The following is a 55527-nucleotide window of genomic DNA, read 5'->3' as shown; positions in this document are numbered from 1 at the left end:
GGCCAGATGTGCAGATCGTGCACCTGCGTGACGCCTGGCAGGCCCGCCAGAAACGCCCGCACGGCGACCGGATCGATGCCGCGCGGCACCGCGCCCAGCGACATCGCGGTGGAATCCCGCAGCAGCCCCCAGGTGCCCCAGACGATGACGCCGGCGACCAGCAGGCTGACGGCCGGGTCGGTCCAGGTCCAGCCGGTGAACAGGATGACGATGCCGGCGACCACCACGGCGGCCGACACGGCGGCGTCGGCCACCATGTGCAGATAGGCGCCGCGGATGTTGAGGTCGCTGTGGCGGCCGGCGAAGAACAGCCAGGCCGTGACCGCATTGATGACGATGCCGATGCCTGCCACGACGATCATCGTGCCGCTGGCGACCGGCTCCGGATTGAACAGCCGGACCACGGCTTCCCAGCCGATCGCGCCGACGGCGAGCAGCAGAAACACCGCGTTGAACAGCGCCGCCAGGATCGACGAGCCCCGCAGGCCGTAGGTATAGCGCGCCGACGGCGGCCGCTTCGACAGCTCGGCGGCGATCCAGGCGACCGCGAGACCGAGCACATCCGACAGATTGTGCCCGGCATCGGCGATCAGCGCCATCGAGTTGCCGAGCCAGCCGAACACCGCCTCGGCGATCACGAAGGCGATGTTGAGCGCGATGCCGATCGCGAAGGCACGGCCGAAATCCGTCGGCGTGTGATCGTGAGCCCCGGTGCCGTGCCGATGCGCGTGATCGCCGGCCTTGCCGTGATCGTGATGTGCATGATCGTCGTGGTGATGCCCGTGATCGAGGGTGCAGTCGGGGGCGTGGGACATCGGAATCCTGACGAGGTGACGGTGATCTATGCAGGGCCGCCATGCGGCGATGAACCATCGCACGGGCGCGGCGTTGCGGGAAGCAGCGGGTTTCGGCTTTAGAGCGGCTCGAAACCCGATGTTCATCGATGCAGCGGACGACCCTCGCATCGTGACGAGGTCTGAATCCGGTTTCATTTCCGGGACATGGAACGAAGCCCGGAAAATCGCGATCGCATTGGCCTTACGGCCTCTTCAAACGCTGAACTGGAATTCCGAAGATGCGAATTCTTCGTTGCGCTCGTTGAACGTCCTTCGTAAATAGGGGCACTCTCGCGAGCCCCGCCCGGGCCCTGATCGCTCGCCGCCAACCCATAGCAGCCGATGACCGCCAGGATCGACCGACCGCTTTCGCCGCATATGCAGACGTACCGCTGGAGCCTGACGATGACGATGTCCATCGTCCATCGCGCCACCGGCATCGCGCTGTATTCTGGAACCCTTCTGTTGGCGTGGTGGCTGATTGCCTGCGCCGCCGGCCCGGCGTCTTACGCCACCATCCAGGCCTTCACCGGCAGCTGGATCGGCCGCCTGATCCTGTTCGGCTACACCTGGGCGCTGATGCATCATCTGCTCAGCGGCGTCCGGCATTTCGTCTGGGACCTCGGCTACGGCTTCAAGACCGCCGACCGCGAATGGCTCACCTGGGCGGCGCTGATCGGCGGCCTCGTGCTGACCGTGCTGCTCTGGGTGATCGCCTTCTCGATGGGAGCCGCCCGATGAGCGTTCAAGAATCTCACGGCAAGGCCGGCCGCACCGACGCCACCATGCGCACGCCGATGGGCAAGGTGCGCAAGTTCGGCCCCGCCGGCTCCGGCACCAGCGACTTCTGGCGCCAGCGCATCACCGCCGTGGCGATGACGCTGCTGATCCTGCCGGTGGTCGTGGTGATCATGATGCTGCTCGGCCGCAACCAGGCCGGTGCCGCGCAGATCCTCGGCTCGCCGCTGATCTCGCTGGTCATGATCCTGTTCATCATCGCCTCCGCGATCCACATGAAGATCGGCATGCAGGTGGTGATCGAAGACTACATCCAGAACGAGAAGCTCAAGCTCGTCACCATCATGGCCAATAACTTCTTCTCGATCGCCGTGGCGCTGGCCGCGATCTTCGCGATCTTCAAACTCGCATCCGGAGTCTAAGCATGGCGGCGAACCTCAACGGCGCACCTGCCGCGGGCGGAACCGCCTATCCGATCGAAGATCACGTCTACGACGTCGTGGTGGTGGGGGCCGGCGGCGCCGGCCTGCGCGCCGTGGTCGGCTGCAGCGAAGCGGGACTTCGCACCGCCTGCATCACCAAGGTGTTTCCGACCCGCTCGCACACGGTGGCGGCGCAGGGTGGCATCTCGGCCTCGCTCGGCAACATGCACAAGGACGACTGGCGCTGGCACATGTACGACACCGTGAAGGGGTCGGACTGGCTCGGCGACCAGGACTCGATCGAGTACATGGTGCGCAACGCGCCCGACGCGGTCTATGAGCTCGAACATTGGGGCGTGCCGTTCTCGCGCACCGAGGAAGGCAAGATCTATCAGCGGCCGTTCGGCGGCATGACGATGGATTTCGGCAAGGGCCAGGCGCAGCGCACCTGCGCGGCCGCCGACCGCACCGGCCACGCGATGTTGCACACGATGTACGGCCAGGCGCTGCGCCACTCGGCCGAATTCTACATCGAGTTCTTCGCCATCGACCTGATCATGGACGACCAGGGCGTCTGCCGCGGCGTTGTCGCGCTGAAGCTCGATGACGGCACCCTGCACCGCTTCAAGGCGCAGACCACGATCCTGGCCACCGGCGGCTACGGCCGCGCCTACGCCTCCTGCACCTCGGCGCATACCTGCACGGGTGACGGCGGCGCGATGGCGCTGCGCGCCGGCCTGCCGCTGCAGGACATGGAGTTCGTGCAATTCCACCCGACCGGCATCTACGGCTCGGGCTGCCTCGTCACCGAAGGTGCGCGCGGCGAAGGCGGCTATCTGGTCAACTCCGAAGGCGAGCGCTTCATGGAGCGCTACGCGCCGTCCGCCAAGGACCTCGCCTCGCGCGACGTCGTCTCGCGCGCGATGACGATCGAAATGCGCGAAGGCCGCGGCGTCGGCAAGAAGAAGGACCACATCTTCCTGCACCTCGACCATCTGGCGCCGGAAGTGCTGGCCGAACGCCTGCCGGGCATCTCGGAATCGGCGCGGATCTTCGCCGGCGTCGACGTGACCCGCGAGCCGATCCCGATCCTGCCGACCGTGCACTACAACATGGGCGGCATTCCCACGAACTTCCACGGCGAGGTCGTCACCAAGAAGGACGGCGACGACAACGCGGTGGTGCCGGGCCTGATGGCGATCGGCGAAGCGGCCTGCGTGTCGGTGCACGGCGCCAACCGCCTCGGCTCCAATTCACTGATCGACCTCGTGGTGTTCGGCCGCGCCGCGGCGCTGCGCTGCGCCGAGAAGCTGACCCCGAACGGCAAGCAGCCCGAGTTGCCGGCGGATTCCGCCGACCTGTCGCTGTCGCGCCTCGACAAGTATCGCTACGCCAAGGGCGGCACCCCGACCGCGAAGCTGCGTGAGAAGATGCAGCACGTGATGCAGAACAACTGCGCGGTGTTCCGCACCGGCGAAGTGCTGGCCGAAGGCAAGCAGCTGATCCAGAACGTCCACGGCGGCATCGGCGATATCGGCGTGTCCGACCGCTCGCTGACCTGGAATTCGGATCTGGTCGAGACGCTGGAGTTTGACAATCTGATCGTGCAGGCGGTGGTGACGATGAACTCGGCCGCCAACCGCACCGAAAGCCGTGGCGCCCACGCCCGCGAGGACTTCCCGGATCGCGACGACGCGAACTGGATGAAGCACACGCTGGCCTGGATCGGCGGCAACGGCGGCACCACGATCGATTATCGCCCGGTGCACGACTACACGATGACCAACGACGTCCAGTACATCCCGCCGAAGCCGCGGGTGTATTGATCCAAGATCGTATGCCCGGGGCGTAGCCGTTCGACGAACGGCGTTCTAAAAACGCCTATGACCCGGGCCTCCATCTTCTTCGCGGAACGATGGATTGCCGGTCGAGCCCGGCAATGACGAACAGAGCCAGAGGCAACAAGATGGTTGAATTCGCACTTCCGAAGAATTCGAAGATTGTCGGCGGCAAGACCTGGCCGAAGCCGGAAGGCGCGACCGAGGTTCGTGAATTCCGCGTCTATCGCTGGAATCCCGACGACGGCAAGAACCCGAGCGTCGACACCTACTACGTCGACAAGCACGATTGCGGCCCGATGGTTCTGGACGGCCTGATCTGGATCAAGAACAACATCGATCCGACGCTGACCTTCCGCCGCTCCTGCCGCGAAGGCGTGTGCGGCTCCTGCGCGATGAACATCGACGGCGAGAACACGCTGGCCTGCACCAAGGCGATGGACGACGTTCGCGACGGCGCGGTGAAGATCAACCCGCTGCCGCATCAGCCGGTGGTCAAGGATCTGGTCCCCGACCTCACCAACTTCTACGCGCAATACGCCTCGATCCAGCCCTGGCTGCAGACCGTGACGCCGACGCCGCAGAAGGAATGGCGGCAGAGCCACGAGGACCGCGAGAAGCTCGACGGCCTGTACGAATGCATCCTGTGCGCCTGCTGCTCGACCTCGTGCCCGAGCTACTGGTGGAATTCCGACCGCTTCCTCGGTCCGGCTGCGCTGCTGCAGGCGACCCGCTGGGTCGAAGACAGCCGCGATGAAGCCACCGGCGAGCGCCTCGACAATCTCGAGGATCCGTTCCGGATCTATCGCTGCCACACCATCATGAACTGCGCCAAGGTCTGCCCGAAGGGTCTCAACCCCTCGGAAGCGATCGCCAACCTGAAGCTCAAGCTGGTCGAACGCCAGATCTGAGCGGCGTACGCATCGTTCGCATCGCAGCGGCCGGGCCAAGCCCGGCCGCTTTGTTTTAGACACGCCGTCTCCTCGTCATTGCGGGCGAAGCGATCAAGCGCGGTGCTGTGGATTCGATTTGATTGCTTCGTCGCTGCGCTCAATGACGGATGCTCCCGCCATGACGGCAACGTCGCAGCGCGCCGTCGGAACCTCGCTGCAAAGCGATCGTTATCGCCGCTGACGCACAGGGAGAGAAACATGGCGGCAACATCCGACAACGAAGGCAATGCGCAGCACGCGTGGGATCTGATGAAGAAGATCACGTTCGCGATGCTGGCGACGCGCGATGGCGAGAAGATCCGTTCGCGCCCGATGGCCGCTTATGTGCGGCCGGAAGAAGGACAGATCTACTTCCTCACCGATGCCCGCCGGCACAAGGACGAAGAGATCGCGGCCGATCATCACGTCAATCTCGGCTTCGCCGATGCGGGTTCGCAGAAGTACGTCTCGGTCACCGGCTATGCGGCGATCTCGAACGACCGCGCCAAGATCAAGGAGCTGTTCGGCACCGCCGCGAAAGCGTGGTGGGACAATCCCGATGATCCCAACATTCGCGTGCTGAAAGTAACTCCCGAAGAAGCCGAGTACTGGGATTCGCCCGGCACCATCGTCAGCTACGTGAAGATGGCGGTTGCGGCCGCGACCGGCGGACGGCCCGATCTCGGCGAGAACCGCAAGGTTGCGATCTGAATGAGCGGCGCCATGCAGGACCCACCGGGACCTTCGGAAGTCCCGCCGGCGACGCCGGGCACACCGACCGAGCCGCCGTCGGAATCTCCGCCCGGTGATCCGAATCCCGACATTCCGCCGCCGGTGCGCGAGCCTGGCGAATCACCGACGCCGAACGAATTGCCGGGAGATTCGCCGAACGAAGTACCGACGCCGCAGCCACCCGGCCCGGGTGCGCCGAATCCAGCCGTTGCGTAGGCTGGCGTGTAGTTCGCCAGCGTGTCCAAGACCAGACACCACAACACGGCAGATGATCAGATACTACTACAAAGAACGGCGCAGTCCGGCGCCGTTCTTTCTTTGCGCGATGTCGCACCTTCTCGCCGCGCCTGAACGCGCGGTGAATAGCAAGATGTCGCGTTACCACGCCCCGAGAAATAATTAGCAGCATTCCGATGCGAACCGCCACAATCCGGCCCAACGGGTCATCGTTGATCGCCCGCACGAGCCGGTTCCGTATCGCGGAGCGTGTGGTTCGCAGCGTTTGATTCGCAGGGAATATCGATGAGAAAAATTCAATTCGCCTTGCTGGCCACCACGGCCCTCGTGGCGTGGCCCTCCGTGAGCACCCCGGCGCGTGCCGAGACTGCGCCGATGGTGATGGCACAGGCCGCGCCCGCGCCGGAGAAGGCCGAGGAAAAGAAGGGCCCGCCGGCTGGCGAGCACAAGGGACCGCCGGGCGCTCCGCATGCCGCGCCGCCCGCCGGGGCTCCGCCGGCTGCCGCTCCGCCGCGTCCGGCTCCCCCGCCGGCCGCCGCACCCGCCCCGCGTGCCGAACCCCCGGCTGCGCCGCGCGCCGAGCCGCCTGCGCGCCCCGCGCCGCCGCCTGCCCCCAAGGCTGAGCCACGGCCCGAACCGAAGCCTGAGCCGAGAGCCGAACCGCCGCGCGCTGCGCCGCCGCCCCCGCCGGCGGCCGCACCTGCGCGTCCGGCCGAGAAGTCCGCGCCGAGCGAACGGATGGCCCCGCCGGAGCGGCCTGCGCCCCGTGCCGAGCCGCCGGCTGCGCGCCCCGTCGCGCCGCCGCCCGCTGCCGAACGCGAAAAGGCCGCTCCGCCAACGCCCCCGACTGCTCAGCCCCGTCCGCCGGTTCCGCCGGCCGCCGAAAAGGGTGCGCCCCCGCCGCCCCCGGCCGGTGCTCCGCAGCGGCAAGGCCCTGCCGGCGAGAACGGCATGCGTCCAACGCCTCCCGCCGGCGCTCGGCCGGGCACGCCGCCGGCTGCCGGTTCGCCGCCGCCAGCTGCTGCTCCGACCGCACCGCCGGCCGCTCAGCCCGCACCGCCCGCCGCTCAGCGGAATGGCCTGACGCCGCCTGCGCCCGGAGCGCAGCCGCCGGCCGCTGCTCCGCAGGCCACCCCGGGAGCTGTGCCGCCGCCGCCCGCGCCCGGTCAGCCCGCCCAACCGCCGGCTGGCGCGCCGGGTCCGCAAGGCGCCCAGCAGCCCGGCGCTCCCGGAGCTCTGCCGCCCGGCGCTCCGGTCGCACGCACACCGCCGCCGACCGTGACGGCCCCGATCCCGGCCGCGCCGCCGCCCCCGCAGGCGCTGGCGCCGATCGCACCGGGCGCGCAGGCGCCAGGACCGCGCAATCTCAGTGATTTCCGCAGCCAGCGCCGCGAGGTCAACGAGAACGGCCGTATCGTGATCACCGAGCCGGGTCGCATCATCGTGCGCGACCCGAGCGGTCAGGAGTTCATCCGCCACAACGAGGTGGATCGCTTCCGCTACGGTGCGCGCGATATCCGCACCGAGCAGGTTCGCGGCGGCGGGACGCGCACCATCGTGGTGCGGCCCGACGGCACCGAGATCATCAACATCACCGGCGACGACGGCCAGCTGATGCGCCGGATTCGCCGCGATCGCGACGGCCGGGAGGTCATCATCATCGACAACAGCTACGGTCCGCGCGACCGGGCGAACTTCTACGTCGATCTGCCGCCGCCGGTGATCCGCATCCCGCGCGACCGCTACATCGTCGACTACGAGGACGCGTCGCCCGAGCTGATCTACGACACGCTCGAGGCGCCGCCGGTGGAGCGCATCGAACGCCGGTACACCATGGACGAGATCCGCTACAGCCCGGCGGTGCGTCAGCGGATGCCGTCGATCGACCTCAACACCATCACGTTCGAGACCGGTTCGTGGGACATTCCCCCGGATCAGGCCGCGAAGCTGCAGGTGATTGCGGACGGCCTCAACCGGGCCATCCAGCGCAACCCGCGCGAGGTGTTCCTGATCGAGGGCCACACCGACGCGGTCGGCAACGACACCGACAACCTCTCGCTGTCGGATCGCCGCGCCGAGGCGGCCGCCACGCTGCTGACCCAGCAGTTCGGCGTGCCGGCCGAGAACCTGACGTCGCAGGGCTATGGCGAGCAGTATCTGAAGGTGCAGACCGACGGTCCGGAGCGGCAGAACCGCCGCGTCACCGTCCGCCGCATCACCCCGCTGCTCAACGGCGGTCAGGCGGCGCTGCCGCCCCCGCCGCCCGGCGCGGCGCCGCGCTAAGCCGCGCCTTAAGGCCAAACGAAGAAGCCGCGCTCCATCCGGGGCGCGGCTTTTTCTTTGCGGCGTCGATGCCGTCTTTCACACCGAGGGCGTCGTCCTAAGGCGCAAGCGCCGCGAGCCTCGAAGTCGGGTGCAGAGTAGCCGAAGCGCCTCAGCGGGTGACGACGACCTGGGTGCCGACCGAGACGCGCTGATACAGGTCCGAAATGTCGTCGTTGAGCATCCGGATGCAGCCGTAAGAGACGAAGCCACCGACCGAATTGGGCCGGTTGGTGCCGTGGATAGCGTATTCGCCGCCGCCGGCCAGCGTCAGCGCCGCGACGCCCATCGGGTTCTCAGGGGTGCCGCCCGGGATCACGTCGGGGATATGCGGGTTGTCGCGCTTGACGTCCGCGGGGGGCGCCCAGGCCGGGTTGCGATACTTGCCGTCGATCTTGGTGATGCCTTCCCAGCGCTTGCCGGCCTTGCCGACGCCGACCGGATAGCGCACCGCCTGGCCCGGCTCGACCACTAGATAGAGCTTACGTTCGTTGGTCTTCACCACGATGGTGCCGGGCGCGTAGTCGCCGCGGAAGCTCACGACATCGGGCCGCGCCTCGGCGCGGGGCGCCGCCAGCGCGCTGACCGCCGCCACGGCCGCCACCGCAAAAGCCATCTTTGCCGAACGAAATCCCAAGGACATCCGTCTCTCCAGTTTTCCTCTGCCGGTCTCGATCGTCCGCTCCCGCCCAGCCTTCGCCATTGTCGCGCGGCGGGTTTAACGACCGTATCGGTACAGTGGCGGACGGGGGATCGGACGCGGCATTGAAAGGAAATCTGCCGATCAAAGTAAATGGCCGGGAAACAACACCCGCTCGCAAAACGGCCCCGCGGGCCGCTGCGGCTCACACATGTTGTTGAACAGGCACAGAAAGTCGCAGGCGGCGAAGGCCCGCTGAGACCTTCTGCCGCCGCTGCGCTCGGTCATGTCAGGTGCCCGGCCTCGTCGAGACCGGGCATCGCCGAGGCGGTCAGACCGCCTTCTCGTGCTTGTTCTGACGGTTGCCGACGAGGTCGTCGACCACCGACGGATCGGCCAGCGTCGAGGTGTCGCCGAGCGCCGACGGCTCGTCCTCGGCGATCTTGCGCAGGATGCGGCGCATGATCTTGCCGGAGCGGGTCTTCGGCAGGCCGGGCGCGAACTGGATCAGGTCGGGCGAGGCGATCGGGCCGATGTCCTTGCGGACCCAGGCGACCAGCTCCTTGCGCAGCTCCTCGGTCGGCTCCTCGCCGGCCATCAGCGTCACATAGGCGTAGATGCCTTGGCCCTTGATGTCGTGCGGATAGCCGACCACCGCGGCCTCCGACACCTTGGGATGCGCCACCAGCGAGGACTCGACCTCGGCGGTGCCCATGCGGTGGCCCGAGACGTTGATGACGTCGTCGACGCGGCCGGTGATCCAGTAATAGCCGTCGGCATCGCGGCGGCAGCCGTCGCCGGTGAAGTACTTGCCTTTGTAGGCCGAGAAGTAGGTCTGCTCGAACCGGGCGTGATCGCCATACACCGTGCGCATCTGGCCCGGCCAGGATCTGGCGAGGCACAGATTGCCGGTGCATTCGCCTTCCAGCACCTTGCCGTCCGGATCGAGGATCTCGGGCACCACGCCGAAGAACGGCCGGGTCGCCGAGCCGGGCTTCAGCTTGGTGGCGCCCGGCAGTGGCGTGATCAGGATGCCGCCGGTCTCGGTCTGCCACCAGGTATCCACGATCGGGCAGCGGTCGTCGCCGACGACGCGGTGATACCACTCCCAGGCTTCCGGATTGATCGGCTCGCCGACCGAGCCGAGCAGCCGCAGCGATTTGCGCGAGGTCTTCTTCACCGGCTCGTCGCCGGCCTGCATCAGCGCGCGGATCGCGGTGGGCGCCGTGTAGAAGATGTTGACTTTGTGCTTGTCGATGACGTCCCAGAACCGCGAATTGCTCGGATAGTTCGGCACGCCTTCGAACATCAGCGTAGTGGCGCCGTTGGCGAGCGGCCCATAGAGAATGTAGCTGTGGCCGGTGACCCAGCCGACGTCGGCGGTGCACCAGTAGATGTCGCCGTCGTGATAGTCGAACACGTATTGGTGCGTCATCGAGGCGAACACGAGGTAGCCGCCGGAGGTGTGCAGCACGCCCTTGGGCTGGCCGGTCGAGCCCGACGTGTAGAGAATGAACAGCGGATCTTCCGCGTGCATGTGCTCCACCGGGCACTCGGTGGTCACCATCTCGGCGGCCTCGTGGTACCAGAAGTCGCGGACGTCATCCATTTCGACCGGCGAGCCGGTGCGCTTCACCACCATCACCCAGTCGACGCCTTCGCACTTCTTCAGCGCCGCATCGACATTGGCCTTGAGCGGCACCTTGCGCCCGCCGCGCAGGCCTTCGTCGGCGGTGATGACGATCTTGGAGGCGCAGTCGTTGATGCGGCCGGCGAGCGAGTCCGGCGAGAAGCCGGCGAACACCACCGAATGGATCGCGCCGATGCGGGCGCAGGCCAGCATGGCGAACGCGGCCTCGGGAATCATCGGCAGATAGATCGTGACGCGGTCGCCCTTGCCGACATTGCGGTTACGCAGGATGTTGGCGAACTTGCAGACCTCGTCGTGCAGCTCCCGATAGGTGATGCTGCGCGACTGCGAGGGATCGTCGCCCTCCCAGATGATCGCGACCTGGTCGCCGCGCGTGTGCAGATGCCGGTCGATGCAATTGGCGGCGACGTTGAGGACGCCGTCCTCGAACCATTTGATCGAGACGTTGCCGGGCGCGAAGGACGAGTTCTCGATCTTGGTCGGCACCTTGATCCAGTCGATGCGCTGCGCGTGCTCGGCCCAGAAGCCGTTCGGGTCATTGACCGAGCGGGCATACATCTCGCGGTACTTCGCATCGTCGACGAAGGCGCGGCTCGCCCATTCCGAGGGCACGTCATAGATCTTCTCGGACATACTTTCCTCCACCCGAAAACGCGGCCGTGCCGCACCCGCCGTCGGTGCCCGGACCGCAATCGCTTCAAACCCGGCGGGCCCATGCTGCCAGCACCTGCCGCGTCGCCGGATCGTATAACGCTGATCCGGCGAAATCGCGAAAACTGCTGAGGGATGAGCATCGCCGGCGAAGAGACGTGCGAACGTCCACCATCCGGCCGTTGTTGTTGAGCCGATTATGCGAGACCGCCCGGGGCACGACAAGCCGGGGCTTCATCCGACTTTTGGCGTCCACTGCCGGTGCGGGGCTAGGGCTCAGCGCGAGCCGCCGGAACTGCGACGCGACTGGCGCATTAGCTGTCGGCATCCGCCCCTGAGGCCGCAAGTTCATGATCGACCAATCGAATTTGAACATTCCCGGGATCACCGACGAGCGCTCGGCTGAGCCGGTCGTCAGCGTCGAAGAGCTCGCCAAGGATCTCGGTCTGAAGCTCGGCGAGCAGGAGCAACTGACGATTCGCCGCGTCCGCCGCGGCAAGCGCTTTCAATATCAGCGCGCCGACGGCTCGCCGGTGAAACAGCAAAACGTGATCAGCCGCCTGAACGCGCTGGCCATGCCGCCGGCCTATGAGGAGGTCCGCTACGCCGCCGATCCCAGCTCGCATTTGCAGGCGGTGGGGCGCGATGCCGCCGGCCGGCTGCAATACCGCTATCATTCCGACTGGGAGAAGGTGCGCGAGACCCGCAAAGCGCACCGGCTGGCCCAGCTGGTCGGCGCGCTTCCGAAGATTCGCCGGGCGGTGACCCGGCATTTGTCCGGCGACGAGCCGACCCGCGAGTTTGCGCTGGCGGCGGTGATCGAGCTGATCGCCCGCACCGCGATCCGGCCCGGCAGCGAATCCTATGCGCGGCTCAACGGCACCCGCGGCGCCGCCACCTTGCTCAAATCGAACGTCGCCATCGAAGACGACTGCGTGATCCTGTCGTTCAAGGCCAAGGGCGGCAAGGCGGTGCGCAAGGAATGCGGCGCGGCGCGGCTGGTGCGGGCGATCGAGATCCTGCGCCAGCTGAAGGGCAAGCGGCTGTTTCAATATGTCGGCGACAACGGCGCGGTGCATGCCGTCACCGCCACCCAGGTCAACGTCTTCCTGCGCGAGATCGCCGGCATCAAGATATCGCTCAAGGACTTCCGCACCCTGATGGCCTCCGCGGTGGTGCTGGAATCGCTGGCCCGGATCGAGCCGGCCACCAGCGCCCGCGGCCGCCGCAAACAGGTGCTCGAGGCGCTGCGCGAAGCCGCCGACGAACTCGCCAACACCCCGGCGATCTGCCGCAAAAGCTACGTCCACGCCACCATCGTCACCGCCTTCGAAGACGGCATCCTGGAGCGGTTTGCATCGACGCTGAAGGGGACGAGATCGCAGCAGAAACGCGAGCAATTGCTGGCCCAGGTGGTGACGGCCGCAGCGGCTTAAACGTCAACGCCGCGCCGAGCTAGGTTGGGCACCGGTTCACGCCGCAATCATTCGTCATGCGCGGGCTTGACCCGCGCATCCATCGTCCGCGTATCGGACCAGCGATCAGAGCTTTCACGAAGAGGATGGATTGCCGGGTCAAGCCCGGCAATGACGACGTGTGTTACTTCAGCGTCCACACGCCCGTGTTCTTGATCTCCGCATCCTCCAGCTCGCGCGTCACCGGCACGCCGTAGGTCGCGAGCTGGACCAGCTTGTCCTTCGGCAAGTAATAGCGTCCCGGATCGCCGATCAGCACGCGCGCGCCCTGCGCGGCGCGGCTGTCCAGGAATGCGAAGGCCAGCCCGGCGATGTCCTGCTGATAAAAGATGTCGCCGGCCAGTACGGTCTGCGCCGAAATCGGATGCGGGCCGCCGAGCAGATCGTCGCCGCTGACGTCGAGCGCCACCCCGTTCGCCGCCGCGTTGACGGCAATCGCCTGCCGCGCGAAGCCGTCGATATCGAACGCGGTGACGCGGCGCGCCCCGGCCTTCATCGCCGCGATCGCAACGAGACCCGAGCCGGAGGCGAGATCGATCACGTCGCGGCCGGCGACGCTATCTGGATGGTCCAGCACGTAGCGGGCCAGCGCCTGTCCGCCGGCCCAGGCGAACGCCCAGAACGGCGGCGGCAGCCCGGCCTCGCCGAGCTCTTCCTCCGTCTTGCTCCACAGCGGCAGCGCCTCATCGGCGACATGCAGCGACACCTCCGGCACCAGCGGCACGGGTCGCAAGCGCGTATTGGCGTGGATGAAGGCGACTGGATCGGCGATAGCGGAGGTGCTCATCGCGCGGTGATGCGGGAGTGGGGCGGCAATGTCCATGGGGTACCGCCCTGCAGCCCTCAAGGGCACTGTGGCGCCACAAAGCGAAACCGTCATGCGCGGGCTTGACCCGCGCATCCATCGTTCGCGTAGCGGACCAAAAGGAGAAGCGATTTTCGCGAAGAGGATGGATTGCCGGGTCAAGCCCGGCAATGACGAGTTGGGCTACAGCCCGCCCATCCTGCACACCAGCTTCCACTCCTCCGCCGTCACCGGCTGCACCGACAGGCGCGAGTACTTCAGCAGCGCCATCTCGGCGAGGCGGGGTTCGGCCTTGACGGCGGCGAGCGTCACCGGGGTTTTCAGCGGCTTGTCGGCCTTGATGTCGACGCAGACGAACTTGCCGGACTCATCGGTCGGATCCGGATAGGCTTCGCGGATGATCTCGGCGATGCCGACGATCTCCTTGCCCTCGTTGGAGTGATAATAGAACGCGCGATCGCCCTTCTTCATCGCCATCATGTGCAGCTTGGCGGAGTGATTGCGCACGCCGGTCCAGGCCTCGCCCTTGGCGCCCTTGGCCACCTGCTGATCCCACGACCACACCGACGGTTCGGATTTCACCAGCCAATACGCCAAGCCTCATTCCTCCGCTTTCAGCGGCCGCGTCAGCAGCCCTTCGATCGCCTTGTCGACATCGAGCTTGCCGGCCAGGATCGCCGCCACCGCGGTCGAGATCGGCATGTCGACATGCTTCGCCTGCGCCATCTCCAGCAGCACCGGCGCCGTGTAGTAACCCTCGGCGAGCTTGCCGTGCGCGGCGGTGTCGATGCTCTCACCGCGGCCGAGCGCCATGCCGAACGAGAAATTGCGCGACTGCGGCGTCGAGCAGCACATCGTCAGATCGCCGAGGCCCGACAGCCCGTGCATCGTCTCGATCCGCGCCCCGTAAGCCTTGCCGAACCGCACCAGTTCAACGAAGCCGCGCGTCGTCATCGCCGCCAGCGCCGAGGCGCCGAGCTTGCGGCCCTCGACGATGCCGGCAGCGATCGCCATCACGTTCTTGGTGGCGCCGCCGAGTTCGACGCCGCGCACGTCGGTCGAGTGATAGGGCCTGAAGCTGCCGGAATTCATCGCCTGCGCGAGCGCCTGCGCCACCGCCGCATCGGCGGCCGCGATCGTCACCGCGGTCGGTAGGCCGCGGGCGACGTCGGCGGCGAAGCTCGGGCCGGACAAGATCGCCGGGATCGCGGCCGGCGCGCATTCGGCGATGATCTCCGTCATGAACCGATGGGTGCCGTGCTCGATTCCCTTGGCACAGGCGACCAGCGGCGTGCGCGCGGCGATCAGCGGGGCGAGCGACGTCACCACCGGCCGCATCACCTGCGCCGGTACCACCAGCAGCAGCGCGTCGGCCCGCGCCGCGTCGGCCAGATCGCGCGTCACCACGATCGACGGCTCGAGCGTCACACCCGGCAGATACACGCTCTCACGCTTGTCGCTGAGATGCTGCGCGTTCGCGGGATCGTGCTCCCACAGCGTGACGCTGCGCCCGGCCCGCGCCGCCGTCTGCGCCAGCGCCGTCCCCCACGCCCCACCGCCGAGCACGGCGATCTTGTTAAACGAAGTCATGACCTGTCGTCCAAACCATCGAAGAGCGGCCGCGCCTGCCTAGAACCCCGCCCGCGTATTGGCGAATTTGCCGGGCGCCGTCGCATTGGCGTCGAGCAGCCAGCGGGCGCGCGGGGCGGCGTCCAGCGTGTCGGTGAGGCCGAGCGCGAGGCGTTCGGCGCCGGCCCAGGCGATCATCGCGCCGTTGTCGGTGCACAGCGCCGGCGGCGGCACCATCAGGGTGGTCTGCGCCTTGGCGGCGACCTCGCGCAGCGCGCGGCGGATCGCCTGGTTGGCGGCAACACCGCCGGCCGCGACCAGTGCCTTGGGCGGACCGAACCGATCCTTGAACAGCCGCAGCCCGGCGCCGAGCCGGTCGGCGACCGACTCCAGCACCGCGGCCTGAAAGCCGGCGCAGAGATCGGCGATGTCCTGCGGTTCCAGCGGCGTCAGCCGGCTGGCCTCGTTGCGCACCGCGGTCTTCAGCCCCGACAGCGAGAAATTGGCGTCCGGGCGCCCCAGCATTGGCCGGGGGAACGCGAACCGCGCCGGATCGCCCGCCGCCGCCGCGCGCTCGACCTGCGGGCCCCCCGGATAGGGCAGGCCGAGCAGCTTGGCGATCTTGTCGAACGCCTCGCCGATCGCGTCGTCCACCGTGGTGCCGAGCCGGACGTATTCGCCGACGCCGAGCACCGCGACGATCTGGGTGTGGCCGCCGGAGGCGAGGAACAGACAGTAGGGAAACTCGGTCGAATCCGTCAGCCGCGGCGTCAGCGCGTGTGCTTCCAGATGATTGACGGCGATCAGCGGCGTGTTGCGCACCAGCGCAATCGCCTTCGCGGTTGTCAGCCCGACGATCACGCCGCCGATCAGGCCGGGGCCGGCCGCAGCCGCGATCCCGGACAGTTCGCCGAAGCCGACGCCGGCATCCCGCATCGCGGTGGCGATGATGGTGTCGAGCAGATCGACATGGGCGCGCGCCGCGATTTCCGGTACTACACCACCAAACGGCGCGTGTTCGTCGGTCTGCGAACGCACCACGTTGGAGAGAATCCGGCCGCTGCCGTCAGCGCGGCGCTCGACCACGGCTGCGGCGGTTTCGTCGCAGGTGGTCTCGATTCCGAGCACCAGCAAGGTTTGGTCACTAGTCAAATTGAGCCCTTGCGTTTGCGGCCGAACCGGCGTTCTCCTTGCCTCGCGTAGCATTGCGGGGTCGCGGAATGCAATCATCCGGTCGGCACCCCGCGGCTCCGGTAAAGTCTGACGGTGCGCCGCGATCGGTGATGGTGGCGGCGACCGCAACGGCTCCTGTTTCCCTCTCGCATGCGAGGACGTCAGGCGTGGCACTGCTCGTCACCCGCCCCCAGCCCGACAACGACGCCACCGCCGCGGCGCTGCGCGCCAAGGGCCATGACGTGCTGCTGGCACCGATGTTGCGGTTCGAGCCGTTGCCGTTTCCGGACGATCCGGACGCCGCCTACACCAGCGTGATCGTCACCAGCGCCAATGCGCTGCGGGCGATCGCCGATCAGCCGGGATTTGCCCGCTTGCTGAAGCTGCCGCTGTTCGCGGTCGGCAAGCACACCGCGCGCGCCGCCCGCGAGGCCGGCTTTGCGGACGTGATCGTGGCCGATGGCAACGCCGCCAAGCTGCGGCTGAAGGTCGCCGAAAGCCTGCGCGGGAAAAAGAACCGTCCCGGCGCGTTGCTGTATCTGGCTGGCGCCGACCTGTCGCGCGACCTCGCCGGCGAATTGCGCGAGGACGGCTTCGACGTGGTGATGCAGACGACCTATCGGATGGTGCCGGTGCCGAGCTTGCCCGCCGGCGTCTGTGATGCCTTCGCCGCCAACGGGATCGACGCGGTGCTGCATTATTCGCGGCGCAGCGCACGCGCCTTCATTGACGCGACACGCACCTCCGGCATCGAGATCTCGGCGCTGGCGATTCCGCAATGCTGCCTGTCGGAATCGGTGTCCGACGTGGTGCGCGAGGCCGGGGCGACGCAGGTGATGGTGGCGCGCACGCCCGACGAGCCGGCGCTGTTCGAAGCATTGGACCGCGCGCTCGGCATGCCAGCGCGTTAAGCAACAACACGCCGGACCGGAGACGGATTCGGCCGGACAGGTGACGAGGAACGATTGCGGATGGTCGAGAACAGACCCGGACACGAGGACGCGCCCCACGGAGAAGACCTCGACAAGGCGCCGGAGGGCACAGGTCCCGAAAGCGCAAGCGACGCGCGGGATGCCGCCGAAGCCAGTCCGGATGCATCGCCCGAGCGCATTCCGGATGCGGCCGCCGAGGATTTCTCCGCGGACGCGGCGCACCGGCATCATGAGGATCGCGCCGAGGCGGCTGCGGAAACTGGTGAGACGTCCGACTCCCGATTCGCCGCCTCGAGCAGCGCTGAGGAGCCAGCCGGGCGGGCGTCCGTTGCCGAGCCGCGCCGGCCCGGCATTGCCGCCATGATACTGCCGCCGGTGCTGGCCGTCGCAATCGCCGCGATCGTCGTGGTGGGGGCCGCCAAGACCGGGCTGCTGCCGGAATTCCTGTCGTCGAGCAACATGACGGCGCCGCAGGGCGACGCGGCGGCGCTCGATGCGCTGAAGGCGCGCATCGCCGACCTCGAATCGCGGTCGGCCGCCGGGGCCAAACCCGCGGCCGTCGCGGATGCGACAGCACTCGACGCCTTGGCCGCGCGGATCGCCAGCCTGGAAGCGCGGCCGGCCCCTGCTGCGGCCGATTCCACCGCCGCGGCCACGCCAGCCTCCGATGCGGCGCTGAGCGGCAAGGTCGAGGCGCTGGAAAAGACCGTGGCGACGTTGCGCGACGACCTCACGGCGCTGCGCAGTCAGTCCGACCAGCTCGCCGGCGCACTCAAGGACCTTAAGGCAGACTCATCCGCTGCGACTCCCGGCGCGAGCGAGACGCCGGCCTCGAGCGACGGCGCGGCGGCCGAGAAGCCGTCGGCCGACTCGGCGGCAGCGCTTGCGGCCATCAACGCGCGGCTCACCGAACTCGAACAGGCGACCAAGGCTGCGACCGAGACCGCGCCGAAGGCGCCGCCGCCCGCCGCGGCCGCCAACGATCTGCCGCTGCGCCGGCTCGTCACTGCCACCATGCTGGACCTCACCGTCAAGCAGGGCTCGCCTTACGCATCGATCCTGAAAGCCGCCCAGCCGCTCGCCGAGCCGGCTGCGTTGAAGCCGCTGGAGCCGTTCGCCGACACCGGTGTGCCGGGCAGCGCGGCGCTCGGCCGCGAGCTGATTGCGCTGCTGCCGAAACTGCTCAGCGACGAGGGCACTACCGGCTCCAACTTCATCGACCGGTTCCAGGCCAATGCCGAGCGGCTGGTGCGGATCCAGCGTTCCGACGCGGCGCCCGGCATCGACCGCACCGCGATCGTCGGCCGTCTCACCGCTGCCGCCCAACGCGGCGATCTGGCCGAAGCACGGCGCGAGCTGAAAGCGCTTGCGCCGGCCGACCGCGCTCCTGTTCAATCCTGGATCGACAAGACCGAGGCCCGCGATCAGGCTCTCGCGGCTTCGCAATCCTTCGCCACTGCGGCGCTGGCCGCGCTGTCAAAACCGTCGCCATAGGATTCCCATGCTGCGCATCATCCTGTTTCTCGTGATCATCGCGCTCGCGGCGGCGGGCGCCGCCTGGGTGGCCGAACAGCCCGGCGACGTGGTGTTGTCGTGGAACGCCTGGCGCGCCGAGATGCGGCTGCCGGTGTTCATTCTCGGGCTCGGGGCGGCGCTCGTCGCGATCGGCCTCGTGTGGTGGATCATCACCGCGCTGCTGCGGGCCCCGGGACGGATGAAGCGTGGCCGGTTCGAGCGCCGCAGCGGCCGCGCCCGCCATGCCATCACCCAGGGTCTGCTCGCGGTCGGCCATGGCGACGCCGCGGCCGCACGGCAGCACGCGACGGCGGCGCGCCGTCATGCGCCGCACGACCCGCTGGCGCTGCTGCTGCAGGCGCAATCGGCGCAGCTCGAAGGCGATCGCGAAGGCGCGCGCCGCGCCTTCCTGGCGATGGCGGGGCGCGACGACACCAAATCGCTCGGCATGCGCGGCCTGTATATCGAGGCGCAGCGCTCCGACGATCCCTACGCGGCGCTGGCGATCGCCGAGGAGGCACTGCTGCTGCAGCCGAACTCGGCCTGGGCCTCGCAGGCAGTGCTCGGCTTCCGCTGCGCCCGCGCCGACTGGACCGGCGCGCTGGAGATCCTCGAAACGAATTTGTCCGCCGGATTGATCGACAAGAAGGCATTCCGCCGCCAGCGCGCCGTGCTGCTGACCGCGCGCGCGCTCGACGTCGAGGACAGCGACGAAAGCCTGTCCCGCGACAGCGCGCTCGAGGCCAACAAGCTGGCGCCGACGCTGGTGCCGGCCGCGGTGCTGGCCGCCAAGCATCTGGCCCAGACCCATCAGGTCCGCCGCGCCATGAAGGTGATCGAAACCGCCTGGCAGGCGGGGCCGCATCCCGATCTTGCCGAGGCCTACGCCCATATCAAGCCGGGCGATGCGCCGAACCTGCGGCTGGCGCGGGTCGAGAACCTGATTGCCAAGAACCAGCAGGATTTCGAAAGCGCGCTGGCGATCGCCCGCGCCGGCATCGACGCCGGCGCCTACGCCCGGGCACGCCGGGCGCTGGAGCCGTTCATCGACAATCCGACCCAACGGGTCGCGATGCTGATGGCCGAGATCGAGCACGGCGAGCGCGGCGACACCGCCAAGGCGCGGGCCTGGACCCTGCGCGCCGTTCGCGCCCTGCCGGATGCGGTTTGGACCGCCGACGGTTACATTTCGGACCACTGGCGGCCGGTTTCGCCGGTGACCGGCCGGCTCGACGCCTTCCAGTGGCAGGTGCCGCTCGCGGCGCTGCCGGCCAAGAAGACCGTGGTGGTCGAGGACAATCCGTTCCACGACGCCCTGATCGCCTCGTCGGCTCCCGAAGCGCTGCCGCCGGCCAAGACCGACGAGCCGGTGACGGTGACGATCGAGACGGCGGCCGAAGCCGTAGTGGTGACGCCGACCGAGACCGAAACCGCGGTGGTGACGATCGAACCGGAGCCTGCGGCCGACAAGCCGAAGGACGCCAAGGACAAGGATGCGGCGAAAGCCGCACCGGAGCCGTCCGCTGCCGCCGAAACCGTGATTCCGATGCCGTCGCCGCCGCTGTTCCACCGCCGCGCGCAGCCGGCACCGCCGGTGATCCCGATCGTCCGCGCCCCGGACGATCCCGGTGTCGACGAGGACGCGCCGCCGGAGGAGTTTCCAGAACGCGCGCCGGCGCCGGCCGGCCAGACCGGAAGCTGGCGGGGCTACCGTCCGCCGCGCTAGGATTTCGCGGCCTTTGCGGGCCACGGTTCTTGCCAATCCGGCCGCCGGCCGATATCAGGGGCCGGAGTTTTCCAGGCCAGTGTTTTCGGGCGGAGCATCACCCCTCCCGAGGTCGCCGCAATAGCTCAGCTGGTAGAGCACGTCATTCGTAATGACGGGGTCGGGGGTTCGAATCCCTCTTGCGGCACCACTCCTCCACTCGACAAGCGATCTACTCCTTTGGGAATCGAGCCGGTCCGCACGCATCCGTGGCGGATGCGATCCCGCGGTCCGTGGCGCGCGCTCGTTCAAGGCTGAGGACGTCACCGCTTCGTGGAGATGATTCCGAGACGGCGCAGCGGAGCCGGCCTTGCGGTCGGCTCCGCTCGCATAGTGCTTACTCAGCCGCCATCAGCATCGTGGGCGCGTAAGGTGGGCCTTGTTCGATCGGCAGCGACGGGTCGCGCGACCATTCGTTCCAGGAGCCGAAATACAGGCTGACATCCTTAATGCCGGCTTCCTTCAGCGCGACCAGCGTGTTCGACGCGCGGGCGCCCTTGAAGCAGTACAGCACGACCGGCGTATCGGGTGTGATGCCGACGCTGGCGCATTCGGCCAGGATCTCGGCGGACGATTTGAACATCGGGCCGTCCGGCGACGGCTTCATCATCCGGTACCATTCGATCCAGACCGCGCCGGGGATGCGACCCTTGCGCGGGCAGAAATCCTTGCCGTAGGGCGAGGAGCTTTCGCCGATCCATTCATCGACGTCACGGGTGTCGAGCTTGACCTTGCCGGAATCGGCGACCGCCGCCTTCATGGCTTCGAGATCGACCAGGATCGAGGCTGCCGACGGATCGACCGCAAACGTCTTCGACGTCGGCGTCGGCACCTCGGTGGTGCTCGGCAGGCCGGCCGCGGTCCAGGCCGCATAGCCGCCGTGCAGGATCTTGACCTTCGGATAGCCGAGATAAGTCAGCAGCACATAGCCGCGGCAGGACTGGCCGAAGCCGGTGTTCATCGACTGCTCGTAGATCACCGCCGTCTCTTCGCCGGAGAGGCCCGCGGCGCCGAAGGCGGCGGCGAATTTCTCGCTCATCTCCTTGACGCCGTCGGGCGTCGAGGTCGCCAGATAGGTGAAGATCTCATGGATGTTGACGGCGCCGGGAATATGGCCGGCCGCATAGGCTTCGGGATTGCGGGTGTCGATCACCACCGTGGTCGGAGAGGAGAGCATTTCGGAGAGTTCGGCGGGCGTGACAAGAACCTTCTCAGTCATCAGACGCTCCTGTGATCGTCGTTGAACGTGGCTCGCGGGGAAAGCTTCGGCACAGGGCGGCGCCCTGTGGTGACGGGTGCCGGGCGCGGCGCCGCGCCCGGATCGGCAGGCGCTTAGTTGGCCATGTCGGCCAGCATCTTGCGCAGCTGCTTGGTGGCGGGGGTGACGATCGCCACGAAGTAGGCCTCGCGCAGCCGGCGCTGTGCGGTGGCGCCGGCGACGTAGCCGCGGGCGCCGCAGTGGAGCATCGCGGCGTGAGCGGCCGCGACCGAGGCGTCGCCGGCAGCGAGCCGCGCCTCGATCACCGCGCGCCAGTAATCGCGGTCGCTTTCGAAGGGCGTTGCGGCGAGGCGTGCGACTTCGGCCTGCATCGCCGCAAGCTGCTCGGCGATCGGCTCGGGCTGAACGTCGAGATACTTGTTGACGTGGCCGAGCGGGCCTCTGCACTGCTCGATCAGCCGCAGGCAGTCGCGGATCAGACCGAACGCCATGCCGGCCTGAAGCAGGATGAAGCCGGCGCGGATCCGCTTGATGTAGTCGTCGACCGGATCGGCGAGGATCCAGGCGTCGGGCACGCTCACGTCGCGCAGTTGCAACGCGAAGGTGCGGGTGCCGTCCAGCGCCGTGAACTTCGCATTGTCGGCGAGGCTGACTCCCTCGGCGGCGCAGGGGATCACCGCCATCACGTTGCGCTTGGTGCCGCCGTCTTCGACCTCGAAGATGCCGCCGAAGTAATGATCGGCGCCGAGGTTGGAGACGTAGGGCAGCAGGCCTTTGACGACGTAGCCGCCGGCAACCTTGCGGCCCTTCAGCCGCATCGCCTCGATGCCGAACAGCGATTTCATCGGGTTGGACAGCGCGGTGCCCCCGAGCACGGCGCCGCTGGCGATCTGCGGGCCGATGCCGGTCCGCAGGCTGTCATTGTCGGAGGCGAAGATGTACCAGGCCAGCGCGTCCTGGCACCACATGCAGAAGGCGGTCGACAGGCAGTGCTCGCCCGCCGCCGCCATCGCGTTGATCGAGGTCATCAGCTCGAGGCTCGGGCTGTGACCCGGAAGGTGATGCGCATAGGCGCCGAGACGCCCGAAGCTGCGCATCAGATCTTCCGGGTAGTAACCCTCGGTGTCGATCCGGTTGACCAGCGACGGCAACTCGCGCGCCGACAGCGCACGGACCGCCTCGACGACGTCGGCGCCGGGAAGCACCGTCGCGTCGCCTGGCATCACTGACTGTACATCCAGCATGGGACCTGTCCGCTGTTGGCGTGGATCGGGATCAGGTCAGCGTGACGTCGAGGTTGACCGGACGAGAGAACGTGTTGGCCACCGGCGACCACAGCCGGGCATGCGCGACCAGCGCGTCGAGCTCCTCACGCGGACGGTCGGCTTCGAACGTCACCTTGGCGCGCACGTCGGTGAAGCCGACCGGCTTGTCGGACAGATCGCCGGTGCCCCACACCGCGGTGATGTTGAGGTCGCCCTCGAGTTCGATCTCGAGCTTGTAGACGGTGATGCCACGGGCCACCGCGTTGGCGTGGATGCCGACCGCGAGGCAGGAGCCGAGCGCCGCGAGCGAGGCTTCCGACGGATTGGGCGCGGTGTCGTCACCGAGCAGGCCCGGCGGCTCGTCGACGATGTAGGGCGGCAGGCTGCGCACGAAATTGAGATGACGGAAGCGACCCTCGGCCACCGTCTTGCACTTCAGCTTCTTGATCACCGTCGGATCGGCCTTGCCCTTGGCGATCAGCTCGTCGAGGCCGGACTTGTCGATCGGGGCGAGGCAGCCGGTCATGGCGGTCGGCATGTCTGGCGTGAGGCAGGCGGTCATCGCGGTGGCGGCTTTGGTCATGGGACTTCCTCTCAGGTAGAACTTGAATGATACAGACCGTTCTGTATTAGCAGGAAGCATGCCACGGGCCGCGTGCAGAAAAGTGCAATGATTTCAACCTCCACGTCTCGCGGCGCCCCTGCCTGAAATTTCAGCTCGCTGCTTTTAAAGTCAGAAATGCCTCGCATTTGCGCTGTGCCGGCTTGGCGAGTTGCGAACAGACCATTCGGTTTCCCGGATTGCGGATTTCGAAACCGGGGCGTATGTGCGTTTAAATGGACCAGAGCACTCTTCTGCCGACGGCCGAGGCCGCCGAGGTGCGGACGTCGCCACGCGAGCGGCTGATGGAGAGCGCGCGCGTCCTGTTCTGCCGCTACGGGATCAATTCGGTCGGGGTCGACACCATCATCGCCCAGGCCGGAACCGCAAAGACCACGCTCTACAAGCTGTTCGGCTCCAAGGACGGACTCGTCGAGGCCGTGCTGGAACGCGAGGGCCAGGCCTGGCGGAGCTGGTTCATCGCGGAGATCGACGGGCCGGGCGGCTCGGCGCGCGAACGGCTGGGCCGGATCGGACCGGCGCTGAAGGCGTGGTTTAAGCGGCCGGACTTCTACGGCTGCCCGTTCATCAATGCGGTCGGCGAGTCCGACAAGGCGGATGACCGGATGCGCAGCCTGGCGATCGCCCACAAGACGATCGTGCTCGACCGGTTGACGGCGCTCTGCACCGAGGCCGGCATCGACGATCCCGCCGAGGTCGCGCATACGCTCGGCCTCGTCATCGACGGCGCCATCGTGATGGCGCTGGTGACGCGCAATGCGAACGCCGCCGACGTCGCGGGGCGTGCCTGTGCGGCGATCCTGCCGGCCTGATCAGCGTCCGAGAATCTCCCGCGCGCGTTCGCGCACGAAGAAGATCGAAGCAGCCGCCGTGAGATGGCTCCCGTCGAACACCACGGGCTCGCCGTTCGTACCAGGCACCGACAACAGGCAACGCTCGCCGTCGCAGAAGGTCGGCGTCGGCGAAATGAACTCCACGCCCTGCGCCGTGAAGAACGCGCGGAGCCGCTCGTTGCCGGCCGCGGCCGACGTATCGAGATGAGGCGGGCCGTCGCGCTCCGGAATCTCCGCGCGCGACACCAGTCCCGCCGCCAGCGCCCGATAGGACTGCGCGAGAACGCGCCGCGGCGGCGTGCGCCAGCTCGGGAACATGCCGACCACGACGATGCGCCGGATGCCCATCGCGCGAACTTCGTCGAGCGTGGCGCGGACCGCCGCATCGTCGACCGCCGGATCGCGGCCGCTCCAATCGTAGTCGCGCCACTGCCGCGCCACCATGATCAGCGTGTCGGGCTTGAGGGCGCGCAGCCGCTCGCGGGCGATCTCGTTATTGGCCTGGCAGGATGGCGACTTGGCGCTGCTGAAGCCGAAGATCGGCGGGCAGGCCGTGGTGTTGTATTGCGAGATGCGGAAGCTCGGATCGTGGCGCTGCAGCTCGCGTAGTCCCGGATAGAGATGCGCGGCGTGCGAGTCGCCCCACAGGAAGATGCGCGGCGCGCCGGCGGGCGTGTCGTCGTCGCACTCCTTCTCGAAATGCGTGAGGGTTTCGAAGAAGCAGGTGCCGCCGCGATAGGCGACGCGCGACTGGCCCATCAGATCTCCGGTGATCGCCTGGACTTCGGGACTGAAGCGCGACGGAACGCCGGCGGCCGCATAGATGCCGACGCCGATCAGTCCGGTCAGCGCGAGCGCCGCGAATGCCGTCGCGGTCTTGACGCCGGACGGTTTGAAACGGAACGGCCGCTCGATGATGCGATAAGTCAGATGCGCCAGCGCGACCGCCAGCAGGATCGCGATCGCCTTCATCAGCGGCGGCGGCTCTTCGCCGAAGCGCACGATGCGGATCGCCGCCAGCAGCGGCCAGTGCCACAGATACAGCGGGTAGCTGATCAGTCCGACATAGACCATCGCGCGGTTGCCGAGCAGCACCCGGCTGACCCAGGGCGAGGGACCGGCGGCAATCAGCAGAGCCGCGCCCAGCACCGGGAGCACCGCCCACCAGCCGGGAAAGCCGCGGTCGCTGCTGATCAGCACCGCACCGAGGCCGAGCAGCAGCAGGCCGAGCCAGGCGCCGGCGGCGCGCAGCGGCGCCTGATATGTTGCAAGCCGCGCGCGCAGCGGCGCGAACCAGCTCAGCGCGGCGAGATCGCGCCCCGGCCCGGCGACCGCGGCGATCGCCAGCACGCAGCCGGCCATCAGCTCCCAGAACCGCGTCACCGGCAGATAGAACGCGGCGAGCGCGTGCGACGGCGTCAGCGCGAGGTTGGCGACGAACGAAGCGAGCAGCACCGCAAAGGCCGCGATCAGCGGGCCGTGCTTCCATCGCCACGCCAGCAGCAGCAGCGGCGGCCACAGCAGATAGAACTGCTCCTCGACGCCGAGCGACCACAGATGCAGCAGCGGGTTGAGTTCGGCCGCGGTCTCGAAGTAACCGGCGTCGTGCAGCAGCGACAGGTTGGAGAGGAACAACGCGCCGAAGCCGATCGACTTGCCGAGGTCGCGATAATCGACCGGGAACAGCACAAACCAGCCGGCCACCGCGCAGGTGATCAGCACCAGGGCGAGCGCCGGGAAGATCCGGTTGATGCGGCGGGCATAGAAGGTGCGATAGCTGAAGCCGCTGTCGCGCCGTGCCTGGCAGATGATCGAGGTGATCAGGAAGCCGGAGATCACGAAGAACACGTCGACGCCGACGAAGCCGCCGCGCACAGAGGTGGGAAACGCATGGAAGGCGACCACCAGCAGCACCGCGATGGCACGCAATCCGTCGATATCGCTACGGTAGGCAGGCCGCATCGGCATTCACATCTGGGCCGGGGAGGGGGAGCCGGCACTGCTTCAAGTTCCAGCCGACGGGTCGGGAGCCATTTGCATCGCGAAGCGCCGCCGCACTGTCAAGCCGCGCGCTCCCCTCATCACAAGGTCTGACCAGGACGTGATGGATTTGCGCGGCTTTCGGCGCCGCGATAACACTGGCGGTCCGTGCTGGACGGGACGCTATCGGATGCCACGATGAAGATTGTCAGACACCGGATCGAACTCGTCACCACCGCGCCGATCGAGATCATCGATATCAGCGCGCAGATCCGCGACATCGTCGCGGGCAGCGGCATCAGCAATGGGCTCGTCACCGCGAGCTGCCTGCACACCACCGCGCGCATCAATGTGAACGAGCGCGAGGACAAGCTGATGCAGGATATGCTGACGTTCCTGAAGCGGTTCGCGCCGCGCGACGGCGACTATCTGCACAACCTCGCTCCAATCGATGGCCGCGACAACGCGCATGCGCATCTGATCGGGTTGTTCATGAATTCCTCGGAGACAATTCCGCTCGCGGACGGCGCGCTGGTGCTCGGCGAGTGGCAGTCGGTGTTTTTCATCGAGCTCGACGGCCCGCGTCCGAAGCGCGGAATCGAGCTGCAAATCATGGGGCAAAGTTGAGGCAGGCTCGGCGCGCCGCCAACGCTTCGCACTCGCCGCATGGCCTGCGCCGCTGCGGCCGGCGAAGCCCTGGTCGTCCGTCGAAAGAACCGATTTTTTGCCATGGATGCGCGGAGCGTACCCGCGTAAGACGGCCTCATCCCGGTCAGCGGAAGATCAGACATGACGCCTGACGATATCGCGGGCTTCTTCGCCAAGCGTTCCGACCTCAATCTCGACGACTACATCGAGCTCGACTTCGATTTCGAATGCGCGGGCGATCCGCGCGAGGCGGCGGCGCATCTGTGCAGCGAACAGTCGACCGCGCAGTGGCGCCGCGTCGGCTTCGACGAGGATTTCCGGCCGCGCTTCGCCGCCAAGGTGCTCGAGCTCTCGGCCGAGCCGAGGCCATCCGGCTTCAGCACCGCGGTCGAATGCGCGGTGCGCGGCGAGGTCCATGCCTGCCGGGTGACGATCGCGCATCCGCACGGCAATTTCGGCCCGAAGATTCCCAACCTGCTGTCGGCGGTGTGCGGCGAGGGCGTATTCTTCTCGCCGGGGATTCCGCTGATCCGGTTGCAGGACATCCGCTTTCCGGACGCTTACCTCGCGGCCTTCGAGGGGCCGCGCTTCGGCATCGCCGGGCTGCGCGAGCGGCTGCGCGCGTTCGACCGGCCGATCTTCTTCGGCGTGATCAAGCCGAATATCGGCCTGCCGGCGGCGCCGTTCGCCGAACTCGGTTACCAGAGCTGGCTCGGCGGCCTCGACATCGCCAAGGACGACGAGATGCTGGCCGATGTCGATTGGTGCCCGCTGGCCGAACGCGCGGCGGCGCTCGGCGAGGCCTGCGCCCGCGCGGCGCGCGAGACCGGCGAGCCCAAGATCTATCTGGCCAACATCACCGACGAGGTCGACCGGCTGGCCGAGTTGCACGACGTCGCGGTCGATGCCGGCGCCGGCGCGCTGCTGATCAACGCGATGCCGGTCGGGCTGTCGGCGGTGCGGATGCTGCGCAAGCGGGCCCGCGTGCCGCTGATCGCGCACTTCCCGTTCATCGCCGCGTTCAGCCGGCTGGCGAATTACGGCATCCATTCGCGGGTGATGACGCGGCTGCAGCGGCTCGCCGGCTTCGACGTGGTGATCATGCCGGGCTTCGGGCCGCGGATGATGACCCCGGAGCACGAGGTGATGGACTGCGTGCGGGCCTGCCTCGAGCCGATGGGGCCGATCAAGCCGTGCCTGCCGGTGCCCGGCGGCAGCGACTCGGCCGCGACGCTGGAGGGCGTGTATCGCAAGGTCGGCAGCACGGATTTCGGCTTCGTGCCGGGGCGCGGCGTGTTCGGCCATCCGATGGGGCCGGCGGCGGGCGCCGCCAGCATCCGTCAGGCCTGGGATGCGATCGCGAGCGGCATCGCGGTCGCCGATCACGCCAGGACTCACCCCGAACTCGCCGCCGCGCTCGCCGCCTTCGGCGGCCGCTGATCCGAACCACTACGCTCCGGGCGACCGCACCGCTTCGAGCCATCGATGAAGCGTTGCGGCTCAGCCCCGGCTGAGCTTCAGGCTCCAGGTCAGCGTGGCAGTTCGGTGAAGGTGACGACGATCGCGCTGCGGCGACCGTGCGTCACCACGCCGTCGCGATGGATGCCGGCCGGATCGTACAGCACGGCGTTGCCCTTGGGGCTGGTCAGCTCGACCTGATTGCTCTGGATCGCCGCCGCGAATGCACTGTCGGCGACCAGATCGGCGCCGAACGATGCCTTGCGCTGCAGCCCCGCCGGCAGCGCATAAAACGTCTCGCGCCAGCTCTGCAGCGTCGAGGACAGGCCGGCGAGATCGTTGGCGCGGCGGATCAGGCCGTCCCAGAACCGCGTCGCGGCGCGATTGCTGCCCGCCACATAAGTCAGCGGACCATTGTCCGGCCCGACCTCGCCGAGATAGATCACCAGCTTCAGCACATTGGTGCCGGGATCGACCTTGAAGCCGTCGCAGGGCGACGCATCGACGCTGACATCCGCGAACGGGCTGGCGGCCGCTACGCCCGGCGCCTCCGCAAGCTCGGCAACGATCTGGCCGACGCCGACCGGACGCTTGAGATAGGCGCTCGATGCTTCGGTGAGGCCGAGATCCGCCGCGGTCTGGTTGAACCAGCGATAGAGGTGGGGGTTTGCGGCGAGATCGACATCGATCCGGCCGGGCTCGGCGCCGCCCGGCACCGTGCGCTGCTCCAGCGCGCTCAGTTGCGGCGCGAGCTGCGTGCGGATCTGTGCGATCGCGTCGGGCCCGAGCCGGACCGCCGCAAAGCCATCGGCCTGCAGCGGCGCGAACACGGCGGCGCCGCGCTCGGTCTTCGGCGCAAAGGCGCGGCCGGCGGTGAAGCGCGACAGCCGCTGCAGCAGGATCAGGCGCAGATAGGTCGGCAACTGGCGTAGCAAAGCGGCGAACGGCTTGCCGCCTGCGGCCGGCCGCGGCAGATGCGCGATATCGATGACGCGCTGCGCCGACGTCAGCAGGAAGCCGTAGCCGAAGTAGCTGATCGCCTTCAGCCGTGCGCCGAGCATCGGCATCGACATCACGCGGCCATAGGCCGGGTGGGCGTCGTAATCGATCGCCGGCAGGTGATCGAACGGATAGGACTTTCCTTCGGATTGCATGACCCGCCCCTCCAGAGACTCAAGCGTATGCGATGGACACCAAATGGGGACTATGGTGGGCGGCATCGCGACGCGCGAGTTAGCAATACGGCGATGTCCGTCGTCGCGGCACAGGCACAAGCGTCGCAGTCCATCGCCGCGCAAACGGCGCCGACGATCACCATGACTGGAAGCAGGCGGCCGGTCAGATCCAGGCGAAATTCGCCGCCGGGCGGGCGGTGCGATTGAGCAGCGAGCGCATCAGGCAGCGTTCGATCTGGACCGACGAAACGGTGGCCGCATCGGCGCCGACCAGCGCGCAGGCATCGGCGCGTTCGGCGAACACACGGCCGCTGGCGACGACGGCGATCGCCGGATTGCGCGAGGCGCGGCGGATCTTGCGGATAGTTTCGGCGACGCGCGGCAGCCAGTGCTCGCGACGGAGCGCCGGGCTCAGCGACAGATTGACCGCATCGAACCAGCCGTTGGCGACCAGGTCCACCAGCGACTTGTCGGTGTCCGGAAATTCACTGACGGTATTCCAGCCCGCTTGGCGCAGCAGCTCGGAATGCAACGCGGCACAGAACGAATGCGGCTCGCCGGGCTGCGAAATCACCAGCACGGTGCGCGGCTGCGACCGCGTCAGCGGCGCCGACAGCAGATCGAAGCTGATCCGGCGCATTGCCGTCTGCAGGTGGCACAGGCCGATCGTGACCTCGAATTCGCTGCAGGCGTCGTCATTCCACAGATCGCCGAGCTTGCGCGCGGTCGGTTCGAACAGGCTGGTGAACAGCGCGGTCGGCGACGCAGCGCGGGAAAGATTGGCGTCGATCAGATCGAACGCATCGGCGAGATTGGGGGCGATCAGCAGGCGGGCCAGCTCTTCGGCGCGGCTCTCGGCGGGATCTTTGGCGGTGTGCGTCCGCGTCGGGACGGCCACGTGCTTGACGAGCAGATGCGGGATGACCGTCGAGACAATGCTTTCTGGATGCACGGCACGCACTCGATCTGGTTGCCCTCGAACACCAACCTGGGACGTCTGACCCTGAACATCCGCCGAGGGGAAGCAGATCGGGTCCGGCGCGGTCACGGGCTCGTAGCAAAACGGGCAGCGCCGTTGCCGCATCGGGAAAGGAGCCCCGGAATCGGGACAGCGTCTTTGCTCTGGATCAAAACGGGATGGTCGCCATTGCGACCGCCCGCACCGCCGGGATGCGCCGCCTTCGAGGGATCGGACATGTGGCGCTGGTATCTAAGTAATCCGGCCAGCGCCTGACCCGGATACCGCGCGCGTCCGAAAAGTAGTTAGTCGCAATGGCGCATTATGGGCGAATCGCGATTCCTGCTAATCTGCCGCACCACAGATGCGCCGCTCGGAGATGAAGGACCGATGGCGGCCGAACGTCGCAGTCAGCGCCGCGCCGTGATGCTGATAGTACCAGCAAAGGTAAGTCACGGCAGTTAGTTAGTTAAGAATGAAGCGCCGTTACGCGATTGTTCTGAATCAATCGATTCAGTTCCAGACCCCGTATATTTACAGTTGTGCGAATCAGCGCAAAACTGAATCGACGAGTCGATCAAAGCTGAGCAACTATCTCGTTTAAACAAAAGGTTAGACGGATTTTTGACTCACTGGTGATTCGCGATTCTGAAGAACGAGTGTCTGATTACCAGCGCTCGTTCACTGTTCCGGCGTGAGGCGTATTTGGCGAGACCGGACCATCCGATTCCGCCGCAATTAGAGGTTTCGTAACCCTAATAAGTAATGCGTGGATCACGCTGTTCACCTTAGGGGGCAAGCCGCCCCTAATTGAAGAAAGCTGGAGACAAACAATGCAGTTCGACCTTTCAAATCGGAACCTCGCACAGAAAATCTCGATCCTGGTGCTCGGGATCACGTTCTTCGTGGCGCTCGCGATCGGCGGCGTCGGCGAGATGATCCTGCATAAAGTCGGGACTGAGCAGGCCAAGCAGGCCGCCAGCGTCGCATCGCTGGATCGCCTGATCGGTTCGGGAGGAGCCATGCTGTCGCCAGTCCGGGCGGCGGATGGCAGCATCGTCGGCATGCTGGTGATGCAGCAGGATGCCGGTCCGGTGGTGATGCCGGCGTCGTATGAGGGCCAGGGTCTGGTGGTGCAGGCCGCCGAGACCGTCGCGGCTCCGGCTGCGGATTATGCGCTCAGCGCCGCCCACACCATGCTGCTGCTGGCCGGCATCGTGGTCTTCGCGGTGGTCGGCCTGATCGGCACCCGGATTTCGCGCGGTCTGCTCGCTCCGCTGGGCGAACTCGAGAAGGACGTCGCCAAGCTCGCCAGCGGCGACACCAACATTCGCATCCATGCGCTGAGCCGCTCGGATGAAATCGGCCGGATCGCCCGCTCGATCGCCAAGATCCAGGAATCGCTGATCGAGCTCGCCAAGCTCAAGACCCAGAAGGTGGTCGGCGGCGCCAACTCGGTGCTGGAGAATCTCAAGGAAATGTGGGGCGACCTGAAATCCGCGGCACGCAACGCCCGCGAGATGCTGTTCACCGACGGCAAGACGATCGGCGAGGTGTTGTCGCGATCGTGGACCGATTGGCTGCACAACGGCCTCGGCGTTCCGAAACGCGCCTGACCTGATTGAGCGTTGGCCTCGCCGGACGCGGCGAGGCCGCTGCTTCTCCTCCGAAGTTCACCTGCTTCGACGTCGACGACATCAAGACCCGCGGCCCTCGCCGCGGGTTTTGCTTTTCGGGGCCCGCCGTCGCCGCGGCTCAGCGATAGGCGCGCAGGAAGAACGTGACGGTCATGGACGCCGCGAACAGCACCGTGGCGAGCTGCACCAGCGCGGCCGGCAACCGCTTGCCGACCACGGCGCCGAGATAGCCGCCCGCGGCCGCGCCGACTGCGACCAGCAGCGCCGCCCGCCAGTGCACGATCCCGGAGATCGCAAAGCACAGCACCGCGATCGTATTGGCGGCGCTGACCAGCAGCGTGCGGGCCGGGTTGAGCGCCTTGACGTCGGCGCCGTCGATCAGATTCCACGCCGCCATCATCATCAGCCCGACCGCGCCGCCGAAATAGCCGCCATAGATGCCGAGCAGAAACTGCACGATCAGCAACGTGGCGACGCCCGCCTGAAACCGCGCCCGCAGCGCCGGCCCGACCCGGCGGCCGAACGCCAGCGCCAGCGTCGCGACCAGCAGCAACCAGGGCAGCACGCGATCGAACAGCAGGCCGGGCGTCCACAGCAGCAGCAACGCGCCGACGAGGCCCCCGGCCAGCGTCGCCGCCAGGACCGGCCGCATCGACACGCCGGCAATGCGGCCGAGCCCGCCGCGATACACCCAGGCGCTGGCCAGCCCGCCCGGATACAGCGCAATGGTACTCGACGCATTCGCCGCAACCGAAGGCACGCCGGCGCCGATCAGGGCCGGCAGGGTGACGAAGCTGCCGCCGCCGGCCATCGCGTTCATGGCGCCGCCGAGCGCGCCGGCACCGAGCAAAATGAGATCTTGGACATCAGGGACCATGTCCCCTCTTGCCCGCCGCCCGATACCCTCACAATCTGGAAGTTCCGGGGCCAAACTTCGGCTGATCCGAAGGGTGATCGAGATGCGGTTTGATCTGACCGACCTGCGGCTGTTCGTGGCCATCGTCGAATCCGGCAGCATCTCGCGCGGCGCCGGCCTCGCCCATATGGCGCTGGCGTCGGCCAGCGAGCGGATCAGCGGCATGGAGCAGGCGCTCGGCGTGCCGCTGCTGGAGCGCGGCCGCCGCGGCATCACGCCGACGGCCGCGGGCCGGACACTGCTGCCGCACGCCCGCGCCGTCACGGGCCAGATCGAGCAGATGCGCGGCGACCTGCGGGCGTTCTCGGAAGGGCTGCGCGGCGCGGTGCGGATGCTGTCCAACACCGCCGGGCTGGTGGAGATCGTGCCGGCGGCGCTGCGGGCATTCCTGGCCGCGCATCCGGCGGTGGACGTCGATCTCGAGGAGCGCACCAGCGCCGAGATCGTGCTGGCGGTGGCGGAGCAGCGCGCCGAATTCGGCGTCTTCGCCGGCAGCAGCGATCCCGGGCCGCTGCAGACCCGGCCGCTCGGCACCGACCGGCTGGTGGCGATCGCCGCCGCGACGCATCCGCTGGCGACGCGCGCCTCGATCGATTTCGCCGAGCTGCTGGATGACGCCTTTGTCGGCCTGTCGAGCGGCGCGCTGCACGACCATCTGGCCGCGCAGGCCGCGCGCTATGGGCGCCGGCTCGCCTGCCGGGTGCGGCTGCGCAGCTTCGAGGGCATCGTCCGGCTGGTCGAAGCCGGCGTCGGGCTGGCGATTCTGCCGGAAGCCGCCGTCGTGCCGCATCTCGGCAGCGCGCTCGTGGCGATTCGGCTCACCGATTCGTGGGCGCATCGCGACCTGCTGGTGTGCGCGATCGATTTCGACCGGCTGACCACCCACGCCCGCACGCTGGTGGCCGAGCTGGAGCGGCAGGCCGGCGCCAGCGCACACGCGGATCGCGCAACGGGACTGTGAACGCCACAAATATCCGCGACGATGCCGAGGACAGCGTCGATGATCTGGAAAGTCGCGATGGTTGGGAAAGAACCGGCTGCTTGATCGGCCGTGAGATTCTGGAGCGGGCGAAGGGATTCGAACCCTCGACCCCAACCTTGGCAAGGTTGTGCTCTACCCCTGAGCTACACCCGCATCCGAGAAACCGCCGAAGCTCGCGCCGCGGCCGTGCGCAGTCCTATGCCAAATGCTTGAGGCGAATGCAACAGCCGATGGCGGCCTGAGCGTGCTCCTTTTTGCAGAGGCGTCGAAAGATCCGGCTTTTCGCGGCCGGTTCGGCCGTTTCATGACCGCAACCCCGGCAGGCGGAACGCGACCGGGGCGGTTCCGGTTGAAATCGAAAGCCCGCGCGCCATCTACAGGGGCGTGCTAAATCGTCTGCGGGCGCGGGGGACCGGCTCGCGGCGTGACGACGCGCCATAAGACAGACACCAGGACATCCGGAGCCTCCGGCCGATCGCGGCGGGATCCGCTCCGAAACGCCACTCTTAACGCCACTCTTGCGGACATCAGGCGAGGATCACGTGACAATCATCGAGCAGGGCAGCGGCGATGCCCCCCAGGCGCCCGATCTGATCAAGGACACCACGACGCAGAGCTTCGTCCGCGACGTCATCGAGGAGTCCAAGCGCCAGCCGGTGCTGATCGACTTCTGGGCGCAGTGGTGCGGCCCGTGCCGCCAGCTCACCCCGATCCTCGAAAAGGCGGTCCGCGCCGCCGGCGGCAAGGTCAAGCTGGTCAAGATGAACATCGACGAGCATCCGGCGATCCCAGGCCAGATGGGCATCCAGTCGATTCCGGCCGTGATCGCCTTCGTCGACGGCCGTCCAGCCGACGGCTTCATGGGCGCGGTGCCGGAAAGCCAGGTCAACGCCTTCATCGAGAAGCTGACCGCCGGCATGCCGGGCGGCGGCCCGACCACGCCCGAACTGCTGCAGGAAGCCGAAGCCGTGCTGGCCGAAGGCGATGCCGCCACCGCCGCGGCGATCTATGGCGAAGTGCTGCAGGCCGATCCGGCCAATGTCGAGGCGCTGGCCGGCGTCGCGCGCTGCTACATGCAGACCGGCGAGATCGACAAGGCCAAGCAGATGCTCGAGCACGTGCCCGAGAAGCGCCGCGAGGACGCCGCCGTGAAGGCCGTGCAGGCGATGATCGACCTCGCCGAGCAGGCCGAGCAGGTCGGCCCGATCGCCGAGCTGGAGCAGAAGGTCGCGGCCGATCCGCTCGACCATCAGGCCCGCTTCGACCTCGCCACCGCGCTGAACGCCGCCGGCAGGCGCGAGGAAGCGACCACGCATCTGCTCGAGATCGTGCGCCGTGACCGCAAATGGAACGACGACGGCGCGCGCAAGCAGCTCGTGCAGTTCTTCGAAGCCTGGGGCGCCACCGACGACGCCACGGTCGAGGGCCGCAAACGCCTCTCGACGATTCTGTTCTCGTAATCGCAACCAGCAGCGGGCGTTTTCCAATGCCGATCAATGCCGCCTATCGCGGGCCCGCAGACCTTCCGGAAGTCATCCCGGTGTTTCCGCTGGCGGGCGCGCTGCTGCTGCCGCGCGGCCAGATGCCGCTCAACATCTTCGAACCGCGCTATATGGCGATGGTCGATGACTCGCTGCGCGACGGCCACCGGCTGATCGGGATGATCCAGCCCGACGCGACGCATTCGGCCAATGACGAAACGCCGGCGCTGTTTCAGGTCGGCTGCGTCGGCCGCATCACCCAGCTGGCCGAATCCGGCGACGGCCGCTACATCCTCGAACTCACCGGCGTGTCGCGCTTCAAGGTGACCGAGGAGCTCGCGGTGAAGACGCCGTACCGGCAATGCCGCGTCGATTACTTCCCGTTCGTCGACGATTTCACCGCCCGCAAGGGCGAGGACGAGGTCGATCGCGACACGCTGCTCTCGGTGCTGACCGACTTCCTCAAGGCCAACAACCTCAAGGTCGATTGGGGCGGCGTCGAAAGCGCGCCCAACGAAGCGCTGGTCAACGCGCTGGCGATGATGTCGCCCTACGGCGCGCCGGAGAAGCAGGCGATGCTGGAAGCGCCCGATCTCAAGACCCGCGCCGAAATCCTGATCGCCGTCACCGAGATGGATCTCGCCAAGAAGCGCACCAGCGGCGATCCGCCACTGCAATGAGCCGCGCAACGATGCGCCCCGATTTGCGCGGCGCCGTTGACGGCCACGCGCCGGCGCGGTTCAGTCCGCGCAGTTTTCTCGATAGCTCTGAACTGGTCCGCCCCTCATGACGACATCCGCCGAACGCCCCGAAACGTCCGTCGACAGCAAGCTGCTGGAAATTCTTGTGTGCCCGATCACCAAGGGCCGGCTGGAGTTCGACCCGGCCCGGCAGGAACTGATCTCCCGCGGCGCCAAGCTCGCCTACCCGATCCGCGACGGCATCCCGATCATGCTGCCCGAAGAGGCGCGCAAGCTCGGGTAGTGTTGAGCCTGCCCCACAAAGTATCATTGTGGTGCGTTTAGTAGGCTGACATCCTTCAGCGATGTACTTGATGTACGTCGACGAAAGCGGAGACGTTGGTCTCGTTAACTCACCCACCAGCCATTTTGCGCTTTCTGGGCTCATCGTTCATGAAAGCCGTTGGCGGGATTTTGTCACCAGCCTAGTTAGCTTTAGAAGAACTCTCCGTGATGTCTACGGGCTGCCGTTACGAACGGAATTGCACGCCTCGCATCTGATCAAAAGCCCTCCGATGCCGGGCATGAATCGTCATATCAGGTTAGCGATTCTGAGAAACTTCTTGGATGAGCTGGCGAAAATGGATTTTGTTTCAATAACGAACGTGGTTGTTTGCAAGACGGGCAAACCTCTCGACTACGATGTCTTCTCACATGCGTGGCAAGCGCTATTTCAGCGCTTCGAGAATACGCTGAAAAGCGGCAACTTTCCCGGGAGCCATCGAAATGATTTTGGAATTGTCCTTACCGACGCGACAGACGGCAAGAAGTTGCAGCGGATGGTAAGAAGAATGGCAGTTTACAATCCTGTTCCTAACATGGCGAGGATAGGCGCTGGACATCGTAACCTTCCGCTACTTCGGATTATCGAAGATCCCTACCCAAAAGATTCGAAAGACAGCTTCTTCATTCAAGCATGCGACACTTGCGCTTACTTTCTTCTGCAGAAATTTTCGCCAAACAGTTTTGTAAGGAGGGCGGGCGCTCATCACTATCTCAACCGACTTCAACCTGTACTAAACAGGAGGGCCAGCTATTCAAATGAGTTAGGGATTGTCGTCTTATAAAGGGAAGGGGGAGGCTTTTACACCTCCCCGGTGCAATCCTACTCGTGGGTTGAGCCCAGTTTCAGATCACGTCCTTACAATAGCAGAAATCCTATCAAAATCAATAGGATGTAAATGATTCAAATCGCTTAGCATTCTCGAGTTTTACCGCTACAGCGCCTCGCCCTTCAGCAGCCGCGGCGTCTCGCCGGTGAGGCCGGCGGCCTGGCGGATGAAGGCGCCTTTCAGCGGCGGCAGGCGATCGACCAATCCCAGACCGATATCGCGGACGCTCCGCAGCAGCGGCGACTTGTTGGAGAACAGCAGGTTCAGACCGTTGGTGGCGACGCCCATCGCCATGGTGTCGAACCGGCGCCAGCGCTGATAGCTCTCCAGCACATCGGCCTGGCCCGGATCGATCCCGAGCCGCGCCGCATCGACCACCACCTCGGCCAGTGCGGCGACGTCGCGCAGGCCCATATTGAGGCCCTGCCCGGCGATCGGATGGATCACATGGGCGGCGTCGCCGATCAGCGCCAGCCGCGGCCCGATGAACGACTGCGCGACGAAATAGCCGAGCGGAAACGCCTTCGGAGCGTCGAGCGGCTTCACATCTCCGAGCCGCAGCCCGAAGCGCTTTTCCAGTTCGACCTGAAATTCGGCCGGCGGCAGCGCGACGATGTCGGCGGCGACGCGGCGGCTCTCGGTCCACACCAGCGACGACCGCTTGCCGGTGAGCGGCAGGATCGCGAACGGGCCGGCCGGCAGGAAATGCTCCTCGGCGCAGCCATTGTGGTCGCGCTCGTGCTCGACCATCACGACGATGCCGGACTGGTCGTAGTCCCAGCCATAGGTGGCGATGCCGGCGCGCTCGCGCAGCTTCGACTTGGCCCCGTCGGCGGCGACCAGCAGGCTCGCTTCGATGACGCTGCCATCGCCGAGCGTGACGGTCGTGCCGCCCTCCTGCGACTGGTAAGATGTCACTGGCGTGGCGCGCAGCTCGACACCTTCGGCCTCGGCCCGCTTGGCCAGCGCCTCGTTGAGATATTTGTTCTCGACCATATGGGCGAACGGCTCGCCCGGCTGCACTTCGCCCGCGAAGGTGAGGAACACCGGCCGCGTCGCATCTTCGAGTTCGCTGTCGGTGACGATCATGTCGAGGATCGGCTGCGCGGTCGGCGCCACCTCGTCCCAGACGCCGAGCGCCTCGAACAGCCGGCGGCAGGCCGCCACGATCGCGGTGGCGCGCGGATCACGCGACGGTCGCATCGCCAGCGCCGGGTCGGCGACGATCACCGGCACGTCGGGGCCGAGCCCCTGACGCAGCGCCAGCGCCAGCGCCAGACCGGCGAATGCGCCCCCTCCGATGACAATACTTCGCGGTGCCGTCATTTTTCTCACTCGTCGACCAGAGTTCGGGTGCCCGGTGGTGTTGCGCAAGGGGCGTTTCGCCAGGAGTTCTTGTCGCCAAGAGTTCTTGCGCCGTCGCTGCAGCTGGGCGAAACAGGCAGGAACAACCGTGGCTTGCCGCCCGGTTCTAACAGACCTCGACGACGGTGGGAAATTGCCGCCGCGAGCCGACCGTTTTGACGCGTTTGTTCACGCGAACCGGTGCCCACGTCGCTTGAAAACGCCTTGAGGGAGCCACTGCCGGTGTCCAAGAGCCTGATCGACCTGATCTCGATCCTCGATCTCGAGCCGCTCGAGGTGAACCTGTTCCGCGGCACCAGCCCGAAGACGAGCTGGCAGCGGGTGTTCGGCGGCCAGGTGATCGGCCAGGCGATGGTGGCGGGCTGCCGCACTGTCGAGAACCGGCTGCCGCATTCGCTGCATTGCTACTTCATCCTGCCGGGCGATCCGCAGGTGCCGATCATCTACGAGGTGGAACGGCTGCGCGACGGCAAGAGCTACACCACCCGCCGCGTCACCGCGATCCAGCACGGCCAGGCGATCTTCTCGCTGATGATGTCGTTCCACGACGACGAGGAGACCGAGTTCGACCATCAGGACAAGATGCCGGACGTGCCACCGCCGGAGGCGCTGACCGCGGAGGAGATCTCCAAGCAGCCGTTCTTCAAGGAGATGCCGGACTTCATCAAGCGCTACTACGAGAGCGACCGGCCGATCGAGCTGCGCCCGGTCGAACTGACGCGTTACTTCGGCAAGAAGATCGACGACGGCCGCATCCATGTCTGGATCCGCACCGCCGCCAAGCTGCCGGACGATCCGGCGCTACACATGTGCGCGCTGGCCTATGCGTCGGACTTCTCGCTGCTCGACGCCGTGATGGCGCGCTACGGCCGCACGCTGTTCGACAAGCGGATGATGCCGGCCAGCCTCGACCACGCGATGTGGTTTCATCGCCCGTTCCGGGCCGACGAATGGCTGCTCTACGCGCAGGATTCGCCGTCCGCGCAGGGCGGCCGCGGCCTGACACGTGGCCAGATTTTCAAGCCCGACGGCACGCTGGTGGCCTCGGTCGTTCAGGAAGGCTCCGTGCGACAGCGCCGCGAACCCCCGAAAGGGTGAGATCGACAAGCACCGGTTTGCGGCCGCGCGGCGCGCGCTGACGGCCGGCCGAACTACGCGCCGAAACTCTTCGGCGAGCCGGCCACCGCCTGCGCGCCGGTGCTGGCGACTTTCATCACCGCGAGGCCGCGTTCGTTGGTGCCGTCGGAGCGGAAGCGGAACAGGCCGTCGATGCCGGCGAAGCCCGACGGATTGGTCAGCACCTCGCCGGAGAACCGCTTCGGCCCCTGGGTGCGGGCGAGCGCGGCGACCAGCGCCACCGCGTCATAAGCCAGCGTCGCGGTGCGGACCGGGTCCTGCCCGTAGCGGGTGCGGTAGCGGCCGGAGAAATTGCGGAAGCCGGACGGATCGGGCGCCGCATAGAGGCCGCCCTGCAGCGCCGGCGTGGCGAACACCCGCGGATTGTCCCACAGCCCGGTGCCGAGCAGCTGCAGGCGGCGCAGATCGGCGCCCGCCGCGGTCAGCGCATCGGCGACGCCCGCCAGCGCATCGCCGTCGTCGGCGAGCAGCAGCGCATCGGCGCCGCTCAGCGCCTGCGCGATGGTGCGCGCCGCGCCCGCGCGATCGGCGCCGTATTTCTCGAACGCGGCGATGCGGCCGCCTTTGCTGCTGACGACCTGCTTGAACGCCGCTTCGACCACGCTGCCATAGGCATTGTCGGGCAGCAGCGCCGCGTAGGAGCGTTTGCCGACGCCCGCCGCATAGCCGATGATCCGGTTGACGTCGGACTCCGGCAGGAAGCTGAGCAGATACACGCCGCGGCCGGCGACGCTCGAATCGGTCGAGAACGCGATCATCGAGACGTTGCGCTGGCGGGTCAGCGACGCCGCGGCCGGCACCGACTGCGCGAACAGCGGCCCGAGGATGATCTCGGCGCCCTCGTCCAGCGCCTGCTGGGTCGCGGCCTGCGCGCCCTGCGGATTGCCGGTGTCGTCCTTGACCAGCAGCTGGATGTCCGGATTGTTGAATTCGGCGAGCGCCATCTCGGCGGCGTTCTTCATCGACTGCGCCGCGACGCCGGCATTGCCGGGCGCCGACAGCGGCAGCACCAGCCCGACCTTGACCCGGCCGTTGCCGACCGATTGTCCCTGCTGTTGCGGTTGCGCAGCATCCGCCGGCGGCTGCTGGCCGAACTGGCTGGTCAGAGTCTGCTGCACGCCCGAGCACGCCGCGAGCATCGGCGCGCCGAGAATCAGGCCGACGGCCGTCCGGCGTGTCGCTCGCAGCGGCTTGAAACTGGGATCGCGCAGGTCTGCCATATCGCCTCTTCAAACGACATCCGGCCGGCTGGGCGCCGATCGCCGATATCGCGCTGATTGAAATCTTGCTGGTTCGGCCGGCCGAGGCCGCGGCCGGATCCGGCCCTCCCCCGAGTCCGGATACCTCATCATAATCTCGGCGAATGATTAACCAAAACAAAAGGTTTAGACTGCCCGCCCGAGCCGGACGAATGTGATGTCCGGTATCGCGCCTTTCCCCTAGACTAGGACCATGCGCGCCCGAACCGTCACCTCCGCCTCGCCCGATTCGCCCGCCGACGCCGAGGCGCGAAGCTTCCTGGTGGCGGGCCAGAAGCTGATCGCGCCGCGCGCCGCGCCCGGACTGCATCTGGTGGCCACCCCGATCGGGAATCTCGGCGACATCACGCTGCGGGCGCTGGAGACGCTGGCGGGCGTCGACCAGATCGCCTGCGAGGACACCCGTATCACCCACCGGCTGACCGAGCGCTACGGCATCTCGGCGCCACTCACCCCCTATCACGAACACAACGCCGCGCAGGCACGGCCGAAGATCCTCGACCGGCTGGCGCGCGGCGGCTCGGTGGCGCTGGTGTCGGACGCCGGCACGCCGCTGATCTCCGATCCCGGCTACAAGCTGGTGCGCGAGGCCGCGGCCGCCGGCCATGACGTGATCGCGCTGCCCGGCGCTTCGGCAGTGCTGGCGGCGCTGACGCTGGCGGCGCTGCCGACCGACCGGTTCTTCTTCGACGGCTTTCTGCCCGCCAAGCAGGGCGCGCGCCGCAACCGGCTCGGCGAGCTCGCCGCGATCGACGCGACGCTGGTGCTGTTCGAAGCCGGCAGCCGGATTCACCACAGCCTGCGCGATCTCGCCGACGTGCTCGGCGATCGCGACGCCGCGGTGTGCCGCGAACTCACCAAGCTGCATCAGGAAGTGCGGCGCGCGCCGCTGCAGGAGCTCGCCGCGACCGCCGAAACCCTCGACACCCGCGGCGAATTCGTCGTGGTGATCGGCCCGCCCGATGCCGCCGCGCAGGCGATGACACCGGGCGCGCTCGACGCCTGGCTGCGCGAGGCGCTGCAGAGCGTCAGCGTCAAGGACGCGGTGGCGCAGGCGGTCGAGATCTCCGGGCGGCCACGCCGCGAGATCTATGCCCGGGCGCTCGAACTGGTGCGACAGCGCGAGGCGGGCGATGACGTGACTGACGATGGCCAAGACTGACGGCACGCCCGCGCCCGAACGCGTCGCCGCGTTTCAGACCGGCCTGTCGGCCGAGACGCGCGCCGCCGCGCTGCTGATGGCGAAGGGCTACCGCATTCTGGCCCGCCGCTTCAAAACACCCTATGGCGAGATCGACATCGTGGCGCAGCGGCGCCAGCTCGTCGCCTTCATAGAGGTCAAGGCGCGGGCGCGGCTCGACGACGCCGCCTATGCGGTGACGCCGCGGCAACAGCAGCGCATCATCGCGGCCGCCGAAGCCTGGCTGATGGCGCATCCCGAACACGCGACCTTCGAGCTGCGCTTCGATGCCGTGCTGGTGGCGCCGAAACGGCTGCCGCAGCATCTGCCGGCGGCGTTCGACGCCAGCGCTTGACCGCCGTGGCCGATCGGCCGATAGCCGTTTGCAGACAGTCCTCTGAGCCGAACGTGGTTTGGTTCACAATCCGGAAGCTGTGCATGACACTGAAGGTCGCCGTCCAGATGGACCCCATCGCGCGGATCAACATCCGCGGCGATTCGACATTCGCGCTGCTGCTCGAAGCGCAGAAGCGCGGTCACGCGATCTCGTATTTCACGCCCGACAAACTGTCGCTGCGCGGCAACGACGTCGTCGCCTCGGTGCAGTCGCTTGCGGTGCGCGACCAGGAGGGCGATCACTTCACGCTGGGTGAACCGACGCGCGTCGACATGCGCGGCTTCGATGTCGTGCTGCTGCGCCAGGACCCGCCATTCGATCTCGCTTACATCACCTCGACGCATCTGCTCGAACGCATCCATCCGCACACGCTCGTGGTCAACGATCCGGCCAGCGTGCGCAACGCGCCCGAGAAACTGTTCGTGATGGATTTCGCCGAGCTGATGCCGCCGACGCTGATCAGCCGCAACCTCGACGAGATCAACGCATTCCGCGCCGAGCACGGCGCCGTGGTGATGAAGCCGCTGCACGGCCATGGCGGCGCGGCGGTGTTCCGCGTGCTGCCGCAGGACATCAATTTCGGCTCGCTCTACGACATGTTCGCGGTGACGTTCCGCGAGCCGTGGGTGATCCAGCGCTTCCTTCCGGAAGTGAAGCACGGCGACAAGCGCATCATTCTGGTCGACGGTGAGTTCGCGGGTGCGGTCAATCGCGTGCCGGCGCCCGACGATCTGCGTTCCAACATGGTGCGCGGCGGCGCGGCCGCGGCCACCGATCTGTCCGAAAAGGAACGGACGATCTGCGCGACGCTCGGTCCCAAACTACGCGAACGCGGCCTGCTGTTCGTCGGCATCGACGTGATCGACGGTTACCTCACAGAGATCAACGTCACCTCGCCGACCGGCATTCGCGCCGTCGCAAGGCTCGGCGGTCCGGACATCGCGGGGCGGATCTGGGACGTGATCGAAGCCAAGCGGACGTGACCTCGCGCACACTGCGGCAACTACGCGAGTGCTGGCATCTAAGTAAAAAGTAGTAGATGGCGCACGGCGGCGTCTTACCGCTGGCGCTCGGCCGCGTCCGGCTCTAACCTTTGGTTTTCAGGTATTGGTTGCACGAACGTGGTCGTGGCGTTCCGCGTCCGACGTTTTATTGCCCTGGGAGCTCGAGCATTGCAGGTTCTCATTGCGCGCCGCCGAAGCCCGGCCCTGTCCGCCCGTCCGATCGCTGCCCGCAGCCGGACAGACCACTATTGTCCAGCTCAGCAGCAGGTGACCCCATGAGTCCGTCCGCGAAGCCGCGCGCCGGTCGTCCGGTCTCCACCGAGAGCGGCGCCCAGGCCAAGGCCGTTTCGATCGACGCCCTGGCGTCCACCATCAACCGCGCGATCGAGCAGGCCGAGGATCTCGGCATCAGCTCCGCGGTGCAGCTCTTGATGATGGCCCGGCTCGAAGTCGATCTCACCGAGATCGCGCTGGAGACCAAGCTCAAGAAGTCGGCCTGAGGCGAAGCCTGGGCTACTGCGAGTGATGTTCACTTAATGTTCTTGCGCGGTTCCATGGGCCGCGCTAGCGTTTGACGTCTGCAGGGGGCGTCATGGTCCAGCACGTATCCACGGTGGCTTTCGAAGGCATCGAGGCCCGCGCGGTCGATGTCCAGGTCCAGGTCTCGCCCGGACTGCCGGCTTTCGCCGTGGTCGGGCTGGCCGACAAGGCGGTGTCGGAAGCGCGCGAGCGGGTTCGCTCGGCGCTGATCGCCTCCGGCCTGGCGCTGCCGGCGCGGCGCATCACCGTCAATCTCGCGCCCGCCGACCTGCCCAAGGAAGGCAGCCATTACGACCTGCCGATCGCGCTCGGGCTGATGGCGGCGATCGGCGCCATCCCGTCCGACGCGCTGGCCGGCTTCACCGTGCTGGGCGAGCTCGGCCTCGACGGCTCGATCGCCCCGGTAGCCGGCGTGCTGCCCGCCGCGATCGCGGCGAATGCCCGCGACGAGGGACTGATCTGCCCCGCCGCCTGCGGCTCCGAGGCCGCGTGGGCAAGCCCCGACCTGCAGATCATCGCCGCCACGTCGCTGATCCAGCTCGCCAACCATTTCAAGGGCACGCAGCTGCTCGGCCGGCCGCAGCCGCGGGTGCACGAAGCGGAAGCCTCGACGCTCGACCTGCGCGACATCAAGGGCCAGGAAAGCGCCAAGCGCGCGCTGGAGATCGCCGCCGCCGGCGGACATCATCTCTTGATGGTCGGCTCGCCGGGCTCCGGCAAGTCGATGCTGGCGGCGCGGCTGCCGTCGATCCTGCCGCCGCTGTCGCCCGCCGAACTGCTCGAAGTGTCGATGATCGCCTCGGTGGCCGGCGAGATCCGCGACGGTGCGTTGACGGCGCGGCGGCCGTTTCGCGCGCCGCATCATTCGGCCAGCATGGCGGCGCTGACCGGCGGTGGCATCAAGGCGCGTCCCGGCGAAATCTCGCTGGCGCATCAGGGCGTGCTGTTTCTCGACGAACTGCCCGAATTCGATCCGCGCGTGCTGGATTCGCTGCGCGCGCCGCTCGAGACCGGCGAGGTCGCGGTGTCGCGCGCCAACGCCCGCGTCACCTATCCGGCCCGCGTGATGCTGGTGGCGGCGATGAATCCGTGCCGCTGCGGCCGCGCCTACGAGCCGGGCTACGCCTGCAAGCGCGGCCGGGTCGAACGCTGCAGCGCCGACTATCAGTCGCGGATTTCGGGCCCGCTGATGGACCGCATCGATCTGCGCATCGAAGTCCCGGCCGTCACCGCCGCCGACCTGATCCTGCCGCCGGCCGCCGAAGGCTCGGCCGAGGTCGCGGCCCGGGTCGCCGCGGCGCGCGACCTGCAGCGCCGCCGCTACACGGCGCTCGGCCTGCCGCAGATCCGCACCAACGCCGAGGCCCCGGCCGCGGCGCTGGAAACCGTCGCCCAGCCGGATTCTGCCGGGCTGAAGCTGCTGCGCGACGCCGCCGAAACCATGCGGCTGTCGGCACGCGGCTATCACCGCGTGTTGCGCGTCGCCCGCACGCTGGCCGATCTCGACGGCAGCGAAACGATCGGCCGGCTGCACCTCGCCGAGGCGCTGTCCTACCGGGCGCTCGGCGAAGACATCCGCAGCGCGGCATGATGGTGAATCGGATTCGCCGCGTATCAACCTGCTGGTAACGACCTTTGTTTACGCTCTGCGAACCATAGCCCTGCGTATCGGGGCTGGCGTTGGCGAGGCGTTGTGATGTTGCGTTTCCGAGTTCTGGCCTCGACCGTTCCGCTGCTGCTGCTCGGGCTGTTCGCGCACAGCGAACTGATCGCCGGGCCGCAGCCCTGCATCTCGGCCGGCGACCGCACGGTGCAGATCGCGCCCGCCTCCTGGATGGCGCAGCTCCATGTCGGCTTCACCGACGATCCGTCCCAAGCGACGGTCCGGGTGCAGATCGTCGACGATCCGGATGCAGCCGACTTCGCGGTCTCCGACGACGCCGCCAATGACGAGCAGAGCGCCTGCGCGGCGGGGCCGGACAATCGCATGGTCGCGATCGCCGCGCATCCGTCGGCGGGCGAGCCGGTGATCTACCTGACCCACGACGCCGACAGTGGCGCGGACTACCGGATCTACGTGCGTTCGGCGAAGTTCAGCGAACGTGAAGCCGCGGCGCTGCTGGTCGGCGCCTCCACGCGCCACCTGCCCATCAGCACCGCATCGCTCGGCCGCAACTCTTAAGCTTCGGTCAACCCTGTCGGCATTGCGCGCCGAATCGCGCGTGCGCCTCAAACTCTTTGCAACGCGGACGTTCGATACTGCCGGGCAGAAATGCCGGAGGATCGAGTGGGCGCATGAGGCGGGGGCTGCGGATCGGATCGAGACGCCGCGCTTGGGCGCGCCGGTTTCCGCGGCTGGCCGTGGCGCTGCGCGCCGGGCTCGTATTCGCCGCGGCTTTCGCCGGCGCGTTTGGGCTGATCAGCATCGTCGTCCCGCACAGCACGCCGCAAGTCGCCACGCTCGGCGTGAGCCTGCTGATGGGTTTGTTCTGCGTCGCGCTGGCGGTGCAGAGCCTGCGGCTGCGCCGACTGCACCAGCAGCTCCGCAGGGTGATCCTGCACAACGAAACCCTGGCCGACCGGAACTGGGAGCTGCAGGAATCCAACGACCTGAGCCGCGCCCGGCGCGACACATCCGACAAGCCGGCGGCCATGGGCGAGACCGACGCGACCCGGCGCGCAAAATCCCGGCTGCTCGCGATAGCGTCGCACGAAATGCGCACGCCGCTGGGCGGCATCATCGGGATGAGCCGACTGTTACTCGACACGCCGCTGTCGCCCGAGCAGGCGACCTATGCGCGCGCGGTGAAGACGTCCGGCGAGTCGCTGCTGTCGCTGATCGACGAATTCCTCGACGACGCGCGGATCGATGCCGGCCGGATCGAGCTCGAGCACGCGCCGTTTGGACTGACGCCGCTGATCGAGGAGATCACCGAACTGCTGGCGCCGCGGGCGCAGGCGCGCGGCCTCGAGATCGCCGCCGACGTCGATGAGCGGCTGCCCGCACAGGTCGTCGGTGACGCCGCGCGGCTGCGTCAGGTGCTGCTCAATCTCGCCGGCAACGCCATCAAGTTCACCACCGAAGGCGGCGTCGCGCTGATCGTCAGTCCAGGCGAACGGGACGGCGGGATCGACGTCGTGGTACGCGACACCGGAATCGGCATCGCGCCGGAGGCGCAGCAGCGGATCTTCGGCGAATTCGAACAGGCCGACGAGGCGATCGCCCGGACCTATGGCGGCACCGGACTTGGCCTCAGTATCAGCGAACGGATCGTCCGCCGGATGGGAGGACGCATCACGCTGCGCAGCGAGCCGGGCGTTGGGAGCAGCTTCACGGTTTCGCTGCCGCTGGCCGCAGCCGGCGGTGGGGACGTCGCGCGCCTCGCCCCGCCAGATCTGAGTGGTCAGGCCGTGCTGATCGCCGCGCCGCTGACCGTCGAGGCCGAGCTGGTCGCGCAGCGGCTGCAGCGTTGGGGCGCGCGGACCCGCGTCCTGCGGGATCCGGAGGATGTACGCGCCTCGCTGCCGGATCAGTCCTGGGCGGCGATCCTGATCGATATCGGTTTCGGCCGGGATGTCGCCGAGGCGCTGGCGCAGGACGTCATGGCCGATGTGGCGCAACGTATCTTGCTGCTGACGCCCGCGATGCGGTCCGAGTTTCTTCCGGACTTGCCCGCCGCGTTCACCGGCTATCTGGTCAAGCCGCTGCGCGCGGCCTCGCTCGCCGCACGTCTCGGCGGCGCGCTGATCGATGTCGCCGCGCCCGGAATCGCCGACGGCGAGCCGCCCGGCTTCGACCAGCCGAACATTGCGCCGAGCGGCCTGTCGGTGCTGATCGCCGAAGACAACGACATCAACGCGCTGCTGATCCGCGCGATGCTGAACCGGCTGGGCCATCGCGCCGTGGTGGTCACGGACGGCCGGCAGGCCGTGCAGCATTGGCTGGCGGCGCAGCGCGAGCGCACGCCGTTCGACCTGATCCTGATGGATCTGCAGATGCCGCGTCTTGACGGCATCGCCGCGAGCCGGCAGATCCGCGCGCAGGAAACAACCACCGCGGCGCGGCCGACACCGATCCTGGCGCTCACTGCCAACACGCTGGCCGAGGATCGTGATGCCTGCCTGGCGGCCGGCATGGACGGCGTGCTGATCAAGCCGCTCGACCGCGACAAGCTCGCCGACGTGCTGGCCGACATCGCCGCGATGCGGCCGATCGCCGTGTAGCCGCGGCAGCCTGTTACCAAACCGACATCCCGGTGTCGAAGTTCGGCGACATGTCATGCGCCGGCAATCGATGTGTCACAACGCTGTCGGAACCCCGTGATTTTTGATGCGCGCCGGCCGCGCACCTCGATTCGGTTGCAGGCGGTCACGAGGATGCCATGCACACCGACCAATTCGCCCGCTCGAAGAAGTTCATCAAGCTGCTGCGCCCCGAAGTGGCCGGCGCGGCGGCGCAGACCGCGATCACCTGGTTCAAGCCGGCGCTGAAAATCGGCGACCACGGCAAGCCGATCGCGCAGCCGACCCTGACGCCGGCGACGCTCGGCCGGCTCGGCGCGCTGGAGGTGCGGCTGGCGCAGAAGAAGCAGGACATCAAGCGCGCCCAGAAGCTGCGCTACCGCGTGTTCTACAAGGACGGCACCGCGATCGCCGACGCCGCCACGATGCTGGCGCGGCGCGACAAGGACGCGTTCGACAAGATCTGCGAGCATCTCCTGGTGATCGATCATGCTGCCAAGCCGTCGCTGAGCGGCAAGCAGCCAGTGGTCGGCACCTACCGGCTCCTCCGCCAGGAGATCGCCGATCGCCACGGCGGCTTCTACACACAGAACGAGTTCGACATCGCCGGCATGATCGCGCGGCACCCGCAGCTGCGCTTTCTCGAGCTCGGCCGTTCCTGCGTGCTGCCGCCCTATCGCAACAAGCGCACCGTCGAGCTGCTGTGGCACGGCATCTGGAGCTATGTGCGCCAGCACGGCGTCGACGTGATGATCGGCTGCGCCAGCTTCGACGGCACCGATCCGGAGCGGCTGGCGCTGCCGCTGTCGTTCCTGCATCACTACGCCGCCGCACCCGAAGCCTGGCGCGCGAGGGCTCATCCGTCGCGCTATGTCGAGATGAACCGGATGCCGAAGGACGCGGTCAACCAGAAGGCCGCGCTGCGCGAACTGCCGCCGCTGATCAAAGGCTATCTGCGGCTCGGCGCCTCGATCGGCGAGGGCGCGGTGATCGACCATCAGTTCGGCACCACCGACGTGCTGATCATCATGCCGGTCTCGGCAATCAGTAGCCGCTACATCGAGCACTTCGGCGCCGACGCGACGCGGCACGCGGCATAGCACGGACTATCCAACCAAACAGTCGTCATCCCCGCGAAGGCGGGGATCCAGTATTGCAGAGCGTCTGCGTTCAGCATTCAGTTAATAACGAGCGCTCTGGGATACTAGGTCGCCCGGTCAAGCCGGGCGATGACGGCGGGGAATGGGGCGGCTGCCACAACTCACCTCCGGCGCTCACAACCTACCGTCATTGCCGGGCTTGACCCGGCAATCCATCCTCTTCGCAAGAAGCTCGTCGACGACGCGCTACGCGCTTCGCGCGCGATGGATGCGCGGGCCTTCGCCGCGCCGAAGGGGCTACGGCCCCGCAGGCGGGTCGGGCCCGCGCATGACAGGTAGTAAGTGGCGCTATAGCCGCCGCAGCGAGACCGAATCGACCACGTGGTCAGCGCCCTTTTTAAGAATCAGCGTCGCGCGTGGCCGGGTCGGCAGGATGTTGTCTTCGAGGTTGGCCAGGTTGGTGCGTTCCCAGATCGCGATCGCGGTGGCGGTGGCTTCCTCGTCGGACAGCGGCGCGTAGCGATGGAAGTAGGACCGCGGGTCGTGGAACGCGGTGTCGCGCAGCGCCAGGAAGCGCTTGATGTACCAGTCGCGCAGGACCGGCTCGTCGGCGTCGATATAGACCGAGAAGTCGAAGAAGTCCGACACCACCGGCACCGCCTTGCCGTCGCGCGGCAGCCGGCCGGTCTGCAGCACGTTGACGCCTTCGACGATCAGGATGTCGGGGCGGTCCACCACGGTGAACTTGTTGGGCACGATGTCGTAGGTGAGATGCGAATAGATCGGCGCCTTGACCTTGCGGCGACCCGACTTGATGTCGCTGAGGAAGCCGAGCAGGGCGGGCAGGTCGTAGCTCTCCGGAAAGCCCTTCTTCTGCATGATGCCGGCCCGCTCCAACACCGCATTGGGATGCAGGAAGCCGTCGGTGGTGACGAGATCGACCTTCGGGCGCGGCGACCAGCGCGCCAGCAGCGCCTGCAGCACGCGCGCGGTGGTCGACTTGCCGACCGCGACCGAGCCGGCGACGCCGATGATATAGGGCATCTTGCGTTCGACCACGCCGAGGAAGCGGCGCTGCGCGTAGTAGAGCTGCTGCATCGCCCCGACATGGATCGACAGCAGCCGCGACATCGGCAGATAGATCTCCTCGACCTCGGTGAGATCAAGCCGGTCGTGCATCGATTTCAGCGCGGCGATCTCGGCGGCGTCGAGCGTCATCGGCGTATCCTGGCGCAGATTGGCCCACTCCGACCGCGAGAAGGTGCGGTAGGGATTGTAGTGGTGCAGTTCCGACCTGGCATCCATCGCGGGGTCCTCGCCTTGTTTGTCCGTGACCGGCTTTTGTTGTTGTTGCGGCCGCTGGCCGATGTGGAGATCGTGATCGGGCGAGACCGCCGGCCCCGCCCGCAGAACTAATCGCGCTTGCGCGAGGCTTTTTCTTCGAGACCCGACATCGAGGTGCGCTGACCGAGCGCGGCCTCGACCTCGTCGAGCGTCACACCGCGCGCCTTCAGCAGCACCAGCATGTGGAACAGCACGTCGGCGGCCTCGGCGATCAGATGGCCGCGGTCGTTCTCGACCGTGGCGATCACCAGCTCGACGGCTTCCTCGCCGAACTTCTTGGCGCAATGCTCGGCGCCCTTGTCGAGCAGCTTCTTGGTGTAGGAGGCCTCGCCGCCGGAGGCGGCCCGCGCATCGATGGTGGCGGCGAGATCGTGGAGGGTGAAGCGGGCCATACGCGTACTCTACAATTCTGCCGGCGCTAAGTTATCGCACCGGTCGACGTGACGCCAGAAATCGAGCTCAAGGATCCAGCCGCATGGGCAATCCGGCCCGAAGCATATGATCCTTGGCCTGACGAATGGTGTATTCGCCAAAATGGAAGATCGAGGCCGCCAGCACCGCGGTGGCGTGGCCCTCGCGGATGCCGTCGACCAGGTGATCGAGATTGCCGACGCCGCCCGAGGCGATCACCGGGACGCCGACGCTATCGGCGATGGCGCGGGTCAGCGGCAGATCGAAGCCGGATTTGGTGCCGTCGCGGTCCATCGAGGTCAGCAGGATTTCGCCGGCGCCGAGCGACACGACTTCCTGGGCGAATTCGATCGCGTCGATCCCGGTGCCCTTGCGGCCGCCATGGGTGAAGATCTCCCAGCGGTCCTTGTTCGGCACCCGCTTGGCGTCGATCGCCACCACGATACACTGATCGCCGAACTTCTCGGCGGCTTCCTTGACGAATTCGCGCCGCGCCACCGCGGCCGAATTGATCGAGACCTTGTCGGCGCCGCTGCGCAGCAGTGTCTTGATGTCGTCGACGGTGCGCACGCCGCCGCCGACCGTCACCGGCATGAAGCAGGCTTCGGCCGTGCGCCGGACGACATCCAGCATGATGCCGCGGTTCTCATGGGTGGCGGTGATGTCGAGGAAGCACAGCTCATCCGCGCCGGCGGCGTCATAGGCGATCGCGGCTTCGACAGGATCGCCGGCGTCGCGCAGATCGACGAAGTTGACGCCCTTGACGACTCGGCCGTCCTTGACGTCGAGGCAGGGAATGACGCGGACCTTGAACATCGCGGCGGTCCTTAAGCGGCCTTGGCGGCGCCGATCAGCGCCAGCGCCTGCGCCGGATCGAGCCGGCCGTCATAGAGAGCGCGGCCCGCGATGGCGCCTTCGAGCTTGTGGGCGCGCGGTGAGAGCAACGTCTTCACATCCTCGATCGAGGCGAGGCCGCCGGATGCGATCACCGGGATCGAGATCGCCTCGGCCAGCGCGATGGTGGCGTCCCAATTGATGCCCTTGAGCAGGCCGTCGCGGGCGATGTCGGTGAAGATGATGGCGGCGACGCCGGCGTCCTCGAAGCGTTGGGCGATCTCCAGCGCGGTGACCTGCGAGCTCTCGGCCCAGCCTTCGACCGCAACATTGCCGTCACGGGCGTCTAGGCCGACGGCGACGCGGCCGGGGAATTGCTTTGCCGCATCCTTCACCAGCGCCGGATCGCGCACCGCGGCGGTGCCGATGATGACGCGGCTGATGCCTTTGGACAGCCAAGCGTCGATGGTCTTGAGATCGCGGATGCCGCCGCCGAGCTGCACCGGCATCGACACCACCTTGAGCATCGCCTCGACCGCCTGCGCGTTCATCGGCTTGCCGGCGAAGGCGCCGTCGAGATCGACCACGTGCAGATACTGAAAGCCCTGCGCCGCGAAGCTTTGCGCCTGCGCGGCGGGATCGAGGTTGAACACGGTGGCGCGCGCCATGTCGCCCTGTTCGAGCCGCACGCACTGGCCGTTCTTGAGATCGATCGCGGGGAAGAGAATCACGGCTTCCACTTCAGAAAATTCGAAATCAGCGCCAGGCCGAAGCGCTGGCTCTTTTCGGGGTGAAATTGGGTGCCCAGCATGGTGTCGCGGCCGACCACCGCGGTGAGCGCGCCGCCATATTCGGCGCGGGCCAGCACGTCGGTCTCGTTCTCGGCGGCGAGGTGGAAGGAGTGCACGAAATAGGCGTGCAGGCCCTTCGGCCCGAGCGGCAGCTTCTCCAGCACCGGGTGCTCGCGCAGCATATCGAGCGTGTTCCAGCCCATATGCGGGATCTTCAGGTCTTCCTGCTTGGGCGTGATCTTGACCACGTCGCCGGGGATCCAGCCGAGGCCCTCGGTGGTGACGTGCTCTTTGCCGCGGGTCGCCATCAGCTGCATGCCGACGCAGATGCCGAAGAACGGCCGCGCCTTGACCCGCACCGTCTCGTTCAGCGCCTCGACCATGCCGTCGATCGCATCCAGCCCCTTGCGGCAGTCCGCAAAGGCGCCGACGCCGGGCAGCACGACGCGGTCGGAGCGAAACACCTGCTCCGGATCGCGGGTGACGATGATCTTGTCCGGATTGTCCAGACCGCGCGCCGCGCGCTCGAACGCCTTGGCGGCGGAGTGCAGGTTGCCGGAGCCATAGTCGACGATCGCGACGCTCATCGCAGCCCCCCCGGACGCGGGAACGACCCGACGATGTCACCGTGAATCGAGGACGCCGGCAGCGGCACGTTGCGGGCCGGCGGCGGCGCGCCGCGGTCGATCGGCAGCGAGAAGCTGACCGGCGTGCCCTGCCGGCCGGACCAGCGGTCGAAGAACCGCCGTTCGGCAGCGGGCAGGTCTTCGCCGACCACAACATCGAGCTGACGCCAGCCGCGGCGGCGCAACGTCCAGCGCCACAGGCTGCCGGCCTCGAGGCCGAGCAGGGCGGCGATCAGCAGCAGCACCAGAAAGCGCGGTCCCGATGCGACGCCGAGCGCGCTCATCGCCACCGTCGCCGCGACCGACAGCGCCAGATAACCCAGCATCGCCAGCCACAGCCGCCGGCTCAGCAGCCACAGCGGGCCGAATACGAATGCCCAGACATAGAACCCGTCGCGCACGAAGACGAAGCGGTCCGGCGCGGCGCTCCGCTCGTCGGCGTCCGCCGGGGGCGCATGAACTGTATAGACCGGCATCAAGACTTCTCCGCCGCTGGACGGCGCTAGCCGCCGAGCTGACCCTTGGTCGAAGGCACTTCGCCCGCCGTCTGCGGATCGATCGCCACGGCCGCGCGCAGCGCCCGCGCCAGACCCTTGAAGCAGGATTCCGCGATATGGTGGCTGTTCACGCCATATAGGGTCTCGACGTGCAGAGTCACGCCCGCATTGATGGCGAACGCCTGGAACCATTCGCGGACCAGCTCGGTGTCGAACTCGCCGATCTTGTCGCGCGGAAACTCGGCCTTGAACACCAGGAACGGCCGGCCGGAGACGTCGATCACCACCCGGGTCAGGGTTTCGTCCATCGGCATCAGCATGCTGGCATAGCGGGTGATGCCCGCCATGTTGCCGAGCGCCTGCTTGACCGCCTGGCCGAGCGCGATGCCGACGTCCTCGGTGGTGTGGTGGAAGTCGACATGCAGATCGCCCACCGCCTTGACGGTGATGTCGATCCGGGAGTGCTTGGCGAGCAGCTCGAGCATATGGTCGAAGAAGCCGATCCCGGTCGCCGAATTGGACACGCCGGTGCCGTCGAGGTTGACGGTCACCTCGATGTCGGTCTCGCGGGTCTTGCGCTTGATGGTCGCCGTGCGCATGAAAGCGGCCTCTCCTGGAAAAACGCGGCCCTTTTAACAGGCGGATGACGCCTTCGCTACTGCACGGGGCGCAACGGCGTCCCGATCTTCGTCCTATGGTGACCGGTTTGCGGCCTGCCGGACGGCAGCGGCCGGTGGTCCGAAGATTTGCAACCCGGGCCGGTCGTGCCTAGATCAGCGCTCGCGAAAGGTTTCCCATGAACATGTATTCCGCGGCGGGCGAAGGCTCGCAATCCTCGGGCCCGGGCTGGCACGGCACCACCATTCTGACGGTCCGCAAGGGCGGCAAGGTCGTAATCGGCGGCGACGGCCAGGTTTCGATCGGCCAGACCGTGATCAAGGCCAACGCCAAGAAGGTCCGCAAGCTCGGCAAGGGCGAGGTGATCGGGGGCTTCGCCGGCGCCACCGCCGACGCCTTCACGCTGTTCGAGCGGCTCGAGGCCAAGCTCGAGCAATATCCGGGGCAGCTCACCCGCGCCGCCGTCGAGCTCGCCAAAGACTGGCGCACCGACCGCTATCTGCGCCGGCTCGAGGCAATGATGATCGTCGCCGACAAGGACGTCTCGCTGGTGCTGACCGGCACCGGCGACGTGCTGGAGCCCGAGGCGGGCGTGATGGCGATCGGCTCCGGCGGCAATTATGCGCTGGCCGCCGCCCGCGCGCTGATCGACACCGACCAGGACGCCGAGACGATCGTGCGCAAATCGCTCGGCATCGCCGCCGAGATCTGCGTCTACACCAACGGCAATCTGACCATCGAGACGCTGCCCGCATGAGCACGGCCGGGGCTGAGCGGCCGGTGGCGTCCGCGGCCGGCCTGCCGGTCCGCTGGGCGCTGACCGTCGTTGTGGCCCTGCTGGCCGTGCAGGCCGTCGCGCTGTACGCGATGGGGCGGGTGCCGATCTGCACCTGCGGCACCGTCAAGCTCTGGCACGGCGTGGT

General features: G+C 67.4%; 54 protein-coding genes and 2 tRNA genes (2 of these 56 only partly in view). 32 read left to right on the top strand and 24 right to left on the bottom strand.

The window, feature by feature from the left end; all coding sequences use genetic code 11:
* A protein-coding gene (locus ACFFJ6_RS08870) for a cation diffusion facilitator family transporter (RefSeq protein ID WP_378386582.1) crosses the window boundary here: on the bottom strand, positions 1 to 815 show its 5' portion. It extends 184 nt beyond the left edge of the window; 815 of the gene's 999 nt are visible here — the first part of the coding sequence; it begins with the start codon at positions 813 to 815; its stop codon lies off the left edge, out of view.
* A 363-nt stretch (positions 816 to 1178) separates the two neighbouring features.
* Here ACFFJ6_RS08870 and sdhC point away from each other — a divergent pair, with 363 nt between their 5' ends.
* The 7 genes from sdhC to ACFFJ6_RS08835 all read left to right on the top strand — a co-directional run bounded on the left by sdhC (position 1179) and on the right by ACFFJ6_RS08835 (position 8018).
* Entirely contained in the window at positions 1179 to 1577 is a 399-nt protein-coding gene (gene sdhC / locus ACFFJ6_RS08865; protein ID WP_378386580.1) for a succinate dehydrogenase, cytochrome b556 subunit, read from the top strand.
* Positions 1574 to 1996 (top strand): succinate dehydrogenase, hydrophobic membrane anchor protein, encoded by a 423-nt coding sequence (gene sdhD, locus ACFFJ6_RS08860; RefSeq protein WP_378386577.1) that lies wholly within the window; start codon positions 1574 to 1576, stop codon positions 1994 to 1996. The genes sdhC and sdhD overlap by 4 nt, the downstream gene beginning before the upstream one ends.
* A gap of 2 nt (positions 1997 to 1998) precedes the next feature.
* On the top strand, positions 1999 to 3822 hold the full coding sequence (gene sdhA, locus ACFFJ6_RS08855; protein ID WP_378386575.1) for a succinate dehydrogenase flavoprotein subunit: 1824 nt from the start codon (positions 1999 to 2001) through the stop codon (positions 3820 to 3822).
* A gap of 140 nt (positions 3823 to 3962) precedes the next feature.
* A complete protein-coding gene (locus ACFFJ6_RS08850; RefSeq protein ID WP_378386573.1) occupies positions 3963 to 4745 on the top strand; it encodes a succinate dehydrogenase iron-sulfur subunit in 783 nt (260 codons plus the stop codon).
* A 240-nt stretch (positions 4746 to 4985) separates the two neighbouring features.
* Complete coding sequence (locus tag ACFFJ6_RS08845) at positions 4986 to 5477, top strand: pyridoxamine 5'-phosphate oxidase family protein (RefSeq protein WP_378386571.1); 492 nt, start codon at positions 4986 to 4988, stop codon at positions 5475 to 5477.
* A complete protein-coding gene (locus tag ACFFJ6_RS08840; protein WP_378386569.1) occupies positions 5478 to 5714 on the top strand; it encodes a hypothetical protein in 237 nt (78 codons plus the stop codon).
* Between the two features lie 306 nt (positions 5715 to 6020).
* Positions 6021 to 8018 (top strand): OmpA family protein, encoded by a 1998-nt coding sequence (locus ACFFJ6_RS08835; protein WP_378386567.1) that lies wholly within the window; start codon positions 6021 to 6023, stop codon positions 8016 to 8018.
* 151 nt (positions 8019 to 8169) lie between these two features.
* Here ACFFJ6_RS08835 and ACFFJ6_RS08830 read toward each other — a convergent pair whose 3' ends face one another.
* Both ACFFJ6_RS08830 and acs read right to left on the bottom strand, forming a co-directional pair.
* Positions 8170 to 8700, bottom strand: a complete 531-nt coding sequence (locus tag ACFFJ6_RS08830) for a L,D-transpeptidase (RefSeq protein ID WP_378386565.1) — start codon at positions 8698 to 8700, stop codon at positions 8170 to 8172.
* 328 nt (positions 8701 to 9028) lie between these two features.
* Positions 9029 to 10981: an acetate--CoA ligase gene (gene acs / locus ACFFJ6_RS08825; RefSeq protein ID WP_378386563.1), complete on the bottom strand. Its 1953-nt coding sequence runs from the start codon at positions 10979 to 10981 to the stop codon at positions 9029 to 9031.
* A 368-nt stretch (positions 10982 to 11349) separates the two neighbouring features.
* Between acs and ACFFJ6_RS08820 the strand changes: the two genes are divergently transcribed.
* On the top strand, positions 11350 to 12435 hold the full coding sequence (locus tag ACFFJ6_RS08820; RefSeq protein WP_378386561.1) for a DNA topoisomerase IB: 1086 nt from the start codon (positions 11350 to 11352) through the stop codon (positions 12433 to 12435).
* A gap of 163 nt (positions 12436 to 12598) precedes the next feature.
* Here ACFFJ6_RS08820 and ACFFJ6_RS08815 read toward each other — a convergent pair whose 3' ends face one another.
* The 4 genes from ACFFJ6_RS08815 to tsaD all read right to left on the bottom strand — a co-directional run bounded on the left by ACFFJ6_RS08815 (position 12599) and on the right by tsaD (position 15982).
* Positions 12599 to 13261 carry a class I SAM-dependent methyltransferase gene (locus ACFFJ6_RS08815; RefSeq protein ID WP_378386559.1) on the bottom strand — a complete coding sequence of 221 codons (663 nt, stop codon included), beginning with the start codon at positions 13259 to 13261 and terminating at the stop codon, positions 12599 to 12601.
* A gap of 201 nt (positions 13262 to 13462) precedes the next feature.
* Entirely contained in the window at positions 13463 to 13876 is a 414-nt protein-coding gene (locus ACFFJ6_RS08810) for an EVE domain-containing protein (RefSeq protein WP_378386557.1), read from the bottom strand.
* A 3-nt stretch (positions 13877 to 13879) separates the two neighbouring features.
* On the bottom strand, positions 13880 to 14869 hold the full coding sequence (locus tag ACFFJ6_RS08805) for an NAD(P)H-dependent glycerol-3-phosphate dehydrogenase (protein ID WP_378386555.1): 990 nt from the start codon (positions 14867 to 14869) through the stop codon (positions 13880 to 13882).
* 39 nt (positions 14870 to 14908) lie between these two features.
* Entirely contained in the window at positions 14909 to 15982 is a 1074-nt protein-coding gene (gene tsaD, locus ACFFJ6_RS08800; RefSeq protein ID WP_378386553.1) for a tRNA (adenosine(37)-N6)-threonylcarbamoyltransferase complex transferase subunit TsaD, read from the bottom strand.
* A gap of 206 nt (positions 15983 to 16188) precedes the next feature.
* On the opposite strand from tsaD, the gene ACFFJ6_RS08795 reads away from it, so the two are divergent.
* The 4 genes from ACFFJ6_RS08795 to ACFFJ6_RS08780 all read left to right on the top strand — a co-directional run bounded on the left by ACFFJ6_RS08795 (position 16189) and on the right by ACFFJ6_RS08780 (position 20384).
* On the top strand, positions 16189 to 16932 hold the full coding sequence (locus ACFFJ6_RS08795; RefSeq protein ID WP_378386551.1) for a uroporphyrinogen-III synthase: 744 nt from the start codon (positions 16189 to 16191) through the stop codon (positions 16930 to 16932).
* Between the two features lie 381 nt (positions 16933 to 17313).
* Complete coding sequence (locus tag ACFFJ6_RS08790) at positions 17314 to 18447, top strand: COG4223 family protein (RefSeq protein ID WP_378386549.1); 1134 nt, start codon at positions 17314 to 17316, stop codon at positions 18445 to 18447.
* A gap of 7 nt (positions 18448 to 18454) precedes the next feature.
* Positions 18455 to 20194, top strand: a complete 1740-nt coding sequence (locus tag ACFFJ6_RS08785) for a heme biosynthesis protein HemY (protein ID WP_378386547.1) — start codon at positions 18455 to 18457, stop codon at positions 20192 to 20194.
* Between the two features lie 114 nt (positions 20195 to 20308).
* A tRNA-Thr gene (locus tag ACFFJ6_RS08780) sits at positions 20309 to 20384 on the top strand.
* Between the two features lie 186 nt (positions 20385 to 20570).
* Here ACFFJ6_RS08780 and ACFFJ6_RS08775 read toward each other — a convergent pair.
* From ACFFJ6_RS08775 to ACFFJ6_RS08765, 3 genes are all read right to left on the bottom strand, one after another.
* On the bottom strand, positions 20571 to 21452 hold the full coding sequence (locus tag ACFFJ6_RS08775) for a sulfurtransferase (protein ID WP_378386545.1): 882 nt from the start codon (positions 21450 to 21452) through the stop codon (positions 20571 to 20573).
* Between the two features lie 113 nt (positions 21453 to 21565).
* Complete coding sequence (locus ACFFJ6_RS08770; protein ID WP_378386543.1) at positions 21566 to 22696, bottom strand: acyl-CoA dehydrogenase family protein; 1131 nt, start codon at positions 22694 to 22696, stop codon at positions 21566 to 21568.
* Positions 22697 to 22727: 31 nt separating this feature from the next.
* Positions 22728 to 23300 (bottom strand): OsmC family protein, encoded by a 573-nt coding sequence (locus ACFFJ6_RS08765; RefSeq protein WP_378386541.1) that lies wholly within the window; start codon positions 23298 to 23300, stop codon positions 22728 to 22730.
* A gap of 254 nt (positions 23301 to 23554) precedes the next feature.
* Here ACFFJ6_RS08765 and ACFFJ6_RS08760 point away from each other — a divergent pair, with 254 nt between their 5' ends.
* A complete protein-coding gene (locus tag ACFFJ6_RS08760; protein WP_378386539.1) occupies positions 23555 to 24151 on the top strand; it encodes a TetR/AcrR family transcriptional regulator in 597 nt (198 codons plus the stop codon).
* On the opposite strand, the gene ACFFJ6_RS08755 is transcribed toward ACFFJ6_RS08760, so the two are convergent.
* Complete coding sequence (locus tag ACFFJ6_RS08755; protein WP_378386537.1) at positions 24152 to 26134, bottom strand: acyltransferase family protein; 1983 nt, start codon at positions 26132 to 26134, stop codon at positions 24152 to 24154.
* A 216-nt stretch (positions 26135 to 26350) separates the two neighbouring features.
* Here ACFFJ6_RS08755 and ACFFJ6_RS08750 point away from each other — a divergent pair, with 216 nt between their 5' ends.
* Both ACFFJ6_RS08750 and ACFFJ6_RS08745 read left to right on the top strand, forming a co-directional pair.
* Complete coding sequence (locus ACFFJ6_RS08750; protein ID WP_378386535.1) at positions 26351 to 26779, top strand: secondary thiamine-phosphate synthase enzyme YjbQ; 429 nt, start codon at positions 26351 to 26353, stop codon at positions 26777 to 26779.
* Positions 26780 to 26941: 162 nt separating this feature from the next.
* Complete coding sequence (locus ACFFJ6_RS08745) at positions 26942 to 28240, top strand: RuBisCO large subunit C-terminal-like domain-containing protein (protein WP_378386533.1); 1299 nt, start codon at positions 26942 to 26944, stop codon at positions 28238 to 28240.
* An 89-nt stretch (positions 28241 to 28329) separates the two neighbouring features.
* Here ACFFJ6_RS08745 and ACFFJ6_RS08740 read toward each other — a convergent pair whose 3' ends face one another.
* Together ACFFJ6_RS08740 and ACFFJ6_RS08735 are read right to left on the bottom strand one after the other, a co-directional pair.
* Entirely contained in the window at positions 28330 to 29412 is a 1083-nt protein-coding gene (locus tag ACFFJ6_RS08740) for a phytanoyl-CoA dioxygenase family protein (RefSeq protein WP_378386531.1), read from the bottom strand.
* A gap of 184 nt (positions 29413 to 29596) precedes the next feature.
* The gene (locus ACFFJ6_RS08735; RefSeq protein WP_378386529.1) at positions 29597 to 30385 is read right to left on the bottom strand and encodes a cobalamin B12-binding domain-containing protein; all 789 of its coding nucleotides are present in this window, start codon (positions 30383 to 30385) and stop codon (positions 29597 to 29599) included.
* Positions 30386 to 31224: 839 nt separating this feature from the next.
* Here ACFFJ6_RS08735 and ACFFJ6_RS08730 point away from each other — a divergent pair.
* Entirely contained in the window at positions 31225 to 32007 is a 783-nt protein-coding gene (locus ACFFJ6_RS08730) for a HAMP domain-containing protein (protein WP_378386527.1), read from the top strand.
* Positions 32008 to 32146: 139 nt separating this feature from the next.
* Here the strand turns inward: ACFFJ6_RS08730 and ACFFJ6_RS08725 are convergent, their stop codons facing one another.
* A complete protein-coding gene (locus ACFFJ6_RS08725) occupies positions 32147 to 32905 on the bottom strand; it encodes a sulfite exporter TauE/SafE family protein (protein ID WP_378386525.1) in 759 nt (252 codons plus the stop codon).
* 82 nt (positions 32906 to 32987) lie between these two features.
* On the opposite strand from ACFFJ6_RS08725, the gene ACFFJ6_RS08720 reads away from it, so the two are divergent.
* Positions 32988 to 33905, top strand: coding sequence for a LysR family transcriptional regulator (locus ACFFJ6_RS08720; protein ID WP_378386523.1), 918 nt, complete (start codon positions 32988 to 32990; stop codon positions 33903 to 33905).
* Positions 33906 to 34004: 99 nt separating this feature from the next.
* Here ACFFJ6_RS08720 and ACFFJ6_RS08715 read toward each other — a convergent pair.
* Positions 34005 to 34079, bottom strand: a tRNA-Gly gene (locus ACFFJ6_RS08715).
* Between the two features lie 389 nt (positions 34080 to 34468).
* On the opposite strand from ACFFJ6_RS08715, the gene trxA reads away from it, so the two are divergent.
* From trxA to ACFFJ6_RS08695, 4 genes are all read left to right on the top strand, one after another.
* Positions 34469 to 35386: a thioredoxin gene (gene trxA, locus ACFFJ6_RS08710; protein WP_378386521.1), complete on the top strand. Its 918-nt coding sequence runs from the start codon at positions 34469 to 34471 to the stop codon at positions 35384 to 35386.
* A gap of 26 nt (positions 35387 to 35412) precedes the next feature.
* Positions 35413 to 36087 carry an LON peptidase substrate-binding domain-containing protein gene (locus ACFFJ6_RS08705; RefSeq protein ID WP_378386519.1) on the top strand — a complete coding sequence of 225 codons (675 nt, stop codon included), beginning with the start codon at positions 35413 to 35415 and terminating at the stop codon, positions 36085 to 36087.
* 106 nt (positions 36088 to 36193) lie between these two features.
* Entirely contained in the window at positions 36194 to 36391 is a 198-nt protein-coding gene (locus ACFFJ6_RS08700) for a Trm112 family protein (protein WP_378386518.1), read from the top strand.
* 70 nt (positions 36392 to 36461) lie between these two features.
* Positions 36462 to 37214: a DUF3800 domain-containing protein gene (locus ACFFJ6_RS08695; protein ID WP_378386516.1), complete on the top strand. Its 753-nt coding sequence runs from the start codon at positions 36462 to 36464 to the stop codon at positions 37212 to 37214.
* 150 nt (positions 37215 to 37364) lie between these two features.
* Here ACFFJ6_RS08695 and ACFFJ6_RS08690 read toward each other — a convergent pair whose 3' ends face one another.
* On the bottom strand, positions 37365 to 38687 hold the full coding sequence (locus tag ACFFJ6_RS08690; RefSeq protein WP_378387048.1) for a ubiquinone biosynthesis hydroxylase: 1323 nt from the start codon (positions 38685 to 38687) through the stop codon (positions 37365 to 37367).
* Positions 38688 to 38846: 159 nt separating this feature from the next.
* Here ACFFJ6_RS08690 and tesB point away from each other — a divergent pair, with 159 nt between their 5' ends.
* A complete protein-coding gene (tesB, locus tag ACFFJ6_RS08685) occupies positions 38847 to 39722 on the top strand; it encodes an acyl-CoA thioesterase II (protein WP_378386514.1) in 876 nt (291 codons plus the stop codon).
* 53 nt (positions 39723 to 39775) lie between these two features.
* Here the strand turns inward: tesB and ACFFJ6_RS08680 are convergent, their stop codons facing one another.
* On the bottom strand, positions 39776 to 40981 hold the full coding sequence (locus ACFFJ6_RS08680) for a penicillin-binding protein activator (RefSeq protein ID WP_378386512.1): 1206 nt from the start codon (positions 40979 to 40981) through the stop codon (positions 39776 to 39778).
* Between the two features lie 232 nt (positions 40982 to 41213).
* Between ACFFJ6_RS08680 and rsmI the strand changes: the two genes are divergently transcribed.
* The 8 genes from rsmI to olsB all read left to right on the top strand — a co-directional run bounded on the left by rsmI (position 41214) and on the right by olsB (position 49483).
* Positions 41214 to 42182: a 16S rRNA (cytidine(1402)-2'-O)-methyltransferase gene (rsmI, locus tag ACFFJ6_RS08675; protein WP_378386510.1), complete on the top strand. Its 969-nt coding sequence runs from the start codon at positions 41214 to 41216 to the stop codon at positions 42180 to 42182.
* Complete coding sequence (locus ACFFJ6_RS08670; protein WP_378386508.1) at positions 42169 to 42555, top strand: YraN family protein; 387 nt, start codon at positions 42169 to 42171, stop codon at positions 42553 to 42555. Before rsmI ends, ACFFJ6_RS08670 begins: the two co-directional genes overlap by 14 nt.
* A gap of 83 nt (positions 42556 to 42638) precedes the next feature.
* Entirely contained in the window at positions 42639 to 43580 is a 942-nt protein-coding gene (gene gshB, locus ACFFJ6_RS08665) for a glutathione synthase (protein WP_378386506.1), read from the top strand.
* 296 nt (positions 43581 to 43876) lie between these two features.
* On the top strand, positions 43877 to 44101 hold the full coding sequence (locus tag ACFFJ6_RS08660; protein WP_378386504.1) for a hypothetical protein: 225 nt from the start codon (positions 43877 to 43879) through the stop codon (positions 44099 to 44101).
* A 92-nt stretch (positions 44102 to 44193) separates the two neighbouring features.
* Positions 44194 to 45732, top strand: coding sequence for a YifB family Mg chelatase-like AAA ATPase (locus tag ACFFJ6_RS08655; protein ID WP_378386501.1), 1539 nt, complete (start codon positions 44194 to 44196; stop codon positions 45730 to 45732).
* Between the two features lie 105 nt (positions 45733 to 45837).
* Entirely contained in the window at positions 45838 to 46323 is a 486-nt protein-coding gene (locus tag ACFFJ6_RS08650) for a hypothetical protein (RefSeq protein WP_378386499.1), read from the top strand.
* A gap of 113 nt (positions 46324 to 46436) precedes the next feature.
* Complete coding sequence (locus tag ACFFJ6_RS08645) at positions 46437 to 48365, top strand: ATP-binding protein (RefSeq protein WP_378386497.1); 1929 nt, start codon at positions 46437 to 46439, stop codon at positions 48363 to 48365.
* 158 nt (positions 48366 to 48523) lie between these two features.
* The gene (olsB, locus tag ACFFJ6_RS08640; protein WP_378386495.1) at positions 48524 to 49483 is read left to right on the top strand and encodes a l-ornithine N(alpha)-acyltransferase; all 960 of its coding nucleotides are present in this window, start codon (positions 48524 to 48526) and stop codon (positions 49481 to 49483) included.
* 348 nt (positions 49484 to 49831) lie between these two features.
* Here olsB and coaA read toward each other — a convergent pair whose 3' ends face one another.
* The 7 genes from coaA to hisB form a co-directional block, all read right to left on the bottom strand.
* Entirely contained in the window at positions 49832 to 50788 is a 957-nt protein-coding gene (gene coaA, locus ACFFJ6_RS08635; protein WP_378386493.1) for a type I pantothenate kinase, read from the bottom strand.
* Positions 50789 to 50895: 107 nt separating this feature from the next.
* Entirely contained in the window at positions 50896 to 51219 is a 324-nt protein-coding gene (locus tag ACFFJ6_RS08630) for a phosphoribosyl-ATP diphosphatase (protein ID WP_378386491.1), read from the bottom strand.
* 67 nt (positions 51220 to 51286) lie between these two features.
* Positions 51287 to 52054: an imidazole glycerol phosphate synthase subunit HisF gene (gene hisF, locus ACFFJ6_RS08625; protein WP_378386489.1), complete on the bottom strand. Its 768-nt coding sequence runs from the start codon at positions 52052 to 52054 to the stop codon at positions 51287 to 51289.
* 11 nt (positions 52055 to 52065) lie between these two features.
* Positions 52066 to 52803 (bottom strand): 1-(5-phosphoribosyl)-5-[(5-phosphoribosylamino)methylideneamino]imidazole-4-carboxamide isomerase, encoded by a 738-nt coding sequence (hisA, locus tag ACFFJ6_RS08620; RefSeq protein WP_378386487.1) that lies wholly within the window; start codon positions 52801 to 52803, stop codon positions 52066 to 52068.
* The gene (hisH, locus tag ACFFJ6_RS08615) at positions 52800 to 53450 is read right to left on the bottom strand and encodes an imidazole glycerol phosphate synthase subunit HisH (protein WP_378386485.1); all 651 of its coding nucleotides are present in this window, start codon (positions 53448 to 53450) and stop codon (positions 52800 to 52802) included. Before hisH ends, hisA begins: the two co-directional genes overlap by 4 nt.
* Positions 53447 to 53965 carry a DUF2628 domain-containing protein gene (locus tag ACFFJ6_RS08610; protein ID WP_378386483.1) on the bottom strand — a complete coding sequence of 173 codons (519 nt, stop codon included), beginning with the start codon at positions 53963 to 53965 and terminating at the stop codon, positions 53447 to 53449. The genes hisH and ACFFJ6_RS08610 overlap by 4 nt, the downstream gene beginning before the upstream one ends.
* A gap of 26 nt (positions 53966 to 53991) precedes the next feature.
* A complete protein-coding gene (hisB, locus tag ACFFJ6_RS08605; RefSeq protein ID WP_378386481.1) occupies positions 53992 to 54585 on the bottom strand; it encodes an imidazoleglycerol-phosphate dehydratase HisB in 594 nt (197 codons plus the stop codon).
* Positions 54586 to 54782: 197 nt separating this feature from the next.
* On the opposite strand from hisB, the gene hslV reads away from it, so the two are divergent.
* Positions 54783 to 55361, top strand: a complete 579-nt coding sequence (gene hslV / locus ACFFJ6_RS08600; RefSeq protein WP_378386479.1) for an ATP-dependent protease subunit HslV — start codon at positions 54783 to 54785, stop codon at positions 55359 to 55361.
* A protein-coding gene (locus ACFFJ6_RS08595; protein WP_378386477.1) for a DUF2585 domain-containing protein crosses the window boundary here: on the top strand, positions 55358 to 55527 show its beginning. 442 nt of this gene lie beyond the right edge of the window; 170 of the gene's 612 nt are visible here — the first part of the coding sequence; it begins with the start codon at positions 55358 to 55360; its stop codon lies off the right edge, out of view. Before hslV ends, ACFFJ6_RS08595 begins: the two co-directional genes overlap by 4 nt.

This window comes from Rhodopseudomonas telluris (genome assembly GCF_042432815.1).
In the GTDB taxonomy this organism is placed as follows: Bacteria; Pseudomonadota; Alphaproteobacteria; order Rhizobiales; family Xanthobacteraceae; genus Rhodopseudomonas; species Rhodopseudomonas telluris.
This window is presented reverse-complemented; position numbering and strand designations above follow the sequence as displayed.

What these genes read in the sequence shown, in the direction of transcription:
- hisH (WP_378386485.1), bottom strand. Translation starts at nt 53,450, where the DNA reads ATGAGCGTCGCGATCGTCGACTATGGCTCCGGCAACCTGCACTCCGCC.
- ACFFJ6_RS08835 (WP_378386567.1), top strand. Translation starts at nt 6,021, where the DNA reads ATGAGAAAAATTCAATTCGCCTTGCTGGCCACCACGGCCCTCGTGGCG.
- coaA (WP_378386493.1), bottom strand. Translation starts at nt 50,788, where the DNA reads ATGGATGCCAGGTCGGAACTGCACCACTACAATCCCTACCGCACCTTC.
- ACFFJ6_RS08700 (WP_378386518.1), top strand. Translation starts at nt 36,194, where the DNA reads ATGACGACATCCGCCGAACGCCCCGAAACGTCCGTCGACAGCAAGCTG.
- ACFFJ6_RS08740 (WP_378386531.1), bottom strand. Translation starts at nt 29,412, where the DNA reads ATGCAATCCGAAGGAAAGTCCTATCCGTTCGATCACCTGCCGGCGATC.
- sdhD (WP_378386577.1), top strand. Translation starts at nt 1,574, where the DNA reads ATGAGCGTTCAAGAATCTCACGGCAAGGCCGGCCGCACCGACGCCACC.
- gshB (WP_378386506.1), top strand. Translation starts at nt 42,639, where the DNA reads ATGACACTGAAGGTCGCCGTCCAGATGGACCCCATCGCGCGGATCAAC.
- ACFFJ6_RS08830 (WP_378386565.1), bottom strand. Translation starts at nt 8,700, where the DNA reads ATGTCCTTGGGATTTCGTTCGGCAAAGATGGCTTTTGCGGTGGCGGCC.
- ACFFJ6_RS08840 (WP_378386569.1), top strand. Translation starts at nt 5,478, where the DNA reads ATGAGCGGCGCCATGCAGGACCCACCGGGACCTTCGGAAGTCCCGCCG.
- ACFFJ6_RS08805 (WP_378386555.1), bottom strand. Translation starts at nt 14,869, where the DNA reads ATGACTTCGTTTAACAAGATCGCCGTGCTCGGCGGTGGGGCGTGGGGG.
- ACFFJ6_RS08705 (WP_378386519.1), top strand. Translation starts at nt 35,413, where the DNA reads ATGCCGATCAATGCCGCCTATCGCGGGCCCGCAGACCTTCCGGAAGTC.
- ACFFJ6_RS08755 (WP_378386537.1), bottom strand. Translation starts at nt 26,134, where the DNA reads ATGCGGCCTGCCTACCGTAGCGATATCGACGGATTGCGTGCCATCGCG.
- acs (WP_378386563.1), bottom strand. Translation starts at nt 10,981, where the DNA reads ATGTCCGAGAAGATCTATGACGTGCCCTCGGAATGGGCGAGCCGCGCC.
- ACFFJ6_RS08770 (WP_378386543.1), bottom strand. Translation starts at nt 22,696, where the DNA reads ATGCTGGATGTACAGTCAGTGATGCCAGGCGACGCGACGGTGCTTCCC.
- ACFFJ6_RS08730 (WP_378386527.1), top strand. Translation starts at nt 31,225, where the DNA reads ATGCAGTTCGACCTTTCAAATCGGAACCTCGCACAGAAAATCTCGATC.
- ACFFJ6_RS08650 (WP_378386499.1), top strand. Translation starts at nt 45,838, where the DNA reads ATGTTGCGTTTCCGAGTTCTGGCCTCGACCGTTCCGCTGCTGCTGCTC.
- sdhA (WP_378386575.1), top strand. Translation starts at nt 1,999, where the DNA reads ATGGCGGCGAACCTCAACGGCGCACCTGCCGCGGGCGGAACCGCCTAT.
- ACFFJ6_RS08645 (WP_378386497.1), top strand. Translation starts at nt 46,437, where the DNA reads ATGAGGCGGGGGCTGCGGATCGGATCGAGACGCCGCGCTTGGGCGCGC.
- ACFFJ6_RS08775 (WP_378386545.1), bottom strand. Translation starts at nt 21,452, where the DNA reads ATGACTGAGAAGGTTCTTGTCACGCCCGCCGAACTCTCCGAAATGCTC.
- ACFFJ6_RS08725 (WP_378386525.1), bottom strand. Translation starts at nt 32,905, where the DNA reads ATGGTCCCTGATGTCCAAGATCTCATTTTGCTCGGTGCCGGCGCGCTC.
- ACFFJ6_RS08765 (WP_378386541.1), bottom strand. Translation starts at nt 23,300, where the DNA reads ATGACCAAAGCCGCCACCGCGATGACCGCCTGCCTCACGCCAGACATG.
- ACFFJ6_RS08785 (WP_378386547.1), top strand. Translation starts at nt 18,455, where the DNA reads ATGCTGCGCATCATCCTGTTTCTCGTGATCATCGCGCTCGCGGCGGCG.
- ACFFJ6_RS08660 (WP_378386504.1), top strand. Translation starts at nt 43,877, where the DNA reads ATGAGTCCGTCCGCGAAGCCGCGCGCCGGTCGTCCGGTCTCCACCGAG.
- ACFFJ6_RS08720 (WP_378386523.1), top strand. Translation starts at nt 32,988, where the DNA reads ATGCGGTTTGATCTGACCGACCTGCGGCTGTTCGTGGCCATCGTCGAA.
- ACFFJ6_RS08760 (WP_378386539.1), top strand. Translation starts at nt 23,555, where the DNA reads ATGGACCAGAGCACTCTTCTGCCGACGGCCGAGGCCGCCGAGGTGCGG.
- ACFFJ6_RS08745 (WP_378386533.1), top strand. Translation starts at nt 26,942, where the DNA reads ATGACGCCTGACGATATCGCGGGCTTCTTCGCCAAGCGTTCCGACCTC.
- ACFFJ6_RS08815 (WP_378386559.1), bottom strand. Translation starts at nt 13,261, where the DNA reads ATGAGCACCTCCGCTATCGCCGATCCAGTCGCCTTCATCCACGCCAAT.
- ACFFJ6_RS08845 (WP_378386571.1), top strand. Translation starts at nt 4,986, where the DNA reads ATGGCGGCAACATCCGACAACGAAGGCAATGCGCAGCACGCGTGGGAT.
- ACFFJ6_RS08610 (WP_378386483.1), bottom strand. Translation starts at nt 53,965, where the DNA reads ATGCCGGTCTATACAGTTCATGCGCCCCCGGCGGACGCCGACGAGCGG.
- ACFFJ6_RS08750 (WP_378386535.1), top strand. Translation starts at nt 26,351, where the DNA reads ATGAAGATTGTCAGACACCGGATCGAACTCGTCACCACCGCGCCGATC.
- ACFFJ6_RS08790 (WP_378386549.1), top strand. Translation starts at nt 17,314, where the DNA reads ATGATACTGCCGCCGGTGCTGGCCGTCGCAATCGCCGCGATCGTCGTG.
- hslV (WP_378386479.1), top strand. Translation starts at nt 54,783, where the DNA reads ATGAACATGTATTCCGCGGCGGGCGAAGGCTCGCAATCCTCGGGCCCG.
- sdhC (WP_378386580.1), top strand. Translation starts at nt 1,179, where the DNA reads ATGACCGCCAGGATCGACCGACCGCTTTCGCCGCATATGCAGACGTAC.
- hisF (WP_378386489.1), bottom strand. Translation starts at nt 52,054, where the DNA reads ATGTTCAAGGTCCGCGTCATTCCCTGCCTCGACGTCAAGGACGGCCGA.
- ACFFJ6_RS08680 (WP_378386512.1), bottom strand. Translation starts at nt 40,981, where the DNA reads ATGGCAGACCTGCGCGATCCCAGTTTCAAGCCGCTGCGAGCGACACGC.
- olsB (WP_378386495.1), top strand. Translation starts at nt 48,524, where the DNA reads ATGCACACCGACCAATTCGCCCGCTCGAAGAAGTTCATCAAGCTGCTG.
- ACFFJ6_RS08670 (WP_378386508.1), top strand. Translation starts at nt 42,169, where the DNA reads ATGGCCAAGACTGACGGCACGCCCGCGCCCGAACGCGTCGCCGCGTTT.
- ACFFJ6_RS08630 (WP_378386491.1), bottom strand. Translation starts at nt 51,219, where the DNA reads ATGGCCCGCTTCACCCTCCACGATCTCGCCGCCACCATCGATGCGCGG.
- ACFFJ6_RS08850 (WP_378386573.1), top strand. Translation starts at nt 3,963, where the DNA reads ATGGTTGAATTCGCACTTCCGAAGAATTCGAAGATTGTCGGCGGCAAG.
- ACFFJ6_RS08820 (WP_378386561.1), top strand. Translation starts at nt 11,350, where the DNA reads ATGATCGACCAATCGAATTTGAACATTCCCGGGATCACCGACGAGCGC.
- ACFFJ6_RS08655 (WP_378386501.1), top strand. Translation starts at nt 44,194, where the DNA reads ATGGTCCAGCACGTATCCACGGTGGCTTTCGAAGGCATCGAGGCCCGC.
- rsmI (WP_378386510.1), top strand. Translation starts at nt 41,214, where the DNA reads ATGCGCGCCCGAACCGTCACCTCCGCCTCGCCCGATTCGCCCGCCGAC.
- hisB (WP_378386481.1), bottom strand. Translation starts at nt 54,585, where the DNA reads ATGCGCACGGCGACCATCAAGCGCAAGACCCGCGAGACCGACATCGAG.
- ACFFJ6_RS08695 (WP_378386516.1), top strand. Translation starts at nt 36,462, where the DNA reads ATGTACGTCGACGAAAGCGGAGACGTTGGTCTCGTTAACTCACCCACC.